This is a genomic window from Metabacillus bambusae, assembly GCF_017497975.1.
Lineage (GTDB): Bacteria > Bacillota > Bacilli > Bacillales > Bacillaceae > Metabacillus > Metabacillus bambusae.
In genome coordinates, this window is sequence record NZ_JAGDEL010000008.1 from 115,343 (window position 1) to 173,013 (window position 57,671).

Annotated in this window: 49 protein-coding genes, 1 other RNA gene, 2 pseudogenes and 1 riboswitch (2 of these 53 running past the window's edge); of the genes and pseudogenes, 42 read left to right on the forward strand and 10 right to left on the reverse strand. The window is 36.0% G+C overall.

Annotated features, from left to right (window positions below):
• The 17 genes from I7822_RS12745 to ssrS all read left to right on the forward strand — a co-directional run.
• On the forward strand, positions 1–122 hold the end of the coding sequence (locus I7822_RS12745) for a GntR family transcriptional regulator (protein WP_207978639.1). It extends 1,018 nt beyond the left edge of the window; only the last 122 of its 1,140 coding nucleotides appear in the window; its start codon lies beyond the left edge, outside the window; its stop codon occupies positions 120–122.
• 140 nt (positions 123–262) lie between these two features.
• On the forward strand, positions 263–1,486 hold the full coding sequence (locus I7822_RS12750) for a sn-glycerol-1-phosphate dehydrogenase (RefSeq protein ID WP_207978641.1): 1,224 nt from the start codon (positions 263–265) through the stop codon (positions 1,484–1,486).
• On the forward strand, positions 1,479–2,186 hold the full coding sequence (locus I7822_RS12755) for an HAD family hydrolase (protein WP_207978642.1): 708 nt from the start codon (positions 1,479–1,481) through the stop codon (positions 2,184–2,186). Before I7822_RS12750 ends, I7822_RS12755 begins: the two co-directional genes overlap by 8 nt.
• 442 nt (positions 2,187–2,628) lie before the next feature.
• Positions 2,629–3,960 carry an ABC transporter substrate-binding protein gene (locus tag I7822_RS12760; protein ID WP_207978823.1) on the forward strand — a complete coding sequence of 444 codons (1,332 nt, stop codon included), beginning with the start codon at positions 2,629–2,631 and terminating at the stop codon, positions 3,958–3,960.
• A 128-nt stretch (positions 3,961–4,088) separates the two neighbouring features.
• Positions 4,089–4,979, forward strand: a complete 891-nt coding sequence (locus tag I7822_RS12765) for a carbohydrate ABC transporter permease (RefSeq protein ID WP_207978644.1) — start codon at positions 4,089–4,091, stop codon at positions 4,977–4,979.
• Positions 4,980–5,015: 36 nt separating this feature from the next.
• Complete coding sequence (locus I7822_RS12770) at positions 5,016–5,903, forward strand: carbohydrate ABC transporter permease (RefSeq protein WP_066331323.1); 888 nt, start codon at positions 5,016–5,018, stop codon at positions 5,901–5,903.
• 629 nt (positions 5,904–6,532) lie between these two features.
• Positions 6,533–7,510, forward strand: coding sequence for a glycoside hydrolase family 43 protein (locus I7822_RS12775; protein ID WP_207978646.1), 978 nt, complete (start codon positions 6,533–6,535; stop codon positions 7,508–7,510).
• Between the two features lie 70 nt (positions 7,511–7,580).
• Entirely contained in the window at positions 7,581–9,062 is a 1,482-nt protein-coding gene (locus I7822_RS12780; RefSeq protein WP_207978648.1) for an arabinan endo-1,5-alpha-L-arabinosidase, read from the forward strand.
• Positions 9,063–9,112: 50 nt separating this feature from the next.
• Positions 9,113–10,894, forward strand: a complete 1,782-nt coding sequence (locus I7822_RS12785; protein WP_207978649.1) for a methyl-accepting chemotaxis protein — start codon at positions 9,113–9,115, stop codon at positions 10,892–10,894.
• Between the two features lie 422 nt (positions 10,895–11,316).
• Positions 11,317–12,606, forward strand: coding sequence for a glycoside hydrolase family 27 protein (locus tag I7822_RS12790; protein ID WP_207978651.1), 1,290 nt, complete (start codon positions 11,317–11,319; stop codon positions 12,604–12,606).
• Between the two features lie 351 nt (positions 12,607–12,957).
• Positions 12,958–14,277 (forward strand): arabinan endo-1,5-alpha-L-arabinosidase, encoded by a 1,320-nt coding sequence (locus I7822_RS12795; RefSeq protein ID WP_243459441.1) that lies wholly within the window; start codon positions 12,958–12,960, stop codon positions 14,275–14,277.
• Between the two features lie 319 nt (positions 14,278–14,596).
• A complete protein-coding gene (araB, locus tag I7822_RS12800) occupies positions 14,597–16,291 on the forward strand; it encodes a ribulokinase (protein ID WP_207978655.1) in 1,695 nt (564 codons plus the stop codon).
• Positions 16,292–16,372: 81 nt separating this feature from the next.
• Positions 16,373–17,086, forward strand: a complete 714-nt coding sequence (gene araD, locus I7822_RS12805) for an L-ribulose-5-phosphate 4-epimerase (RefSeq protein WP_207978665.1) — start codon at positions 16,373–16,375, stop codon at positions 17,084–17,086.
• A gap of 19 nt (positions 17,087–17,105) precedes the next feature.
• Positions 17,106–18,593: an L-arabinose isomerase gene (gene araA, locus I7822_RS12810; RefSeq protein ID WP_207978667.1), complete on the forward strand. Its 1,488-nt coding sequence runs from the start codon at positions 17,106–17,108 to the stop codon at positions 18,591–18,593.
• Positions 18,594–18,700: 107 nt separating this feature from the next.
• Positions 18,701–20,188, forward strand: a complete 1,488-nt coding sequence (locus tag I7822_RS12815) for an alpha-N-arabinofuranosidase (RefSeq protein ID WP_279381963.1) — start codon at positions 18,701–18,703, stop codon at positions 20,186–20,188.
• A gap of 23 nt (positions 20,189–20,211) precedes the next feature.
• Complete coding sequence (locus I7822_RS30665) at positions 20,212–20,469, forward strand: DUF6171 family protein (protein WP_372442150.1); 258 nt, start codon at positions 20,212–20,214, stop codon at positions 20,467–20,469.
• 329 nt (positions 20,470–20,798) lie between these two features.
• Positions 20,799–20,986, forward strand: a non-coding RNA gene (gene ssrS, locus I7822_RS12820) — 6S RNA.
• A 443-nt stretch (positions 20,987–21,429) separates the two neighbouring features.
• Here ssrS and I7822_RS12825 read toward each other — a convergent pair.
• A pseudogene (locus I7822_RS12825) lies at positions 21,430–22,271 on the reverse strand (YitT family protein).
• Positions 22,272–22,520: 249 nt separating this feature from the next.
• Entirely contained in the window at positions 22,521–23,684 is a 1,164-nt protein-coding gene (locus I7822_RS12830; protein WP_207978671.1) for an ROK family transcriptional regulator, read from the reverse strand.
• Between the two features lie 254 nt (positions 23,685–23,938).
• Here I7822_RS12830 and xylB point away from each other — a divergent pair, with 254 nt between their 5' ends.
• The gene (gene xylB, locus I7822_RS12835) at positions 23,939–25,438 is read left to right on the forward strand and encodes a xylulokinase (RefSeq protein WP_207978673.1); all 1,500 of its coding nucleotides are present in this window, start codon (positions 23,939–23,941) and stop codon (positions 25,436–25,438) included.
• Between the two features lie 22 nt (positions 25,439–25,460).
• Positions 25,461–26,453: a Gfo/Idh/MocA family protein gene (locus tag I7822_RS12840; RefSeq protein WP_207978675.1), complete on the forward strand. Its 993-nt coding sequence runs from the start codon at positions 25,461–25,463 to the stop codon at positions 26,451–26,453.
• A 55-nt stretch (positions 26,454–26,508) separates the two neighbouring features.
• Here I7822_RS12840 and I7822_RS12845 read toward each other — a convergent pair whose 3' ends face one another.
• The gene (locus I7822_RS12845; protein WP_207978677.1) at positions 26,509–27,423 is read right to left on the reverse strand and encodes a VanW family protein; all 915 of its coding nucleotides are present in this window, start codon (positions 27,421–27,423) and stop codon (positions 26,509–26,511) included.
• 34 nt (positions 27,424–27,457) lie between these two features.
• A complete protein-coding gene (locus I7822_RS12850; RefSeq protein ID WP_207978679.1) occupies positions 27,458–28,306 on the reverse strand; it encodes a hypothetical protein in 849 nt (282 codons plus the stop codon).
• 214 nt (positions 28,307–28,520) lie between these two features.
• On the opposite strand from I7822_RS12850, the gene I7822_RS12855 reads away from it, so the two are divergent.
• From I7822_RS12855 to I7822_RS12895, 9 genes are all read left to right on the forward strand, one after another.
• Positions 28,521–29,150: an NUDIX hydrolase gene (locus I7822_RS12855; protein WP_207978681.1), complete on the forward strand. Its 630-nt coding sequence runs from the start codon at positions 28,521–28,523 to the stop codon at positions 29,148–29,150.
• Positions 29,151–29,305: 155 nt separating this feature from the next.
• On the forward strand, positions 29,306–30,286 hold the full coding sequence (locus I7822_RS12860) for a bile acid:sodium symporter family protein (RefSeq protein ID WP_243459442.1): 981 nt from the start codon (positions 29,306–29,308) through the stop codon (positions 30,284–30,286).
• Between the two features lie 123 nt (positions 30,287–30,409).
• Positions 30,410–30,512, forward strand: a riboswitch (TPP riboswitch).
• A 163-nt stretch (positions 30,513–30,675) separates the two neighbouring features.
• Positions 30,676–31,953, forward strand: coding sequence for an acetylornithine deacetylase (locus I7822_RS12865; RefSeq protein WP_207978682.1), 1,278 nt, complete (start codon positions 30,676–30,678; stop codon positions 31,951–31,953).
• A gap of 82 nt (positions 31,954–32,035) precedes the next feature.
• Positions 32,036–32,710, forward strand: a complete 675-nt coding sequence (gene tenA, locus I7822_RS12870; RefSeq protein WP_207978685.1) for a thiaminase II — start codon at positions 32,036–32,038, stop codon at positions 32,708–32,710.
• Complete coding sequence (locus I7822_RS12875; RefSeq protein ID WP_207978686.1) at positions 32,703–33,467, forward strand: ABC transporter ATP-binding protein; 765 nt, start codon at positions 32,703–32,705, stop codon at positions 33,465–33,467. The genes tenA and I7822_RS12875 overlap by 8 nt, the downstream gene beginning before the upstream one ends.
• A complete protein-coding gene (locus I7822_RS12880) occupies positions 33,464–34,216 on the forward strand; it encodes an ABC transporter permease (protein WP_372442151.1) in 753 nt (250 codons plus the stop codon). The genes I7822_RS12875 and I7822_RS12880 overlap by 4 nt, the downstream gene beginning before the upstream one ends.
• A complete protein-coding gene (locus I7822_RS12885) occupies positions 34,213–35,235 on the forward strand; it encodes an ABC transporter substrate-binding protein (RefSeq protein WP_207978688.1) in 1,023 nt (340 codons plus the stop codon). Before I7822_RS12880 ends, I7822_RS12885 begins: the two co-directional genes overlap by 4 nt.
• 115 nt (positions 35,236–35,350) lie before the next feature.
• Positions 35,351–35,854: a VOC family protein gene (locus I7822_RS12890; RefSeq protein ID WP_207978689.1), complete on the forward strand. Its 504-nt coding sequence runs from the start codon at positions 35,351–35,353 to the stop codon at positions 35,852–35,854.
• A gap of 244 nt (positions 35,855–36,098) precedes the next feature.
• The gene (locus tag I7822_RS12895; protein ID WP_207978691.1) at positions 36,099–36,800 is read left to right on the forward strand and encodes a class I SAM-dependent methyltransferase; all 702 of its coding nucleotides are present in this window, start codon (positions 36,099–36,101) and stop codon (positions 36,798–36,800) included.
• A gap of 46 nt (positions 36,801–36,846) precedes the next feature.
• Here I7822_RS12895 and I7822_RS12900 read toward each other — a convergent pair whose 3' ends face one another.
• On the reverse strand, positions 36,847–37,623 hold the full coding sequence (locus I7822_RS12900; RefSeq protein ID WP_207978692.1) for a SurA N-terminal domain-containing protein: 777 nt from the start codon (positions 37,621–37,623) through the stop codon (positions 36,847–36,849).
• Positions 37,624–38,007: 384 nt separating this feature from the next.
• Positions 38,008–38,820, reverse strand: coding sequence for a GNAT family N-acetyltransferase (locus I7822_RS12905; protein WP_207978694.1), 813 nt, complete (start codon positions 38,818–38,820; stop codon positions 38,008–38,010).
• Positions 38,821–39,157: 337 nt separating this feature from the next.
• Here I7822_RS12905 and proC point away from each other — a divergent pair, with 337 nt between their 5' ends.
• The 5 genes from proC to I7822_RS12930 all read left to right on the forward strand — a co-directional run bounded on the left by proC (position 39,158) and on the right by I7822_RS12930 (position 44,887).
• Positions 39,158–40,009: a pyrroline-5-carboxylate reductase gene (gene proC, locus I7822_RS12910; RefSeq protein ID WP_207978695.1), complete on the forward strand. Its 852-nt coding sequence runs from the start codon at positions 39,158–39,160 to the stop codon at positions 40,007–40,009.
• A 419-nt stretch (positions 40,010–40,428) separates the two neighbouring features.
• Positions 40,429–41,559, forward strand: a complete 1,131-nt coding sequence (gene proB, locus I7822_RS12915; protein WP_207978697.1) for a glutamate 5-kinase — start codon at positions 40,429–40,431, stop codon at positions 41,557–41,559.
• Positions 41,560–41,572: 13 nt separating this feature from the next.
• Positions 41,573–42,835, forward strand: coding sequence for a glutamate-5-semialdehyde dehydrogenase (locus I7822_RS12920; RefSeq protein WP_207978698.1), 1,263 nt, complete (start codon positions 41,573–41,575; stop codon positions 42,833–42,835).
• A 368-nt stretch (positions 42,836–43,203) separates the two neighbouring features.
• Positions 43,204–43,566, forward strand: coding sequence for a P-II family nitrogen regulator (locus tag I7822_RS12925; RefSeq protein WP_207978700.1), 363 nt, complete (start codon positions 43,204–43,206; stop codon positions 43,564–43,566).
• A 1-nt stretch (position 43,567) separates the two neighbouring features.
• On the forward strand, positions 43,568–44,887 hold the full coding sequence (locus I7822_RS12930) for an ammonium transporter (RefSeq protein ID WP_207978701.1): 1,320 nt from the start codon (positions 43,568–43,570) through the stop codon (positions 44,885–44,887).
• A gap of 84 nt (positions 44,888–44,971) precedes the next feature.
• Here the strand turns inward: I7822_RS12930 and bcaP are convergent, their stop codons facing one another.
• From bcaP to I7822_RS12945, 3 genes are all read right to left on the reverse strand, one after another.
• Positions 44,972–46,357, reverse strand: a complete 1,386-nt coding sequence (gene bcaP, locus I7822_RS12935) for a branched-chain amino acid transporter BcaP (RefSeq protein ID WP_207978703.1) — start codon at positions 46,355–46,357, stop codon at positions 44,972–44,974.
• Between the two features lie 191 nt (positions 46,358–46,548).
• Positions 46,549–47,631 carry a CopD family protein gene (locus I7822_RS12940; protein ID WP_207978705.1) on the reverse strand — a complete coding sequence of 361 codons (1,083 nt, stop codon included), beginning with the start codon at positions 47,629–47,631 and terminating at the stop codon, positions 46,549–46,551.
• 3 nt (positions 47,632–47,634) lie between these two features.
• Positions 47,635–48,198, reverse strand: coding sequence for a copper resistance CopC family protein (locus tag I7822_RS12945; RefSeq protein ID WP_207978707.1), 564 nt, complete (start codon positions 48,196–48,198; stop codon positions 47,635–47,637).
• Between the two features lie 520 nt (positions 48,199–48,718).
• On the opposite strand from I7822_RS12945, the pseudogene I7822_RS12950 reads away from it, so the two are divergent.
• From I7822_RS12950 to I7822_RS12990, 9 genes and pseudogenes are all read left to right on the forward strand, one after another.
• A pseudogene (locus I7822_RS12950) lies at positions 48,719–48,830 on the forward strand (YjcZ family sporulation protein).
• A 48-nt stretch (positions 48,831–48,878) separates the two neighbouring features.
• The gene (gene yjcZ, locus I7822_RS12955) at positions 48,879–49,022 is read left to right on the forward strand and encodes a sporulation protein YjcZ (RefSeq protein WP_207978709.1); all 144 of its coding nucleotides are present in this window, start codon (positions 48,879–48,881) and stop codon (positions 49,020–49,022) included.
• A gap of 457 nt (positions 49,023–49,479) precedes the next feature.
• Positions 49,480–50,556, forward strand: coding sequence for a putative 2-aminoethylphosphonate ABC transporter substrate-binding protein (locus tag I7822_RS12960; protein WP_207978711.1), 1,077 nt, complete (start codon positions 49,480–49,482; stop codon positions 50,554–50,556).
• Between the two features lie 65 nt (positions 50,557–50,621).
• Positions 50,622–51,644: a putative 2-aminoethylphosphonate ABC transporter ATP-binding protein gene (locus tag I7822_RS12965; RefSeq protein WP_207978713.1), complete on the forward strand. Its 1,023-nt coding sequence runs from the start codon at positions 50,622–50,624 to the stop codon at positions 51,642–51,644.
• A gap of 2 nt (positions 51,645–51,646) precedes the next feature.
• Positions 51,647–53,407, forward strand: coding sequence for a putative 2-aminoethylphosphonate ABC transporter permease subunit (locus tag I7822_RS12970; RefSeq protein WP_207978715.1), 1,761 nt, complete (start codon positions 51,647–51,649; stop codon positions 53,405–53,407).
• A gap of 13 nt (positions 53,408–53,420) precedes the next feature.
• Complete coding sequence (gene phnX, locus I7822_RS12975) at positions 53,421–54,230, forward strand: phosphonoacetaldehyde hydrolase (protein WP_207978717.1); 810 nt, start codon at positions 53,421–53,423, stop codon at positions 54,228–54,230.
• 18 nt (positions 54,231–54,248) lie between these two features.
• A complete protein-coding gene (gene phnW / locus I7822_RS12980; protein WP_207978719.1) occupies positions 54,249–55,331 on the forward strand; it encodes a 2-aminoethylphosphonate--pyruvate transaminase in 1,083 nt (360 codons plus the stop codon).
• A gap of 25 nt (positions 55,332–55,356) precedes the next feature.
• The gene (locus I7822_RS12985) at positions 55,357–56,538 is read left to right on the forward strand and encodes a saccharopine dehydrogenase family protein (protein WP_207978721.1); all 1,182 of its coding nucleotides are present in this window, start codon (positions 55,357–55,359) and stop codon (positions 56,536–56,538) included.
• Between the two features lie 23 nt (positions 56,539–56,561).
• Entirely contained in the window at positions 56,562–57,344 is a 783-nt protein-coding gene (locus I7822_RS12990; RefSeq protein WP_207978723.1) for a DeoR/GlpR family DNA-binding transcription regulator, read from the forward strand.
• A gap of 134 nt (positions 57,345–57,478) precedes the next feature.
• Here the strand turns inward: I7822_RS12990 and I7822_RS12995 are convergent, their stop codons facing one another.
• Positions 57,479–57,671: the 3' portion of a hypothetical protein gene (locus I7822_RS12995; RefSeq protein WP_207978725.1), read on the reverse strand. 29 nt of this gene lie beyond the right edge of the window; the window shows 193 of its 222 coding nt (coding positions 30–222); its start codon lies beyond the right edge, outside the window; the stop codon is at positions 57,479–57,481.

The following is a 57,671-nucleotide window of genomic DNA, read 5'->3' on the forward strand; positions in this document are numbered from 1 at the left end:
TAGAAAAAAGAGAAAAAGAATCTATTGAAAAATGGCAGAAGATCTATGATCCTGAATTAGTTATTAGAAACTCAACAAGTGCAGTTAAAAGGAATCAATCTGAAAACAAACATGTTATTTAAGGACTACCCCCCTCAACAATTAATTCAAAATACTTAGTCTGAGGGGTTTGCTGTATCCTATTGTTAAAGCAATCTAAGCGAAAAAAATAATTTTTTATACACGTCTTTTAGTAGTTCTCAGTCGAATAGGGGGAAATAAAATGATCGCTTTAAACGAACTTTCGAACCTGTCCAAAGCATGTACGTGTGGAAATCAGCATTATGAGATTACGATAGATAAAATTGTTATTAGCCATGAAGCGTTAAAGCAAGCTGTCTCTTATACGAAAGACCAATCGTTTCAAAACATTGCTATTATTGCTGATCAGACAACCTTTAAAGTAGCAGGAGAGAAATTGTCAAACCTGTACAAAGAATCAAATGTAAACCATGAAGTAGTAATCATTGAAGCTAATGAAATGAATGATGTGATCGCGGATGAAGTTTCATTAATAGAGGCAATGCTAGGAATCTCTCAGGATACAGATGTTGTTATTGCAGTAGGATCCGGAACAATTCATGATATTGCTAGATTCGCAAGTTTTAAAATGGGGAAGCCTTTTATATCAGTTCCAACTGCTCCATCTGTAGATGGTTTTAATTCAATGGGGGCACCTGTTGTGATTAAAGGGGTAAAAACTACATATCAAATGCAGTCTCCAATTGCGTTATTTGCAGATATCTCTATTTTACAAGAAGCGCCGAAAGAAATGATTGCTGCGGGATTTGGTGATATGATCGGCAAATATACATCACTAGCAGATTGGAAGTTTTCGCATCTTATTGCAGGTGAGTCCTATTGTCCTCTTTCTGCACAGCTAACAGAGGAAGCACTAGAGGATTGTGTGAAACATGTTGATAAAATTTCAGAAGCCAATGAAGAAGGAATTAAGATCTTGATAGAAGCACTTATTCAATCAGGGTTGGCGATGCTTTTAGTAGGTCATTCCTCACCAGCATCTGGTGGAGAACATCATTTATCCCATTATTGGGAAATGGATTTCCTTAAGCAAGGTAAAGCACAAGTACTTCATGGAGCTAAGGTTGGCGTCTCAGCACAACTTATTTTAGATTTATATAAAAAAGAAGTCCTTCAGCTAGTATCTTCTACAAAGCGTTTAGTAGATTTAGATGTAAATTCTAAGGATAAACTTAATAAAGTCATTGAAAAACAGAAAGAAGTTGTTGAGGTATTAAACTCTTTACCTGACGCAACCATATTAGCACATTTATTACAAAAATTAGAAGGTATTGTACGTCCAACTGAACTTGGAATTAGCTCTGAACTTGTACGAAACAGTTTGCAGGAGGCACACCTACTAAGAAATCGCTATACAATGCTGAAATTTTGGAATGAGCACGTCGGGATTCATCAATATGCATAGCTTAAGAGAAACTGAGGCTGTTTTTTTTGACCTTGACGATACATTATACGATCAATTAGCTCCATTTCAACGGGCATTAGATCATTTTCGGATCGATTTAGCAAACACTAATGTAGAGGAATTATTCAAAAAGGTACGATATTTTAGTGACGTTCTTTGGAAAGTACATACAAGGGGAGAAATTAGTCTTGAGCTCTTACGGATAGAGAGGGTCAGATGCGCTTTTAACGATTTTGGTCTTTCGTTATCGAACCAACAAGCAAGTGAAGTACAGGAACGGTATGAATTTGAGCAACAGCAAATAAACCCTTTTCCCGAAGTGATTTCAATTATAAAGGACTTACAATCAAGGAAATCAACTGTTGGCATCTTAACGAATGGTCCTGTTCAGCACCAAATGAATAAGATCAAAGCGCTTCAAATTGATCAAATTATTCCACCAGAAAGGATTTTTATCTCTGATGGAATCGGAATAGCAAAGCCTGATAAAAGGGTGTTTGAGTACGTCCAAAGACAGGTGAACATAGAGTCGAATAAATGCTGTTATATTGGTGATACGTGGGAAAATGATGTTGTGCCACCAATTGAAGCAGGCTGGACTAGTATATGGTTTAATCATCGAAAAAGGGAACCTCAATCCAACCATATTCCGCTTAAGACGATTATGAATTATGATAACTTTATGCTTAAACTACCTTGATCAATTCTTTTAATGAGCTTTTCAGAACAGGTATTATTAGGATTAATATATGAGGTATAAACGTAAAGGTCAGATTTTCCATTAGGAAAACTGGCCTATTTATTATGCTAAGTTTTATTTAACTAAGATATTACTAGGGTTAATCCATAATATAACTTTACCGCTAACTGTTAGAAAATAAGGGAAAATAATACAAAACAACAATAAATGTACGTACATATAAAATAAATTTTAATTTAACATGTACTAATTTTCTTAAAAAAATATTGACATGTACGAACAGGTATAATACTATTATCTTAGAGAAGCGCTTACATGACAAAACAATAAATTTATTTAGTTTTGTAGGAATAAACAGAATTGTTAAGTAAGTCGCCCTTATCTATCAAACAGTTTTGGGGGGATTAAATTGTTTAAAAAGTCAAAAAAGAAATTAAGCAGAATGATGTTAATGGCTATGTTGGTTGTAGTTATTACTAGTGCGCTAAGTGCATGTAGTAGTGGTAGTTCTGGTGGTAGCGAAGATGGGAAAGTTAATCTTACATTTATGTTCAGTGGACAACCTCAAGAACAAACAGCTTACAAAAATGTTGTGAAAAAGTTTGAAGAGGCACATCCAGATGTAAAAGTAAAAACAGTTGTAACAGCTGGTGATCAATATGATACGAAATTACAGGCAGCAATTGCTGGTAAAAGTGTTCCGGATGTATTCTTCTATAATCCTGGTAACCTAAAAGCATATGTTAATTCAGGTGTTTTAAAGGATATTACTGATTTAGTTGAAAATGCTGAAGGTGCTGACATAACTAAGATTTGGGAATCAGGTGTTAATAAATACCGATATGATGGAGAAGTTGCTGGACAAGGTGCGATTTACGGTTTACCAAAAGATTTAGGGCCTTTCGCATTTGGCTATAACAAGACAATGTTTGAAGAAGCTGGTATTCCATTACCAGATCCAGACAAGCCTTACACTTTAGAAGAATTTTTAGAAGTAAATAAACAGTTAACTAAGGATAAAGATGGCGACGGCAAACTAGATCAATGGGGAACAGGACTTAATGTTAACTGGTCATTACAACCATTTGTATGGAGTAATGGTGCAGATTGGTTAGATGAAACACATACAAAAGTTACGATTGATGATCCAAAATTCATTGAGGCATTACAGTACTTTGCTGATTTGCAAAACGTTCATAAAGTAACCCCTTCCATTGCAGAAGGTCAAACACTTGATACGTACCAAAGATGGATGCAAGGTCAAATTGGTTTCTTCCCAGTTGGTCCTTGGGATATGGGAGCTTACAAAGATTTAAAATTTGAATATGATTTATTACCTTGGCCAGTTGGTTCTACAGGTGAAACACAAGCTTGGATTGGTTCATTAGGTATTGGTGTATCTAGTAAAACGAAACATGCAGAACTCGCAGCAGAACTTGCATTATATTTATCAGCTGATGAAGAGGGACAACAAGCATTAGTTGATCAACAAGTTCAATTACCGAATAATACGGATGTTGCTGAAAAATGGGCTGCTGATACGTCAATCAAACCTGCAAATAAACAAGAATTCTTAGATATCATTGGTGAACATGGTCGCGATTTACCGACTAACTTTACGTATACTGGCGAATGGTATGATGAATTCTTCAAAAATATCCAACCCGTTATCGATGGTAAGAAGACAGCTGAAGAATATGTAAAAGAAGCACAACCTAAAATGCAAGAGTTATTAGATAAAGCAATTAAGCAAGAAGAGCAAGCAAAGAAATAAGACTAAATAAAATCAGTCAATTCCAAGCGGTGCTAGAGAAATAGGCTAGCACCCTATTAACTTATTAAACTCTCTAATGGTAGATTAAGGTTTATCATGTAACCTTTTAAGAGAAATGGGGAGAAAAGATGAAAACTACTTCTAAGCTTTATCAAAGCGAGAGACGAAATGCTTACTTATTTGTCGCTGCACCTGTCATAGGATTTTTAATATTTACGTTAGCTCCAACACTATATTCTCTTTATGGATCGTTTACAAACTGGAATGGTTTAGGACAAATGAATTTTATCGGTATACAAAACTATATAGACTTACTTACAGATGAATCCTTCCATAAAACAATGTATAACACATTGTTTATGATGCTAGGCATTCCGATTGGATTAGTATTGGCACTTTTGCTTGCACTTGGATTAAATAGAGCAATCATTGGAACCCAAGTATTTAGAGTCCTTTACTATGTTCCTGTAATCTCATCTTTAGCTGCGATTTCGATTTTATGGCAGTGGGCTTACAATGGAGATTATGGATTAGTTAACCAGTTTTTGGGAATTTTTGGTATCGAAGGTCCAAGCTGGTTAATGAATAAGGATACCGTAAAACCTGCGTTAATCCTTATGACGGTATGGAAGGGATTAGGATATAGCATGCTTTTATATTTAGCTGCTCTGCAAAGTGTTCCGAAAACATATTACGAAGCAGCAAGGCTAGATGGAGCTAATGCTTTTCAAGTATTCAAAAATATTACATTGCCAATGGTTAAACCAGTTACATTTTTCATCGTTGTAACATCGATAATTGGTGGTGCGCAAATCTTTACAGAAATCAATGTCATGACACCAACAGGTGGTCCTGAATATTCATCAGCAACTGTTGTATTTTATATTTGGCAGAAGGCTTTTGGAAACTTTGAAATGGGTTATGGATCTGCAATGGCAGTCGTATTAGGTCTCTTTATCTTTGCCGTCACTTACATTCAATTTAAAATGAATGAAAAGTCATCATATGATCTTGATTAATTTTTGTTATGCTCAGCTTAGAAAGGAGTGGAAGTAATGGAGGTTGTTTTAGAAAAAAAAGCAGAGACTAAGGTGAAATATAGATCAGAAAAGCAAAACAAGAAAATAACAAATATCATTATTTTCATCTTGTTGTCAATCGGAGCTATTTTCATGGTGGCACCACTTTTGTGGATGGTTTCTACATCCTTTAAAGATATTCAAGAAGTATATGCACTTCCTCCTATATGGATTCCTGAATCATTTGATTTTATTAAATACAAGGAAATTTGGGAAAAGGGTCCACTATTAAATGGAATTTTTAATAGTTTAATCGTCGCAGTCTCCGTAACAGTTATTGGGACATTTACTTCTGCTTTAGCAGCATTTGCTTTTGGGAAAATGAATTTCCCATATAAAAATCAATTGTTCCTATTATTATTAACGGCAATGATGATTCCATATCCAGTTGTGATGATTCCACAATTTATGATTTTCTCACAAATTGGTTGGGTTGATACGTTATTACCTTTAATTGTCCCTGGTTTGTTTGGAAACATTATCATGATTTTCTTCCTAAGACAATATTTATCAAGTGTTCCAAACTCAATTATTGAAGCTGCAAAGATCGATGGTTGCTCTTACTTTAAAATATTCTATAAAATAATTTTTCCGTTAGTTAGACCAGCAGTTGCTGCACAGTTGATATTATGGTTTATGGCAATTTGGAATGATTATCTTGGTCCGATTTTATACTTGAATTCACCTGAGAAACAAACATTACAACTTGTTATCGCAAATTTTAATTCTACTTATGCGATTCAAAGTGATTATCCATTAATCATGGCTGCATCTGTAGTATCGTTGCTACCAATGTTAATTGTATTTATTATCTTCCAAAAACAGATTATCGAATCTGTTGCGATTTCAGGGGTTAAAGGATAAACAGTGTAGTTATACGTACTACTTTCATCTCTGTAAATGTAGAATGAATAGTCGGAATATTAAACAAACTAAATGTCGGTGGCAGTGTTAACGGGTAAACTAGCTAGCCTAATCTACTAATAAAGCTAGACTAGATTAGGCTAGCTAGTTTACCGACTCCTGCCACTTTTTCTTTGTTTGAAAATAAATAACTAGGAGCTGGACATATTTACTTAACCAACTCCATCGCCCGGGTTTATGATTTTGATGAAATATGATTCGTCTTCATTTATGAATCTTGAATTTTTACTAAAATTAAATTTTTTTAAGAGAGTGTTTTAATCTAAATTGATTAGCCGAGCGGAAACGAAAGTAACCAAGTGTTTAAAAATAAGGCTGTTTTAACAAACTTTGTTGCTATTTACCAAGTATGCGGTGAGGTTGATTGCAGCGAGAGTTGCTTGCTTTCCGCGGGGCGGGCGGTGAGCCTCCACGGCGTAAACGCCTGCATGAGTCTCACCTGTCCCGCTGCTCTAAGCAGGAGTCTCGCAATCTGTTCCGATCAACCTGAATTAGTTTTTATTTTTATAAGCAACAATCTCTTAGAAAACAGCCAAAAATAATAAAACTTTTATTTGAGGAGTGTCATTATGACTGAATTTAAAGTAAACAATCCACTTATTGAACAACGTGCAGATCCTTGGATTTATAAGCATACTGATGGATATTACTATTTTACTGCTTCTGTTCCTGAATATGATCGAATCGAGCTTCGTCGTGCAACATCCATCCAAGGCTTAACAGATGCTGATGCAAAAACAATTTGGGTGAAGCATGAAACAGGTTTAATGAGTGCGAATATTTGGGCACCGGAAATTCATTTTATTGATGGAAAATGGTATGTCTATTTTGCAGCTGCAAGAACATCTGAAACAAAAGACGGATTATTTGATCACCGTATGTTTGTGCTTGAAAATTCATCTGCTAACCCTTTAGAAGGGGACTGGGTCGAAAAAGGCCAAGTGAAAACGAAATGGGAATCATTTGCTTTAGATGCAACAACCTTTGAGCATAAAGGGATTAGCTACTACGTTTGGGCACAGAAGGATCCAGAAATAGTAGGGAATTCCAACCTGTATATCTCTGAAATGGAGAATCCTTGGACACTTAAAGGTGAGCAAGTATGTATTACAACACCTGAATATGAGTGGGAAAAGATCGGCTTTTTAGTGAATGAGGGTGCAGCTGTTTTAAAGCGTAATGGTAGAATTTTCATTTCATTTTCAGCAAGTGCAACTGACTTCAATTATTGTATGGGGCTATTAACTGCTGATGAAAACAGTAATTTATTAGATCCGAGATCATGGAATAAATCCATTGAGCCTGTATTTACAACGAATGAGGAAACAGGTCAATATGGACCAGGTCATAATAGCTTCACTGTATCTGAAGATGGATCACAAGATATTCTTGTTTATCATGCACGAAATTACAAAGAAATTGAAGGTGATCCATTGTATGATCCTAACCGACATACACGTGTTCAAGCTATCGTATGGAATGAAGATGGAACACCTAATTTTGGCGTACCTGTTCCAGATACAAAACCTGTCTTAAACAATAAATAATCATTTTAGGCTGATTAGTGATAGTCAGCCTTTTTCTAACATTAAAAATAGTTTAAGGGTGGAGACTTTGTTGAAAAAAAAATTAATGATATGGCTGTTTGCAATCATATTTTTACTTATCTCAGCTTTAGCAATTATGTTTTATCTTAACAACGATCAAAAGCCGAAGACACTTCAGGCATCACAATACCCTTCTCCTCCTGCAGAAACACCAATTGAAAAAATTACTACTAATATCATTCATGATGAATCAAAATGGACAACCAATAATACACATGATGCTGAAATCATAAAGGTTAATGATTGGTATTACACCTTTTCAACCGATTATAAAGTAGCTGGTACACCTCTCCCAGGTATTCAAATCAGAAAATCCAAGGATATGATTAATTGGATGTTTGTCGGACGAGTGTTTGATAACGTTTCATACGAAGCTAAAGCTTGGACAAATGGAGGTTCTACCTACTGGGCCCCAGACGTAGTAGAAATCAATGGTACCTTCTATTTATACTATTCAGTTTCTGAATTAGGGACAAGAAACTCATATATTGGATTGGCAACAAGTGCATCGATTGAAGGCCCATGGGATGATCAAGGGTCCGTTATTAAGACCAAAGAAGGTGATAGCTTTACCGTTAATGCCATCGATCCTGGCATTATCATCGATAAGGACGGTACGCCTTGGATGGCTTATGGTTCTTATTTCGGTGGTATTTTTGTAACAGAAATAAATAAAGCGACAGGTAAGCTGAAAAATACTGATAAAGAAGGAACACTCATCGCACAACGGCAAAATAATGACTTTGCGATTGAAGGTCCAGCAATTATGTATAATCCAGATACAGACATGTATTATTTAACTGTTTCTTACGGTTGGCTTGAAGATACATATAATGTAAGGGTAGCAAGATCTGAAAGTATCCAAGGGCCATATTTAGATTATAACGGTAAAAATATGATTGATATCTCAGATGAATCTTTTGACACTGGAACTAAACTCGTCAGTTCTTATGCTTTTAACAATGACAGTGGCTGGTTGGGAACAGGTCATAACGGATTGCTGCAAGACGGTGATAACTACTATTTAACACATAATGCTAGAGCTGGAGATGATCTATATTGGTCACACCTTCACGTAAGAGAAATTATTTGGACGGAAGATGGTTGGCCTGTTGTCTCACCTGAGCGTTATGCTGGAAAACCGATAAACTCTGTTGAATCGTTAAAAACAGAGAAAATTGTTGGTCAATGGGAGCAAATTGTTTTAAGTAGAATTGATGATAGTATGGCTACTTCTACGACTCTTCATCTATATAAAAATGGAAAAATTGATGATGAAAATGGAGAAGATTATTGGGAATTAAAAGGTGATACTTTAAGTCTCTATTGGTATGCACCAGGTGATGCACCAAACGATTATTGGGTTGACACAGTTACAGTTTTACCACAATGGGATTGGGAAAATTGGCAACCAACTCTTGTTTTTACTGGATTAAGTCAAGATGGAACCGCGGTTTGGGGTAAACGACTACCTACAGAGGAGAAAAAGTAAGTTTGCCATGCATATAAATAAGTAGATTTAGGTTAATCTGGGGAGGTCTTATGTTAAATTACAAAAGAAATAAGAAAAAGGGCTCGAAAAAGTTAAAACAAAAACAAAAAAAGAAAATAGCTGTTTTGTCCTATATTAAGACTATCCGCGGAAAAATTGTTGTATCGTTCGGCCTGTTAGCTATTGTTCTTCTACTATCCGCAACAACTTCTTACACAAACATGACTAAGCTAGAGAATGAGATAGATTATTTAATAAAACATGATCTAGAAATAAACCGTAGAGTACAGGATTTATCGGAAAATTTATTAACAATGGAAACTAGTCAAAGAGGGTTTGTTATTACTGGTCTAACAGATTTTATATACCCCTTTGAAAATGGAAAATATGAGATTTCTTCCGAACTTGAAGAATTAAAGAAACTATTTAAAGACAGTGAGGAACAACTTGATAAACTTACTATGATTGAGAATACGTATGAAAAGTGGCTTACTTTTTCTGATACGCTTGTAAATACCAGAAAAACAGAAGGATTAGAAGGAGCAGCTACCTTTGTAGAAGCTGGAGAAGGTACAGAATATATGGATTCTATCCAGACTAATGTAGAAATGATTATAACTGATCAAAAAGTGATTCAGGTAAATAGAATAGAAGAGTTAAATAATCAAGTCTCAATCTTTAAGGTTGTTACTGTCAGTTTAACCATTTTTGCTATCTTACTATCAATATTTTTTGCGTTAAGTTTAACAAGAGGGATAAGGTTGAATATTAATAAAATTAGCTCCTCTATTTTAGAAATTGCAAATGCTGGTGGTAACTTAACGAAACGGATAGAGGTTAAATCACAGGATGAGCTTGCTGACCTTGCAAATGATACAAATAAGTTAATAGATGGCATTGCAATGATCATCCGTCAAGTATCAGAGATGGCTCAAAATGTGACCGCAACTACACAAGAACTTTTAGCGTCTGCTGAAGAAACTACCACCATGATTAGCTCTATTGCAGATGCTTCTAGTGAGATTGCCTCTGGAAGCGAAAATACAGAATTGAAAATGAAGGTATCATTTGAAAAAATGCAAAGCCTTGAAGACGCGGCAAAGCTATTAAATGATCAGGCTGAAACTGTTAAAACTAATTCTATAAAAATGCAACAGTTTGCCCAAAACGGTGGTGAGTCTGTGCGAGCATCATCACAAAAAATGAATTCGATTGAAGAAACTATGTTGAATACAAGTTTGACTGTTGAAGCTCTCGGAAAGAAATCTAATGACATCACATCCATTATTAGTTCAATCACAGATATAGCTGAGCAAACAAATCTATTAGCACTTAATGCTGCTATTGAAGCTGCACGCGCAGGTGAACACGGTAAAGGTTTTGCTGTTGTAGCAGATGAGGTAAGAAGATTAGCCGTGCAATCCCAGGAAGCTGCTCGAGGAGTAAAGGATATAATAAATTCGATCCAAGAAGAGGTAAAAGTTATTATTACTCAAAACCATGAGGGTGTTAAAGAGGTTATTTCTGGAGTAGAACTAACAAATCAAACAAACGCCTCATTTGATGATATCGTCAAACAAACACAGCGGACTACAAAGGTTGTAAATGCGATGGTCGATCACATCCAACAAACATTGCTCCTAAGTAAAGAAGTTGCAGATTCATTTGGACAAGTTATCGAAATTACTTCTAAAACAACTTTATATACTGAAAAGACAGCAACAGCTTCTGAACAAGGATCTGCAGCAATGCAAGAAATAACAGCTTCTACATCTATTCTTTCAAAGCAGGCAGAAAAATTAATGAAAGTAATAGAAAACTTTAAATTATAAACATCCATTCATCTTTCATATGTTAAGGACTGGTAAGTCATTATTTTATGCTGATTCATCAGTCCTCATTATCTTTTGTACTAATGGTAGATTTACTGAGGGTAATAAATCAGTATTACCCTTATCAGGACTTAATTTTTGTTAGGGAAAAACATAGGTAACCATGATGTTGAGCTTATAAAAATTTCCCTTAATCTATTTGTACGTACATATAGTAGTAAAAAACACATCTGTTCAACTGATTGGTTAGCTAGGTCACATCATTTATTAATATGTAATTTAGTAAGCGTTTTTATTCTTTTAAAAAGCTAATAGATTTGAAGATTTAATCTTTAAGTATAGTCTCTCATGAAAAGGAACCACCAATCAAACTAAATGAATGCACTTTACAAATTATTACTAACTGAAGGGAAGGGAAATATATGAAACATCATCAATATGCATTAACTCCTCCAATGGGGTGGAATAGTTGGGATTGCTATGGTGCAACAGTAAGAGAAGATGAAGTAAAAGGAAACGCAGACTATATGGCAACAAATTTGAAAAAATATGGTTGGGAATATGTTGTTGTTGATATTCAGTGGTCAGAACCAGGGGCAATTTCTTCGGCATATCGTCCATTTGTTCCATTGGAAATGGATGAATACTCAAGGTTAATTCCAGCTGTAAATCGGTTTCCTTCAGCAAAGGATGGAAAAGGTTTTAAACCATTAGCAGATTATATACATGGCCTTGGCTTAAAATTTGGAATTCACATTATGAGAGGGGTTCCTCGTCAAGCAGTCCATCAAAATACAAAAATACTCGGAACAGAAGTAACAGCAAGGGACATCGCTAAACCTAATTCAATTTGTCCATGGAATACAGATATGTACGGTGTGGATGCTTCAAAAAAAGGCGCTCAAGAATACTATGATTCACTATTTAAACTTTATTCAGAGTGGGAAGTGGATTTCGTTAAAGTTGATGATATAGCGGACTCAAAGCTTTATGGTGCACACACAGATGAAATTAAAATGATTCGGAAAGCTATTGATCGTTGTGGTCGTCCAATGGTGTTAAGCCTTTCACCAGGACCTGCACCACTAGAACAAGCAAGTTTATTAGAAGAAAATGCAAATATGTGGCGAATGACCGATGATTTTTGGGATCTTTGGGAATTGCTTTATAACATGTTTGATCGTTGTTATAAATGGAGTAAAAATATTGGACCGGGTTATTGGCCAGATGCAGACATGCTGCCATTAGGGCACATAGGAATTCGATCAGTTGATGGAGGAGCAAGTGATCGTTACACAAGATTTACGAGGGATGAGCAACTTACGATGATGACGCTATGGTCAATCTTTCGTTCACCACTGATGTTTGGTGGCGAACTAACAGATAATGATGATTGGACATTATCGTTATTAACAAATGAAGAAGTGCTAGATGTGCATAAAAATAGCCATAGTGCTCGACAAGTGTATCGACAAGATGACAAGGTTGTATGGACAGCACAAGGAGTTGAAGAAAACCTCTACGTTGCATTATTTAATATTGGAAATGAAAAACAGAAGGTTTCAGTTAATTTGAATCAATTAGACTTGCCTTCATCAAAGGAAGTGCATTTAAGGGATTTATGGAAGCGTGAACATGTAGGTTCGGTAAGTAATGAAATAAGCTATGAGCTATTACCACACTCTACTAAACTTCTAAAAATATCTCTTTAGGTATGTAATGATGAAGTCTGTTTCTTTACTTTTTGCTCTGTAAAAGCTCACTGATGATTTTGCCCTTTGTTGGTTGGAGAGAAAGCCTGTAGCGAAAATTAACAACCAAGTTTAAAAGAATCAACTATTTAGTTAGCACCACTAAGATTTCTCTAATAATTTTTTACCATTTCAAGAGTCGATAAGTGATTAAGCTTGTCGACTTATTGTTTAAGTAATTATAAATAAAAAAAGTAAGCCTTAAGAAAGTATATATTTAATGAAGTAAATAAAAAATTCTGTGATGCTTTTCAAACTCACGACTGAATAGAAAATAAGAGTACGTACGATCGAATGAGAGGGAGTAATGAGATGATTTATCCAAAAGAACCAATAAAATATAATTTGTATGATGAAGAAGTAGCAAATCAAGAAGAACGATGGACGATCCATAATGTGCATGATCCAGCTCTGATTAAAGATGGGGATACGTACTATGTTTTTTCGACAGATGCCAAGGTTGGTGGTGAACCAACAGGTGGTATACAAATTAGAAAATCGAAGGATTTAATTGAATGGCAATGGGTAGGACATGCTTTTGAGCAGATCCCTGAGGAAGCATTTGCCTGGACGGGTGCAAAAGGACTGTGGGCACCAGATGTGACAAAGTACGGTGATACCTACTATTTGTACTATGCAGCCTCACAATTTGGCAGAAATCAATCGTTTATTGGGGTAGCCACAAGCAAGCATATAGAAGGACCTTGGAAAGACCAAGGTGAGGTTTTCAAAACAGTACATGGTAAAGATACACCAAATGCGATCGATCCGAATATTACATTTGACGAAGAAGGGACACCTTGGATGGTGTATGGTTCTTTTTTCGGAGGGATTTACCTATCCGAAATTGATCCAACAACAGGAAAGTTAGTGGAGCAAGACGAGGGGAAATTAATTGCTCGACGGCCACATAGTGTGGAAGCAGCAATAGAAGGTCCATATATCGTCTTTCATCCAATCTTGAAAAAATACTATTTATTTGTTTCTTATGATTCGCTTTTCAGAGATTATAATATTCGCGTCGCACGTGCTGATCGAATTGAGGGGCCATATCTCGATTTTAATGGTCATGAAATGACAAATATTGAAATTCAACCAAATGAAACAGGTATAAAAGTTCTTGGTGGTTATAAGTTTGGTCAGAAAGAAGGCTGGATCGGACCAGGGCATAATTCTGTATTGAAAGATGGTGAAGACTTTTTCATATGCCATCATGCAAGAGGTGAGAGAACGAAAAAACACCACGCCTTGCATATAAGGAAAATTGTTTGGACGGAAGACGGATGGCCGCTCGTATCACCAGAGCGTTATGCAGGAGAACAAGAGCAGGATATTGATCAGGATGCTGTTGCAGGAAAGTGGGAAGTTATTTTATTAGAAAAGCATGATAATAATCAAATCTCGTCCAATTCCTTTGAATTACTTGCAAATGGAAAAATTGCTAATGATGAAAAAGGGTATTGGAGGCATCTAAACAATAATCTGTACGAGCTATTTATTAGTCATTATGCACTCAAAAGAGACGTGATTATTTTACCTGCATGGGATTGGAGCAACTGGAATCCAACTCTTGTTTTTACAGGTAAGGATGAAAGCGGACAAGTGATGATCGGTAAAAGGATTGATAAGTAAATAAAAACATTAATAGTAAAGCTTTTTGTTAACTTGTAAGTATAAGTTTGTGGTGAAAGCATAATAAAAAGTACAAATTTGAAGAAGATATAAAAGAATTGTTAAATTTGTATTGAAATTATTTAGATAAGTGCTAAAATTAGTTTAAGGTTATACGTATAAGTTGAGTTTTCGAGAAACAATTAGTATATGTAAGCGTAATTTTAATGAAAAATATACGTTTTTTGTCAAAACTTGTACGTATGATGTAAAAATGAACTTGTTAATCTTATTAATTAAAAAATTAATTGTTTAATAGAAAGAGGCTAGGGGGATACAAATGGCTAAATATTCAATTGGTGTTGATTATGGTACACAATCTGGAAGAGCAGTACTGGTTGAAATAGGTACTGGTAAAGAAGTTGCAACAGCAGTGAAACCGTATACACATGGAGTTATGGATGAATTTTTACCGAATGGCAAAACAAAGCTTGAAAACGACTGGGCTTTACAGCATCCAACAGATTATATAGAAGTGTTGGAGACAACAATTCCAGATGTTCTAAATCAAGCAAAAATCTCTGCTGATGATGTGATTGGAATTGGAATTGATTTTACAGCATGTACAGTTTTACCAATTAATACGTATGGAACACCTTTATGTTTGACAGAAGAATTTAAGGATCATCCACATAGTTTTGTAAAGCTGTGGAAGCATCATGCAGCACAAGATGAAGCAAATCGTTTAAATGAAATCGCTGAAGCAAGAGGAGAAAAATTCCTGCAAAGATATGGTGGGAAAATTTCCTCAGAGTGGTTAGTACCTAAGCTTTGGCAGATTTTAAATGAAGCACCTGAAATATATGCAGCAACAGATCAATTCGTTGAGGCTACTGACTGGGTTATTTATCAATTAACAGGTGATTTGAAAAGAAATAGCTGTACAGCTGGATATAAAGCAATCTGGCATAAGCAAGACGGATATCCATCTCAAGAGTTCTTTAAAGCACTTGATGAACGTTTAGAAAATGTAGTTGAAGAAAAATTAGCAAGTGAGATTGTTCCGATTGGATCTAAAGCAGGAGAGCTTACAGAGCAAGCTGCAAAATTAATCGGTCTAAATCCTGGAACAGCAGTTGCCATCGCTAACGTTGATGCACATGTTGCAGTACCAGCTGTTGGGATCACTGAGCCTGGTAAATTATTAATGATTATGGGAACGAGTACATGTCATATTTTACTAGGTGATGAGGAGAAGGTTGTCCCTGGTATGTGTGGAGTTGTTGAAGATGGTGTAATTCCTGGGTTAATGGGCTATGAAGCAGGTCAGTCCTGTGTAGGGGATCACTTTGAATGGTTTACTGAAAATTGTGTTCCTGCAAGCTATTATGAGGAAGCCGAAGCAAAGGGCGTTAACATCCACGTGTTATTAACGGAAAAAGCAGCTCAGCTTCAGGTGGGTGAAAGCGGTTTAATTGCATTAGACTGGTGGAATGGTAACCGTTCAACACTTGTTGATGCCGATTTAACAGGTGTTTTATTAGGTGCAACCTTGCTTACAAAGCCTGAAGAAATCTATCGCGCTCTTATCGAAGCTACTGCATATGGAACACGTACAATTGTTGAAGCTTTTAGAAATAGCGGTGTTCCAATCAATGAAGTATATGCATGTGGTGGAATTGCTGAGAAAAATGCACTAATGATGCAAATTTACTCTGATGTATTAAAAATGGATATTAAAATATCTGCATCATCTCAAACACCAGCATTAGGATCAGCAATGTTTGGAGCTGTTGCTGCTGGAAAAGAGCGCGGTGGATATGATGACATAAAAGACGCTTCAAAAGAGATGGCTAGATTAAAAGACGATATTTATCAACCAAAACAGCAAAATGCGCAAATTTATGATCAGTTGTTTGCTGAATACGCACGTCTATATGATTACTTTGGCCGTGGTGAAAACAACGTGATGAAGAACTTGAAAAAAATTAAGAAAGCTAGTGTTTCTCAAGTAAAATCTGAAATTACACAATAATTAACTGTTCGATCAAATCAATATGTGGTGGACTAGTTTACCTAACTGCTCCACCCTTCTATAAAGAGGGGAGAGATTAAGATGCTTGAAGCTTTAAAACAACAAGTACTTGAAGCAAATTTACTTTTACCTAAGTATCAAATGGTAACGTTTACGTGGGGGAATGTAAGTGGCATTGATCGTGAAAAAGGTCTTGTCGTCATAAAACCGAGTGGTATTCCTTACGATGAGCTTAAAGTAGAAGATTTGGTAGTTGTGAATCTAGAAGGAGAAATTGTCGAAGGTGACATGCGTCCTTCTTCAGATACTGCTACACATCTTGAGCTATATAAAGCATTTCCGACAATTGGAGGAGTTGTTCATACACATTCACCATGGGCAACAAGTTGGGCACAGGCTGGCCGTTCCATTCCAGCGTTAGGTACAACACATGCTGATTACTATTATGGAGAAATTCCGTGTACAAGAACTTTAACAAAGGATGAAATTACACGTGCATATGAGCTTGAAACAGGAAATGTCATTATTGAAACATTTGAAACTGGAGGAATTGACCCAGTAGCTATGCCAGGTGTATTAGTTTCAGGACATGCACCATTTTGTTGGGGAAAAGATGCTATGCAAGCCGTACACAATGCTGTTGTGTTAGAGGAAGTAGCAAAAATGGCGTTACACACATACCAATTGAATCCTGGAATTAATCCAATTGATCAATTCCTTTTAGATAAGCACTATCTCCGTAAACATGGAGCTAATGCGTACTATGGGCAAAAAAATACAAAAGTAAATCAATAATTAACTAGGGGGAAACAACATGTTAACAGTTAAACCATATGAATTTTGGTTTGTAACAGGAAGTCAAGACTTATACGGAGAGGAAACTATCAGAGAAGTAGAGGCAAATTCAAGAGTTATTACAGAGGCGCTTGATCGTGACCCTTCGGTTACATATAAACTTGTATTTAAATCAGTGTTAAAAGAAGCAGATTCGATCCGTAGATTATGTTTAGAAGCAAATACAGATGAGAATTGTGCCGGTATTATCACATGGATGCATACATTTTCTCCTGCAAAAATGTGGATCGCTGGACTTACAGCTCTACAAAAACCAATGTTACACCTTCATACTCAATTTAACCGTGATATTCCTTGGGATAGCATTGATATGGATTTCATGAACACAAACCAATCAGCACATGGTGACCGTGAATTTGGCTTTATGGGCAGCAGATTGAATGTAAAAAGAAAAGTTGTGGTTGGTCATTGGGAAAACAGTGATGTAAGAAGCAAAATTGGTAGCTGGATGCGTACTTCTGTTGCATTTTCAGAAGGTCAACACCTAAAAGTTGCACGCTTCGGGGATAACATGCGTAATGTGGCTGTTACTGAAGGCGATAAAGTTGAAGCACAAATTAAACTTGGCTGGACAGTTGATGGCTTTGGGATCGGTGATTTAGTTCAACGAATGAATGATGTAACAGAACAAGAAGTAGATCAGCTAATGGAAGATTATGAAAGAGACTACGACATTGTACCTGAAGGATTGGTTGAAGGATCTGCTGTTCGTGAATCCATTCGTTACCAAGCAAGAATCGAGTTAGGAATGAAAGCATTTTTAGAGGAAGGAAATTATACTGCTTTCACAACAACCTTTGAAGACTTGCACGGAATGAAGCAATTACCAGGACTTGCTGTTCAACGCTTAATGGCACAAGGATATGGATTTGCCGGAGAAGGCGACTGGAAAACAGCAGCATTACTTCGTACATTGAAAATCGTTGCAGATAATGAAGACACGTCATTCATGGAAGATTACACATATCACTTTGAGCCAGGCAATGAGCTTGTATTAGGCTCACATATGCTTGAAGTTTGTCCAACCATTTCAGCTACAAAACCGAAAATTGCAGTATATCCATTAGGAATTGGTGGAAAAGAAGACCCAGCCCGAATGATTTTTGATGGGAAAACTGGTGCTGCATTAAATGCATCAATTATTGATTTAGGACACCGTTTCCGTCTAGTTGTCAATGAAGTTGATGCTGTACAACCTGAAATTGAATTACCAAACCTACCAGTTGCCAGAGTTCTATGGTCTCCACAACCATCACTAAGTGAAGGTACTGAGAATTGGATTATCGCTGGTGGTGCTCACCATACTGTATTCTCTTATAAAGTAACAACGGAACAATTAAGAGATTGGGCTGAACTTGTAGGAATTGAATGTGTACTAATAAATAATGATACAAATAAACATGCATTCAAAAATGAATTACGCTGGAACGATGTTATTTTTAAATAATTAGAACAGAAAGAGCAACGAGATTAACTTATTATTACTTTAATTAATATTCTCGTTGCTTTCTTTATTTTCCTAACAATATATTAAAGAAAGATGAGGACTAATTGATGAAAAATTCAATCGTTATTAATGCAGACGTAGAAAAAGGAACGATAAACCGTAATATATATGGTCACTTTGCAGAACATTTGGGTCGTTGTATTTATGAAGGAATTTGGGTTGGAGAAGATTCACCGATCCCAAATACAAAAGGAATACGAAATGATGTTTTAGAAGCACTAAAACAAATTAACATTCCAGTGCTTCGTTGGCCTGGTGGCTGTTTTGCAGATGAATATCACTGGAAGGATGGAATCGGACCTAGAAGTGAACGTAAACGTATGGTTAACACACACTGGGGTGGAGTGGTTGAAAATAACCATTTTGGAACACATGAATTCATGTTGTTATGTGAATTACTAGATTGTGAACCTTATATTTGTGGAAACGTTGGTAGTGGTACTGTTCAAGAAATGTCTGAATGGGTAGAATATATGACCTTCGATGGTGAGTCTCCAATGGCAAATTGGCGTGGGGAAAATGGTAGACAAGAACCTTGGAATGTAAAATATTTTGGTGTAGGTAATGAGAACTGGGGTTGCGGTGGAAATATGCGTCCCGAGTATTACGCTGACCTTTACCGCCGTTACCAAACATATGTAAGAAACTATGGTGATAATAAAATCTATAAAATTGCCGGTGGCGCAAATGTAGATGACTATAATTGGACTGAGGTATTAATGCGTGAAGCTGGTCGTCTAATGGATGGCTTAAGCCTACACTATTATACAATTCCAGGTGACTTCTGGTTAGGAAAGGGCTCTGCAACTAACTTCCCTGAAGATGAATGGTTTATTACGATGCAAAAAGCTCTTCATATGGACGAGTTAATTACGAAACACGGAACAATTATGGATAAATATGATCCAGAAAAACGTGTTGGGATGATTATCGATGAATGGGGAACATGGTTTGATGTTGAACAAGGAACAAATCCAGGATTTCTTTATCAACAAAATACAATTCGTGATGCATTAGTAGCTGCTGTTCACTTCCATATTTTCCAAAAGCATAGTGATCGCGTTCAAATGACAAATATTGCGCAAACTGTAAACGTTTTACAAGCAATGGTGTTAACTGAAGGGGATAAAATGATTCTGACACCGACCTATCATGTGTTCGATATGTACAAGGTTCATCAGGATGCAACGCTTCTATCTGTTGACGCTACTGTTGGTAGCTACAAATACAATGACCAAGAAGTGCCACAAGTGACGGTTTCAGCTTCTAAAGACAAAGATGGAAAAGTAAATATTAGCTTATGTAATATCGATCACAAGGAATCTGCTTCACTATCAATTCAGCTTCGTGGAATAGCTGAGCAAATTTCAAGCCTATCAGGTACAATCCTTACATCTGATACGATTGATGCACACAATACATTCGAGCAACCAGAAGTGGTTAAACCAACTGAGTTTAATCAAGCTTCAATTGAAAATGATCAATTAGATGTTACTTTACCGCCAATGTCAGTTGTTTTGTTAACAATTGCATAATCAATAAAGGAAGAGTTGATCTGATGGCATCCAATGTTTGTAAAAGTTGTACAAGAAACGTCATCATAAAAAAACAAGAAATTGATCAAATCCTTTCAAAAAGTAAGCTACATGCAAGCCAACTGGTATCTAATGAATTGTTTGAACAAAGAATGAGTACGTGTAAGTCTTGTCCATCTTTAATGTATGGAACAACATGCTCTCATAGTGGATGTCTTGTAGAATATCGCGCTAAATTTTCTATAAAAAGTTGTCCAAATCCAAGTGGAGCAAGATGGTAAAAAGGACAAACGTACGATAATCTTATTGGATTGCAATCTAATAGCATAGCTTTTCTTATGTGAAGTATTAAAGAAGTGTAATTATTTCCATTTGTTTTGAAATAATTATCTCTTGAAGTAGTATAAAGGGTTAAGAAGCGGTAAATTTTTAGGAAAGAGCCTTTTTAATAGAGGATCATTTATTTAGTAGAAGAATGTACTAATAAGGAATTATAATCTAGCTACGGTTCCTATTTGATAGGGATAAAAAAATTTACCGTCCAAAAGTGTAGTTGTATAAATAATAAATCTTCTATTGCATTCTTCTAGTAATTCTAGTATTATAACAATACAAGCTGCGCTGTTCGCATTTTTTATAAAGTTTTAACCTTTAAGCTGATATAGGGAGTTTTATATTGAAGTCGGAATATCAAGCCTTCATTGCGTAGAGGAAGATATGAAACCTTCTGCAAACACCCACTTTTAGGAGTGGTGGTTTAAAACTCTATAATGTTGATGCGGCAATCGCGGCACCTTATTTTACCAATCAATCCGGTTTCCTTTTGGGAGCCGGATTTTTGTTTTTTATCTCTGGCTGTAGACAATAATTTGATATGTTGTGTTAGAAAACTTGAAGTTTGACTTTGGTATTAAATATTGGGGATTTGTAAAATAAAGTGCAGAGTTTGCAAAAAAATTGCTGACATTTGCAAAAAAAAAATTCAGAGTTGCAAAAATAGCACTGATTATTGCAAAAAAAGTCTAAAGTTTTACAAAAAAGCATCCAAATTAGATAGTAAACTACATTTTGTAATTAGAGTTCTTAACCCTTAATTAGATTAATACGCAATACATAGATACACTTTCATATAGAAAAAAGCTAAAAACTCCAGAGAATGCAGAGTTTTTAGCTTTTTTTGAAGTACCCATAGATAAGCAATGTAAAGCTTATGGTCTTACAAGAGACGTATTTGTTATCTTTTAATGGATGGCAGTCTTAAATCTGCCACCATGAGATTCTTGTGTGTCCATAATTGTTGCTTTAGAATCTATTTCAGAAACAATCGATTTTAATTTTGCAACTTCTAATCGAGTTACAACGACATAGATGACCTCTTTATCTTGATCCTTTCCCATAAAGCTTCGTTACTCCACGCCCAAGACGATATGTAATCGCATCTGAAAGCTCTTCATACTCATCAGAAACGATAATCGCTGCTTTTGTTTCATCAAGCCCCTGTATCACAGCGTCAATTTTTTTCGATGCAATTATAGTAGGTTAGGATCGAATACATCGCCTGTTCCCAGCCTAGGACAAACCCTGCCCATCCAAATACAAAAATATTAAAAAACATAACAAATTCTCCGACAGATAATGGAATTTTTTTTGTTAGTAAAATACCTAAAATCTCTGTACCATCTAAAGCACCGCCATGGCGAATGACTATACCAACACCTGCACCTAATAGTAATCCACCAAAAACAGTTGCTAGTAAGGGCTCTGTTGTAAATGCATCTATATGATGCAAATTTGATTCTATAATTGCTAACATGATGATACTGAATAAGGATGAAACGAAAAAGTTCCGCCCAATATGCTTATAGCCCGCAAAGAGAAATGGGATATTGATAATTAAGGCTAGGATCCCAAAATTAATATCTGTTAAATAATTGATTAATAACGAAATCCCAATGATCCCACTATCAATAATAGAATTCGGTACTAAAAATAACTCAATGGCTGCTAATGATGCACCTACCATCATCATAATATACCGGAATATCATATGCCTTTTTGTTTCTTTTTTATGCTGTTTTCCCATGTTAATAAACACCTTCTTATTAAGGTTAAACTAATGTTGTTTCTAATTGTATTGGAATAAATATGAGGATTTTTTGTGGAAAGTATCGCTAAGGATTAGATTATTAAGTAGGAATCTCCCATTGGAGTGTTAATTGAAGTTAAGTGATGAATTTTAAACCCTGTTTAGTTGGGGAAACTTACAATTAATTGAACAATATCCAATCATAAATAAAAAGCTGGCTTGCATCATACAAGCCAGCAAAACAAATTAATATTCTTTTAATTCTCGATTAATAAAGCTCTCAGCAGTAAATGCGGCTACTCCTAAAGCAGCTGAGTGGGTTGAGTGTTCTGAAAAGTTTATTTGTAAGTCCTTTTGTTGAAAGGAAAGGGCATGGGAATAGACGATATCTAGTAGCGGTTGCTCGATCCATTCTTTTGCCATTGCTAAGCGATTTCCGATGATGATTTGTTCAGGATTAAAGGTATTAATGATATTATTAATGCCATAACCCAAATATTGTCCGATTTCTTTGAATAACTCAATTGCGTTTATATCATTTTTTAAGGCTAATTCTATCAATGATTCAAGTGTAGAATCCTTTTCTACTCCGGCTTTGTTAAGAAGCGCATGCTCAGATGCGTATGCTTCCCAACAACCTTTACTTCCACAGCTGCAAGGTGCACCATTCATTTGAATGACCATATGGCCCATCTCACCAGAAAAGCCGCTTAAACCTTGGTACAAATTATTATTTAAAATTAATCCTACACCAATTCCGATACCTGCGCTAACATAAATGATATCGTTAAACTTTTTGCCAACACCGAATTGTTTTTCACCGTATGCACCAGCGTTTGCTTCATTTTCGATGATAACTGGAAGATCAAATTCTTTTTCAATAAGCTGTTTAATTTCACAGTTTTTCCAGCCTAAATTTGGGGCAAGTAACACTTTTCCTTGCTTATTAACAATACCCGGTATTCCAATGCCAATTCCAACAACTCCGTAAGGACTATTTGGGAGATCTTTCATTAATGTTTGGATTGTGGATTTTACTTGTTGCATAACAAATTCGAAAGAAGTATTTTTGATACTTACATGATGTTGTGCTATGATTTTTCCTTTTAGATCTGTTACAACCCCTAAAATGTAGTTTACACCCACGTCAATCCCGATTGAATAGCCAGCAACATGATTATAATGCAAAAGGACAGGACGGCGACCACCGCTTGATTCTCCTGGACCAGATTCATACACAAGTTGTTTTTCTAGCAATTCATTGACTAGGGAGGAAACGGTTGCTTTATTTAAACCAGATGCTTGTGCAATATCAGCTCTTGAAATCGGTTCTTGTTGGGTAATTGTACGAAAGACAAGAGATGTATTGTTTTTCTTGACTACTTGTTGATTCCAAGTAATTGTTTTCAAATAGCTCACCTAATTTCAGCGTTCTTTTCTAGACTAAGTTTATTCTTATATTATAAACTTAGTTTATCCAATAGACAAACATTTTTCGAGGTGTTATAATTTTGGTAGTGAAATAATGTAATTTAATTATACATATAAGGTTTTTATACAGCCCTTTATGAAAGAAAGAATGCTAGATTATTATTTTGTAAGGGTTTTCTTTAGGGGTGTTAATATATAACATATCCATCATTTTAATATAAGGAGTTTTTACTATGAAGTATGTTATCGGAATTGATTTAGGTACAAGTGCTGTTAAAATTTTATTAATGGACAAAGAGGGAAATGTTGCTCAGGAAGTTTCAAAATCCTATCCATTGATCCATGAGAAGTCTGGGTATAGTGAACAAGAGCCAGAACAATGGGTTGAAAAGACACGTGAAGGTCTTTCTGAGCTTGTGACCGAATTTAAAGGTGATGTGGAAGACATCGAAGGGATAAGTTTCTCAGGCCAAATGCACGGACTTGTTCTTTTAGATGAATCACATAATGTGTTACGAAATGCGATTCTTTGGAATGATGTAAGAACAACACCACAATGTAAACAAATTTATGATGTTGTAGGTCAGGAACGCCTACTTGCTATTACAAAAAATCCTGCATTAGAGGGATTTACGCTTCCTAAGATTTTATGGGTAAAAGAACATGAACCAGAAATCTTCGAAAAATCTGCTGTGTTCATGCTTCCAAAAGATTACTTACGCTTCCGGATGACGGGACAAATCCATAGTGAATACTCTGATGCAGCTGGAACATTATTATTAAATGTTGGGGAAAAGCAATGGAGTAATGAAATATGTAATAAATTCAATATTAAGCAGGAGCTTTGTCCACCACTTGTTGAATCACATGAATGTGTAGGGACAATTACGGAAGAATATGCTAGTAAAACAGGTCTTTCTCCGGCTACCAAGGTTTTTGCCGGTGGAGCTGATAATGCGTGTGGTGCAATCGGTTCAGGAATTTTATCTGAGGGGAATACGCTTTGCAGTGTAGGTACTTCTGGTGTTGTACTATCGTATGAAGAGAGAAACGATCGTGATTTTGAGGGGAAGGTTCATTACTTTAACCATGGTAAACAAGATGCGTTTTACACAATGGGTGTTACGCTCGCAGCAGGGTACAGTTTAAGCTGGTTTAAGGATGTCTTTGCTGAAAATGACTCTTTTGAAGCATTATTAGACGGTATTGAACAAATTCCAGTAGGCGCTAACGGCTTATTATTCACACCATATTTAGTTGGAGAAAGAACGCCACATGCTGACCCAACAATTCGTGCAAGCTTTATAGGTATGGAAGGCTCACATACAAAGAAGGATTTTGTCCGTGCAGTGTTAGAAGGTATTACGTTCTCTTTGCATGAATCAATTGAGATTTTCCGTGAAAGTGGAAAAATAATCAACACGATTACTTCAATTGGAGGCGGCGCTAAAAATGATACTTGGCTGCAAATTCAAGCAGATATCTTCGATGCAAAAATCATTAAATTAAAAAGTGAACAAGGTCCTGGAATTGGTGCTGCCATTCTTGCAGCATTTGGTGCTGGATGGTCAAATTCACTTCAAGAAATTGCGGATCTCTTTATTCAACCAGCTAAAACCTATGAGCCAATTGCTGAAAATGTTGAAAAATATCAAGAGCTGTTTACTTTATATAAAGGTGTTTACCAGCAAACGAAAGAATTAAATGAAGGATTAGCAGCGTTTAGAAAATAAAAACTTTTGGGGATGAGATAACATGTCAGTTGTACGTTGGGGAATTCTTAGCACGGCGAATATTGGCCAAGAGCAATTAATTCCTGCTATTCACCGTTCGAAAAATGCAGAGATAGTTGCAATTGCTAGCAGTAGAGATACGATTAGCGAAATAGCTGAAAGGCTTAATATTCCACATACACATTCAAGCTATGAGGCGCTTTTACAAGACCCGACTATTGATGCAGTCTATATTCCACTTCCAAATCATCTGCATAAAAAATGGGTGATTGAAGCAGCTAAGTATGGTAAACATGTTCTATGTGAAAAGCCAGCAACTCTTAATTCATCTGATACGGAAGAAATGATTGCTGTTTGCCATGACCAAAATGTAAAGTTCATGGAAGCTTTTATGTATCAATTTGACCCTATGAATCAACGGGTAAGGGATATAATTGCAAGTGGAGAAATTGGTGATGTAAAGCTAATGCGTTCAAGCTTTTCATATTATTTAGGTGATCGTGAAACTAATATTCGAATGAAAAAGAATGTGGGTGGCGGTGCTTTATATGATGTTGGTTGCTATTGTATTCATGCGATTCGCAATATCATTGGTTCAGAACCTATTGATATTAAAGCAACAGCAAAAATTGATACTGCAACTGGAGTGGATATAACAACCACTGTTCAAATGGAGTTAGAAAATGGGATTCAGGCGACATTTGATTGCAGCTTTGATATGTATGAAAGTCAGTATTATGAAGTGATCGGTACAAAGGGGAAAATAAGTGTTCCATTTGCCTTCCGACCAGATCAACATGGCGGCGGAATTATTAAAGTTGAAAAACAAAATGATGAACGAATTGAAAAGTACCAGGCTGACAATTATGTGCTGGAGGTCGAGCATTTTTCTCAAGTCATATTAGATAATAAGCAGCCTATCTATACAGCAGAAAATGCGATACAAAATATGCGCGTGATTGAAGCTTGTCTGGAAGCGATTGAAACAGGTCGTGTAATATCGTTATCAAAATAAATAGTTAGCTCTGGCGATTTTCGTCAGAGCTATTTTGTTACTCTGCACTTTTGTTTTAGTTATCACCACTAGTATGTACCTCTTTTGGTAACTCATTTGGTGCACTTGGAACTTCTCTCTTATAATGTTCAAATGTATCAGAGGAAAGAATTACAATAAGTAATTGGCCTCCTATTACTTTGGAACGAATGAGGAGAGGCTGGGTATGTCGATTTTGAAAAGTGAAATCCGGACCGTACCAGCTTACAGTAGCATCACGATTTGGAGGAACATAAGGAACTCTCCTACTATGTGAATAGCGTTCAATAATTTTTACCCCTGCTCGGTCTACAGCATTAAAAAGGGTAGAGGAAACTTGGCAAATACCGCCACCGACTCCTTCTGCTAGTTCGCCTTTTACAATAATTGGTGCAGATAAATATCCTTTCTCAATTGTTCGTTTACCGACAACATTATTGAACGAAAATGTTTCTCCTGGAAACACAACAAAGTTATTTATTGCTTCTGATGCTAAAAAAATATTGTGTGAGCGTTCTTTATTTCTACTATTAAAATAAGTAATATATTGACTTATTCGTTTCGTGCTTATACTTGATAGCAACTCACTGTCAACCTTTGGATAAACAGTATTAACAGGAATCTCTAAGGAAGCAGAACCATTAGAATAAAAATTTGTATAAAAAGCTTCTCGAAATTTTTCTCGATTAAGCTTATGGCCCATCTGTTCACTAACTAAGTTTCCGTATTTATCAAATGATGCATTAATCGGTTCTTCATAAATTTCAGTTTCAAGTGTTTTTAGCAATTGATTATATTTTTCCTGATCAATCATTGACTTTTCAAAAGGAGGAATGCCATATTCAGAGCGATGAATAACGTTAATTTTTTCACCTTCAAAGGTTAATGATATGTCATCAGTAAGATTGCTTGGATGCATGGTTAGTAATAGTAACGTTAAAATCATTTTCATGAATTAGCTCCACCTTTAATAGTTTCTATATTCATTAGTTAATGGATGATAGGAGAGGATCAATATCTACCTTCCAGGGTGAAACAGGTGAGGTTCTCACCAATGTAAAGGAAAGTTCAGTTTTAATAGGTCCTATATTTTTAATAAACAATTTGAGCTCAACTGGGATCTTTGTTACTAATGAGTAAGGGTCAGGATCCTTTGTTTGAAGGATGGTCCATTGCATTGCTTCAATTTTGTCTATTTTTTTAAGCTCCCTTTTTATATTCTTGTGATTGCTTAAAGCGATTTTTTTAGCTAAGCTTTGATCTCCGTTTTTAATTGTAACTAGAAAAACATTTAGCAGTTGGGAGGATGGCAGATTGTTCATATATTCATCAATTTTTCCAGCAGCTTTTAGAATCATAACATGATGTGATATGTCTGATTTACCTGTCCGATGTGTTGTGCTCCCAGCAAAATGAATGCAAAAATGACCAGGAAAACCGTTCTGAAGAGCACCTGCACCATGTGGCATACCATGCATAGAAGCAGGGATTAAGCTGCTGTCCTGTGCTAAAATTAAAACCGCTCTACGGTGCCAGCTCCAGTTTCCATCATAAATGGCCTTCATTATTTTTGTGTCTTTTTTAGTTAAGGGCTGAACATCAGCATGTCCACTTCCAGCTCTTCTTTGAACATCAAAACTCTTACCGCTTTCAACATCGATTACAGTAAATATCGATTTTCTTGGAAGTAACTCGTCTATAGAATCCCAATTTTGCAAGTCAATTTGAAAGCTTATTGGAGATGGAGGATTTTCGACTGTTGTTGCATATGTATGGTGATGGTCAAGTGAAAACAGTAGCAAGTATAAAATGAAAGTTAATAAAGTATATTTCACAGCTAAATGTCAACTCCGATATTTTTTAGATAAATTTATTTTGTGTGTTTTTTGTAATAAAATAGCTTTTAAAAAATGGAAAATTTAGTATCAACTCATTTGATCCATAAAATAGGAGTAGGAGCAAAGTATCTAATGGAGGATCACAATAGTGTACTCGAAGTTTTTATAATGGTAATATTTAGTTAGAGAAATATTAATAAGGGGAAGAATTATGCAAAATGAACAACTAAAGATTTTTGATAAAGATGGAAAGCAACAAGGGGTAGCGACTCGTAAGGAAGTACATAAAAAAGGCTATTGGCATGAGACATTTCATTGCTGGTTTATCAGTAGTGAAGAAGGAAATAATCATCTCTATTTTCAACTTCGAAGTGCAGCAAAAAAGGATTACCCGGGGCTATTGGACGTTACGGCTGCAGGGCATCTCTTGGTCAATGAATCGATACATGATGGGATAAGAGAAGTTAGAGAAGAGCTTGGACTGAATTTATCAATCAATGATCTCTTTTCACTTGACGTAATAAAGGATTGTTTAGTAGGTGAAGAATTTTTCGATAACGAATTTTGTCATGTTTTCTTATATGAGTATCAACATCGTTTTAATGATTTTAACCTTCAGAAAGAAGAAGTTTCAGGGATCGTAAAGGTTAAAGTTATTGACTTTCAAGAACTATGGTTTGGGAATAAAAAAGACATTTTAGTGGAAGGTTTTGAAGTGAAAGAATCAGGTGAACATGTAAAAATACAAAAACTAGTTACGAAACAAGGATTTGTACCACATGAGGATTCCTATATTGAAAGGGTTCTTGATCTCATTAAAAAATACATTTATTTGAAATAATAAGTAAGTGTAGAATGTTAATTACTAATAAAGCTCTATATTTCTTTATCCGGAAAAATGTGCATCTTTTTTAAACATATTAACCACTTGTTCCTTCTAAAATTTGTTACAATGGCATATACATAGGTTCCATCATTAGAATAGGAGAATGCATCATGCTTCAAACCGTAAATCGGCAGCTTGAAAGGTTTATGCCATTCATTACACCAGTTAGTGTTATTCTCGGTGTTATCTTTGCCGACCATTTACTAATTTTCTCATTTTTAATTCCGTGGATTTTTGCATTCATTACGTTTTCAGGAAGTCTCAATTCTAATTTTGCCTCACTAAAAGGAGTTATAAAAAGTCCACTTCCTTTACTCATTATTCTATTACTCTTGCACATCGTGATGCCAGTGATCGCATGGTTTGCAGGGCATTTTCTCTTTGTGAATGATCACTTTACTGTTACTGGATTGGTGTTAGCTGCTGTTATTCCAACAGGGATTACTAGTTTTATTTGGGTCACAATATATAAGGGGAATGCTGTATTAGCCTTATCAATAATCTTATTTGATACAATTCTTTCTCCATTTTTAGTGCCACATACACTCTCATTTCTTGTTGGGCAGAAAGTAGAGATCGATACTTTTTCGATCATGAAAGGGTTGATATATATGGTGGTTCTTCCTTCCATAATAGGTATGCTCATAAACCATTTATCAAAAGGGAAAAGCGTAAATATCAGCAAAACATTAGCACCGTTTGCTAAATTAGGGCTAGCTTCTGTAGTCATGATTAATGGTGCAGTTGTTGCCCCTTATTTAAAAGTGATTACAAGTAAATTAGTTGTTATTGCGATAACTGTTTTTATTCTCGCTTTTATAGGGTATCTTCTAGCTTGGTTAGTTGGGAATTGGTTAAACAGAGATCGAGAAACAAAAGTAGCAATGATCTTTACTGGGGGGATGCGCAATATTAGCGCCGGTGCTGTTATAGCAGTTCAATATTTCCCACCAGCAGTAGCGGTTCCTGTCATTGTCGGAATGTTGTTTCAACAAATTTTAGCGTCTATTTTTGGTTTTTTATTTAAGAAGTTTGAAGATCGTAAAGTCCATTCTAGAAAACAACTTGCTAACAACGTTAGTGCTTCATAGTCTTGATTTAAGTTCACATGAAATGGATGAAAATCAAGCAGATAAATGAAATCTGTTGCTAAATATAACATATTGTGTTAAAAATAATGTAATTAACCTAATCGTTATTTGATAATTTAATAGATTCACCACTAGGGGAGCTTTATGGAGCTGAGAGAGACGGATGTCTTGACCCTTATTACCTGATCTAGATAATACTAGCGTAGGGAAGAGGTGTTTGAATATAAGCGTGAAAACGAAAGACTTATTACTTAACAAGCGTTTATACATATAATGTTCATTCAAACCACTTCTTACCATGAGAAGTGGTTTTTTTATGTCCAAATTATGGTTTCCACCTACATGATAAGGCAATTTGCCTGATTTTTCACTACTAAAGGAGGCATAACATGACAAAGCAAATCGAGCTGTTAGTAGAGCAAATTGATGTAAGAAAAGATGAGCTTATTGATTTACTTAAAAGGCTGATTGAATATAAAACCCCAGCACCCCCTGCAAGAAATACAATGGAAGCACAGCAGTTTGTTGCTAACTTTTTAAGAGAAAAAGGCTTCTCCATTGATATGTGGGATGTTTACCCGAATGATCCAAATGTTGTAGGTTTTCTAGAAGGTAAGCAAGCTGATACCTATAACAGCTTAATCATTAACGGTCATATTGATGTTGCAGAGGTTAGTGAGGATGAGGAGTGGGAAGTTAATCCGTTTATTCCTATTGTAAAAGACGGTGCAGTCATCGGTCGTGGTGCAGCAGATATGAAGGGAGGTTTAGCTGGTGCACTGTTTGCTATTCAGATTTTACATGAAGCAGGAATTGAACTGCCAGGGAGCCTAACGTTTCAGTCTGTTATTGGTGAAGAGGTTGGGGAAGCAGGAACACTTGAATGCTGTAACAGAGGGTATACGGCAGATTTCGCTGTTGTCGTGGATACAAGTGATTTACATATACAAGGCCAAGGCGGTGTGATTACTGGCTGGATTACTGTCAGGAGCTCAGAAACCTTCCATGATGCAACAAGAAGACAAATGATTCATGCTGGTGGAAAGCTATTTGGCTCAAGTGCTATTGAAAAAATGATGAAAATAATCCATGGTCTGCAAGAGTTAGAACGCCATTGGTCAGTGATGAAAAGCTATCCAGGATTTATTCCGGGAACAAATACAATTAATCCAGCAGTTATCGAAGGTGGTAGACATGCTGCATTTATTGCGGATGAATGTCGACTTTGGATTACTGTGCATTATTATCCAAATGAATCTCATGAACAAATCATAAAGGAAATCGAGGAACATCTACTTCATGTAGCTAAAGCTGATCCGTGGTTACGGGAAAATCCGCCGACATTTGAATGGGGTGGGAAGTCAATGATCGTTGATCGTGGTGAAATCTTCCCTTCTCTAGAGGTCGATCCTACCCACCCTGGTGTGAAACAGCTAGCGTCTGCTCACCAAGCAATTCAAGATAGCGAGGTAGTTGTTGATGTTTCTCCAACAGTAACAGATGGTGGTTGGCTTGGTGCTGCTGGAATTCCAACAGCAATTTATGGACCAGGAAACTTACAAAATGCACATTCAGTAAATGAGCAGGTTTCAATTGAACAGCTTATTGAGTATACGAAAGTTATTTTAAAGTTTATATATGAATGGTGCCATACGAAACGCACTTGAAAATAGGGGCATGAAGTGACACTACCATGAAAGAAGAGTGAAAAGGCATCTTTTATGAGCTCATCTAAAAGGAGGTAATTTAATGAAATTCAGTCAAAGACTTTATGACAAGGTTCTACCGATATGGAATCGAAATCATACCCATCCATTTGTACTTCAAATGGGGGATGGAACATTAGAAAAGGAAAAGTTTCGTTTTTACATGATTCAGGATTATTTATATTTAATTGAGTATGCAAAGGTTTTTGCCTTAGGTGCAGTGAAGGCAACAGATCTTGAAACAATGGGGAAATTTGCTGCATTACTTCATTCAACACTGAATGAAGAAATGGAGCTTCATCGTCAATATGCAAAACGATTTGATATTTCTGTTGTAGAGCTTGAAACAGCAAATCCGTCACCAACAACACTGGCTTATACACATTACATGCTCCATGTTAGTCAAAATGGAACACTTGCTGAGCTTGTTTCCGCGCTACTTCCATGTATGTGGAGCTATTGGGAGATTGGGAAAGAGTTAAATCAAAGAAAAGGTGCAAGTGAACATGAGTTTTATGGTGAGTGGATAAGTATGTACGCTTCAGATGAGTTTGGTCAGCTTGCTACATGGTGTATCGACTTAATTGATCAATTAGCTGAAGGTAAGTCAGAATCAGAGCTTGAGAAACTAGAGGACATTTTTCTCAATACAACTCGTTTTGAATATATGTTTTGGGATATGGCCTACCACGAAGAGATGTGGCCGACAGATGAATAAGTCAGCCTTAAAGTTTCAAAATGTTAGCTTTCACTATGAAGAAGGAAAAAACCCGATCCTCAAAGATTTTGATATACATATTAGCGAAGGTGAGTTCGTGAGTATAATTGGACCAAGCGGTTCTGGGAAAAGTACATTATTTAAGTTAGTTACAGGATTGGAACAGCCAACAGAGGGCGAGATTTTTCTAAGGGATCAATTGGCTACTAATCGTCTTGGGCAGGTTGGCTACATGCCACAGCAAGATCTGCTTTTACCATGGCGGACAATTGTCGAAAACGCCGCCCTTCCATTAGAAATAAAAGGAATTAAAAAACGTGAAGCACATCAGCAGGTTCTTGAATTACTTGATGCATTTGGCTTAAAGGGTGTTGAAGACTGTTATCCGAGTGATTTATCTGGAGGGATGAGGCAAAGGGTTTCGTTTTTACGGACTATTTTAACTGGTGCTCAAGTCTTACTGTTAGATGAACCTTTTAGCGCCCTTGATGCAATCACACGAATTTCTTTGCAAGAATGGTTATTAGCTCAATGGCAAAAGCGGAAGGAAACAATTCTTTTTATTACACATGATGTGAATGAGGCGCTGTTTTTATCAGATCGAATCTTCGTTTTTACGGAAACGCCAACTAGTAAAATAGAAGAAGTTAAGGTTCCGCTCGGACGTCCGCGAAACTTAAAGGATTTGAATAAGCCTGCATTACTGGAGATGAAGGATTATTTGATTGACCAGCTTCGAACGAGGATGAAGCTATGAGTGTTTTGAAAAAATATGCCGCAGCATGCCTTCTGGTTAGTTGCTTTTTATTAATCTGGGAGGTAGGGGCTAGACTGATAGATTTGGGGTTCATTCTACCAGCGCCAACTGATATAGTTCGTAAACTTTGGGAATTAAAAGGTCCTTTATTTGTTGATCATTTACCTGCAACTTTGTTAATTATTTTTATCGGTTTATTCTTATCAATTGTTTTTGGAGTCGGCTTAGCGGTGTGGATGAGTGTAAGTAAAATGGTTGAAAGAACGTTTTATCCAATAATCATCGCGTCACAAACGATACCAATTATAGCTCTTGCACCAATATTTGTCCTTTGGTTCGGTTATTCGATCTGGAGTAAGGTTGTCGTGACAGTTCTTATTACGTTTTTTCCAATAACAGTAAACACATATGATGGGCTTCGCTCAACGAGTAAGGAATACAGAGATCTATTATTAACAATGGGAGCAAGTAAAAAGGATCTTTTCTTTAAGTTACAAGTACCCTCATGTGCCCAGCATTTCTTCTCTGGCTTGAAGGTTGCAGTTACACTCAGCGTGATTGGTGCAGCGATTGGTGAATGGATTGGTGCTCAAGCTGGTTTAGGCTATTTTAGTAGACGAATGATGACACAGTTTGATGGGGCAGGTGTTTTTGCTCCGATTGTTTTGCTATCTGCAGTAGGAATTATCTTATTTATTTTCGTCGTTTACTTAGAAAAAAGAACATTAAAATGGAGGAAAACAAAATGAAAAAGTTATTATTACTTATTTTATGCTTTATGCTTGGTTTACTGACAGCATGCTCAAGTGGTGAAAGTACTTCAAAAGAAAATGCAGGAGAAGAAAAAGAAGTAACAAAGGAACTAAAGGATGTTAGTATTATGTTGGATTGGTATCCAAATGCGGTTCATAGCTATTTGTATGTTGCCCAAGAAAAAGGATATTTTGAAGAGGAAGGACTAAATGTAGACATTCAATTCCCGGCAAATCCTACAGATCCGATAAATCTAGCAGCTGCAGGTCAAATAACACTAGGAATCTCTTATCAACCTGATGTGATTATTGCTCGTGCTAATCAAGATGTAAAGATTAAGTCTGTTGGTGCAATTGTTCGCTCACCATTAAATCGAGTAGTTTATCTTGAGGAAAGTGAGATTCAGTCTCCAAAGGATTTAGAAGGAAAAACTGTTGGTTATCCAGGGATACCGCTAAATGAATCTCTTATTAATTCTATGGTAAAAGCAGATGGTGGGAATCCTGATAACGTTGAAATGGTTGATGTTGGCTTTGAATTAGGGTCTTCCATCGTTAGTGAAAAAGTAGATGCAGTGATTGGAGCATATATCAATCATGAAGTACCTGTATTAAAGCATGAAGGCTATGAAACTCGTAATCTTAACCCAACTGAATATGGTATTCCAAGCTACAATGAGTTAATAGCAGTTACAAGTGACAAAACATGGGAAGAAGAACAAAATAGCATTAAAGCATTTTGGCGTGCTGCAACAAAGGGCTATGAATTTACAGCTGAAAACCCTGAAGAAGCATTAAACATACTATTAAGTAATCAGGATGAAGCCAACTTTCCACTAGTCGAAGAGGTAGAAGTACAAAGCTTAGACATACTATTACCACTTATGGAATCAGATGAAGGCTTTGGAAGCCAAAGTAAGGAACAATGGGAAGATACAATTAACTGGATGAAAGAGTCTGGGTTAATTGAAAAAGAGCCAGCTGTGGATGATATATTTGTTAATATTACTGAGTGATTGAACGTACGTGCTTCATTTAATGGAGCACGTTTTATTATTTTTAAACTGTCCCATAATGAATAAGTAGTATATGCTAGAAAAAAATCGTATATAAGAAAGGAAGGAGAGTAGTATGAAAAACAAAATCCAAAAAATAACATCTAACTTATGGTTCGATACACAAGCAGAAGAGGCGGCACAGTTTTATACTTCAATCTTTAAAAATTCCAAAATCGGAAGAATCACTCATTATAAAAAAGCGAGGCATGAAATCAACGGGATATCTGAGAGAACAGTAATGACCGTGGAATTCCAACTAGAAGGACAGAAATTCGTAGCGTTAAACGGTGGCCCTCAATTTAAATTCACAGAAGCAATTTCATTTATTGTTAACTGTGAGTCACAAGAAGAATTAGACTATTATTGGGGAAAACTCTCTGAAGGTGGAGACGAAAAAGCCCAAGTGTGCGGTTGGCTAAAGGATAAGTATGGGGTTTCGTGGCAAATTATTCCTGACTCCCTATTCGAAATGGTAAGTGACCCTGATTCAGAAAAATCAGAAAGAGTAATGAAAGCAATGCTCCAAATGGAGAAAAAAATAGATATCAAAACTTTAAACGAAGCCTTTGATGGATAGGGTAATAATAGGAGGAAGTGATTAAAGCATCTTTTAAAAACTTGCTGTGCAATAAAGTAACACTGCAATTGATGTAAACAAATATGTCACAATTTTGTTGTAGGAAAGCCCAAGTTTACAGTTATCCATCTCTGATGTGTAATTATTAACTGTTGGTAATCTTTTGAAAAAATGGTTGTTAATTAAGTGAATTTTGTAATACTATATATATGTAAGAGAATTTCATAATTAGAGGTGAGAAGAGATGAGTAGAGTTGAGGCGAGTAATAAGCTAGATTTAGACCGTATTGTGTTTATTGGTAGGACGTATGAAGAATATGTTCAAATGTTTTCATTAAAAGAAAATGAGCTAAAGGGAAAAAGGATTTTAGAATGTCCTTCAGGAGCATGCTCCTTTACTGCAGTTGTAAAGGAAAAAGGTTTTGATGTAACAGCATGTGATATCGCATACACTGTTCCAATAGAAAGCTTATTAAAAAAGGGTTTAAACGATATTGTCCATGCCATGGAGGGTATGGAGAAGATAAAACATGGATATAAATGGGATTTTTTTAGTAGTATAGAAGAGTTGAAAAATCAACGAATAAGAGCATTAAAAGATTGCACAGCTAGTATGAAGAAATTTCCTAGGCAATACGTAACAGCAACACTCCCCCATTTGCCTTTTCAAAACAATGAATTTGATTTCACTTTATCTGCACATTTTCTATTTATGTATGGGGATAGACTAGATTATTCCTTTCACCTTAAAACATTGAAAGAGCTATTAAGAGTTACAAAAGAAGAACTCCGTATTTTTCCGCTTGTTGATTTAGAGGGGAAAAGATATGAGCGTTTAGAAGAATTGCTAAGTGAACTTGGTAGTGGAATTAGATTTGAAGAGGAAAAGGTTTCATATGAATTTCAGACAAATGCGCATACCATGTTGAAAATATATAAGAACTAAATGAAAAAGGCTGTGTGACATCCACACAGCTTTTTTCGATCTGAAATTATATTTTCAACTCTATTTTAGCGTCTTTTCGAAGTTCTTCTACTTTAGCACCAAGTTTTTCTTGCGTTTTTTGTTGCTCAAGCTGAACTTTTAAAGTTTCTTTAACATCTTCGTATTTCGGTGTTTCTTGACCTTCTGCAACTGAACTAACCATAGAATCATAATACTCTTTCAACTCTTCTTCTTTAACCTCTTCAACTTTTAAGTCTTTTTCTACATATTGGCTATATCTAACTTTATCAGCAATTTGACTTTTTAGTTCTTCAAGTGAAAGGTTAGTATCTTTTAAAGCTTTTTCAAATGCCTCGTCATTCTCATATTGAGCTTTGATCGTATCTAAATCTTTATTAATTGCCTCTTCAGTCGCTTTATATCCTTTTTTATCAATTTCTTGCATGAGCAAAGTCTGTCCTACAAGGCTTTCAAGTGTATAGTCTTTTAATTGTTTTGCTGTTTCATCTGTCGTTGGGTCTTGTCCCATTTGTTGAAATTGTGTTTGCGAAATACTTAATGCTTCATTGTATTCAGAACCCTTAATCTCTTGACTATTAACAATAGCAACTACACTATCATCCTTTACTTTTTGAGCCTCAAGTTTCTTTTGCATTTCTTCAGCATCAGCAGCAGTTTGTTCTTCGGTAGCCTTTTCCTCTGTTGATTCTTCAGTTGTTTTTTCGGATGTTGCTGTTTTCTTCTCTTTTTCTTCATCATCATTACATGCAGCAAGTGAGAATGCTAATAGCCCCATTAATAATGTAAGTAGTATTTTTTTCATCTGTCGTTCTCCTTTCGCTATTAAGGGAAGAAAATCTCCTTATCTAGACGTACATAATTGGAATTGTATAACAATTAGAAGAAAAATGAAAGGTTCTTTACTAGGAAAGTAAGAAATAAATCAATATTCCTAAAGAAAGTATTCGATTTTTATTAATCGTTTTCCTTTTAAGTCTATCATGTTAGTTCAAATAAGTAGTTAGAAGGATTTTAAATAAAGGAAAGCTTTAGAAAAAATATTATAGGGCTAAAACTAGTAACTATTTAGAAGTGAAAAGAGCTAAAGTTGTTTTTTAACTAGAGGATATAAAGGTTTTCAATCTCCGGAAAAAGCGGAGGCGACTGTTTCAGCTAAGAGCCTCCGCTAAATCATGAGAGTTTTAGTTTATATGTCACTTGGGCTTTGTTCTTTAGGATATGCCATTCTCCACATCCCGATATCCTTAAACCCTAGTCTTTTGTAAATTCGACCAGCCTTAGGATTATCATAAAACAAGCAAAGTGATTTACCTTCTGACAGTAGTACCTTGCATAGCTCTGTCATAACGATAGATGCAAGACCTTTCTGTCGTTCAGAAGGATGTGAGCATACACCAACGACCATGCCAGAATACTGATTTTCAGCTGTTGTCGAGGCAATGGAAAGAATGTTTCCTGCTTCATTCTCAATATAGAAGGAACGGCCAGTTTTTGATTCAAGTGTACGTATAAAGCTTTGTTTTGATGCTGAGCTAAAATTAAATTCCTTAATTTGTTCCTGAAGCTCAAAGACCCTCTCTACTTCATCTAGGGTTGCTTTTTTTACTGGATAATCAAGTGTTACTTCTTGAATCGAAAGGCTGTCTTTTAACTCAGCAAAATAAGTTAACTTCACTTTGTTTAATGGGATTAGTTGTTGAATACTGCTTACGATTTCATCTTTTCCAGAGACCATCATTAGTTCAGGGTCCGCTGAAATGACTTCTATCATTTTTGTTAAATCAATCACAGATTTTGCGTAAGGAATGTAGGAATTCTGATACCGTAGCAAGACCCCCTCAATTTCTCCAGTATTGTCAAATTGAGCATAAATATCTTGAAAGTCTGCTTCATAACCAAAATTTTCAATATCACCAATAATAAATAGGTTCATTGCCCGTTCTTCTAACAAAAATTCCATGATCTTTTCATGATCAGCTGATGTACATCGTCTAAACAAAGCACTCCCTCCCATTTCAATTTGTTTATTTAAGAGGTAATTATACAAACGTTTTTAAAAAGTGCAACTGTTTTTTTACATTTTATACCTTAGGTGAATATCATAAAGATTTTGAATTTTTGGTTATCATCATTCTTGAAAATAAGGGATGAGAAGCGATAAAGCTTCCTGAGACGCTTTTAAGAAGATATAACTCCTAATGGTAACGCTTACACTAACTAATTGGAAGAAATGCTTACAACATTTCCTTAAGTCCTTGAATATGAAATTCAGCGTGTTAGTATTAAATCGTTAGCGAAAATACGAACAAAAATACGAACGATATTGGAGAGATGAGATGCTACACAATAAAACAATCGCATTTTTGGGTGCAGGGTCAATGGCGGAAGCAATGATCTCTGGTTTAGTAAAATCAGGGAAAATCGCAGCGGAACAAATCATTGTGACAAATCGTTCCAATCAAGAACGATTATCTGCTTTAGAAAGCAATTATGGAATTAAAGGGGTTAAACGAGAAAATCTCCAGTTTGATCAAATAGATATTTTTATCTTAGCTATGAAGCCAAAAGATGTTGATAAAGCATTAATCGACATAAAAAGTCATATCAAGCCAAATCAGCTCATATTATCTGTTTTAGCGGGAATTACAACATCATACCTTGAACAAAATCTCCATAAAGGCCAGCAAGTAGTTAGAGTTATGCCGAATACGTCAAGTACAATCGGAGAATCAGCTACTGCAATTTCCCCAGGTCATGAAACAGCCGATGAAAATGTGAATTTAACGAAAATCTTGCTTGAATGTATTGGTGCAGTATACAAGATTGAAGAAAAAGATATGGATATCTTTACAGGACTTGCAGGAAGTGGTCCAGCCTATTTCTATTATTTAATGGAGCATATGGAACAACAAGGTGTTCTTGCTGGACTAAATATTGAAACAACAAGACAAATTATTGCGCAAACTATTGTAGGTGCTGCAAAGATGATCCAAAGACAGGACAAAACACCAACTGTTTTACGGGAAAATGTTACGTCGCCAAATGGTACAACAGCTGCTGGACTTGATGCGCTTGATGAAAATGGTGGAGGAATCGCAATCTCTAAGGCTGTTGAGCATGCTGCGAAACGCTCGAAAGAGATTAGCAAGCAGTTACAAGAAAGTCTGTTAGTTGGTTCTTTAAAATAAAAGCTCTTTTCTTAGAGATTGTTGCTTTAGAACGAAAACTATTTAACGTTGATTGGAGCGGATTGCGACACTGCAGGCGTTTACGCCGAAGATGCTCACCGCCTGCCCCGCGGAAAGCGAGCATCTCTCGCTGCAATCAACCACCCCGAACTACTTGGTAAATAGCAACAAAGTTTACCAAAACAGTCAAAATAAAAAATCGAAATAAGTAACCTCGCTTGCTTAAAATGGAAAAGGTTCTCTTATCTTATTAAATTACTATAGGACTAAATACTTTACTAAATTTTTTATGTCTAGCTTAAGCGCCTAGCACTAGTAAGCAATCCATAAATGAATACAAAGAAAGCCTTAAATGATGGATTAACCGATGATTCAAGACGCTAGCGCTTCGGACTAAAAACTGACTCAGGAGTGATAGAATGGCGACCCTAGACAATGAGAAAAAACGGGTTGTAATAAAAGTAGGAAGCAGTTCCTTAACTAGTCGACATGGAGAAATTAGTCGACGTAAATTAGAAAAATTAGCAGATGAAATAGCGTTACTTAAAGATGAGGGACATGAAATTGTATTTGTTTCATCTGGAGCTGTTGCTGCAGGCTATCGAAAGTTAGGCTGTATTGATCGACCAACATCATTACCAGAAAAACAAGCTGCAGCTTCGATTGGCCAAGGCTTATTAATTGAAGCCTATTCAGAAATATTTTTATCCCACGGTTATGTAGCTTCACAGATATTAATCACACGTAGTGATTTTTCTGATGAATCACGTTATAACAATGTTCGAAATACGTTAAATGTCTTATTAGAACGTGGAATTATTCCGATTGTTAATGAAAATGACACGGTAACAGTTGATCGCTTAAAGTTTGGTGATAATGATACATTATCTGCTAAAGTTGCAGGGTTAATAGAAGCAGATCAATTGATTATCCTTTCTGATATAGATGGTTTATATGATTCAGATCCTCGTAAAAATGATGAAGCGAAACTGCTCGAGAAAGTATACGAGATTACACCTGAAATAGAAGAAGGTGCCGGTGAATCTGGAAGTGAAGTTGGCACAGGTGGAATGAAATCAAAAATTGATGCCGTAAAAATCGCGATGGCTTCAGGTATTTCGACTTTTCTAGGTAAAGCAAGCATACCGAATATTTTAGGTGATGCAGTAAATGGAGAGGCAAGAGGAACGTATTTTGAAGTGACAAATGAGACAATTAACTTAAATCAGAAAAAGCAATGGATAGCGTTCCATTCTGGACCTGAGGGAGAACTTGTTATTAATCAAAAGATAAGAATGTCAATTGCTGATCATAAACATAGTATTTATTCATCAGATATCGAGGAAGTAAAAGGACAATTCGAAAAAGGTGCGGTTATTCGAATTATTGATCATCTAGGTGAAAGGATCGGCTTAGGAGTTGTAAATTACTCGAATGAAGATTTGGAAAAATTAAGTGAAATTACAGGTGAAGAGGTAGAAAGACTCGAGGTTGTTCATTTTGATGACCTAGTATGTGAACTTGAATTGTCCTTACCTGTTGGAGTTTAAAAGGAGGAATTGCATGAATGTAACAAAAGAACAAACAAACGTTGAAGCACAAGCGATTGCAGCAAAGAAAGCAGCAAAAAAAGTTAGCTTACTATCAAATGAAGAAAAAAATGAAGCATTGCACATTTTAGCTGATAGATTGGAAAAAAATACTCAAGACATTTTAGATGCAAATGAAAAAGACTTACAAGAAGGTCGTGAAAAAGGCTATGAAGAGGCGTATTTGGATCGCCTCGCCCTTTCGAAGGAACGCATCACTGATTTTGCAGAAGGACTTCGTCAGGTTGCAAAATTAGAAGATCCCACAGGGCGAACACTTTCGAACTGGACACTGGATAATGGATTACTAGTAAAAAAAGTATCCGTTCCCTTAGGTGTCATTGGTATGATTTATGAAGCTCGTCCTAATGTAACAGTCGATGCAACAGGCCTTGCCCTTAAATCAGGAAATGCCATTATACTAAAAGGCGGATCATCTGCTTTATCATCAAACAAAGCAATCGTGCAGGTTATGCATGAGGCATTAAATGAAACAAAAATCCCGCAGGAAGCTGTTCAATTTATTGCAAGTACAGATCGTGTGGCAACACAGCAGCTCTTTACAATGAAGGAACACATTGATGTGTTAATTCCTAGGGGTGGAGGCTCATTAATCAATGCAGTTGTAAATAACGCAACAGTTCCAGTACTTGAAACAGGTGTCGGTAACTGCCATTTATATATTGATGTTGAAGCAGATGTTGAAAAAGCATTAAACATTCTTGTTAATGCAAAAACAGACCGTCCAGCTGTATGTAATGCACTAGAAACAGCCATTATTCACAAGGAATGGCTAGATAAAAACAAAGAAGCACTAGATGCTACCTTCAAAAAACATAATATTACGGTTCATGGTGATGAAACGGCACTTAGATACATCCCTAATGGAGTAATAGCAACTGAAGAAGATTGGGCAAATGAATATTTATCTTTAGATATTGCTGTTAAAACTGTAAACAATATTGAAGAAGCAATTGATCATATTGAAACTTATGGAACGAAGCACTCTGAAGCGATCATTACTGAAAACAATGATACAGCAAAAACGTTTATGAATTTAGTCGATGCTTCAGCGCTCTATCATAATGCTTCCACTCGCTTTACAGACGGTGGGGCACTAGGTTTTGGAGCGGAAATTGGAATCTCAACACAAAAGCTGCATGCTCGTGGACCAATGGGATTACCCGCATTAACAACTGTTAAATTTATAATGTCCGGTAATGGACAGATACGATAATATAGTTAGTCGAAAAGGATGATCGTACATGTTAATGTCGATCATCCTTTTTTTGTTGTATAGGAAATTATAAAATTCTTGTACTGTGGATAAGTGCTAGGCATCCAGCGCCTAGCCCCTCTTGGGTCTACAGCCACTTAAGAATTGAAGGTAAAGAACACCTTCTATTCTTAAGCGTCTTATTTGCCTGAGGCTGTTCAAGGCGCTTGGGCTTTTGTTCTTGAAAAACTTATAAAAAGATGCCAAGTTTTCTACTGTTTTTATTTTCTAAAAATTTTAATAGCTTAAACTGTTGACTATGTTTCTATTAATGTTATAATCTTTAACATAATGATGTCAGATAACCTAACAATGAAGAGGTGAGTAACATGAAAAAGATTGAAGCAATCATCAGACCTCAGAAGATAACCGAGACAATTAAGAGCTTAAAAAATATAGGAATAACAGGTTTTACAGTTTCACAAGTAGTAGGAAGAGGGAAGCAAAAGGATACGAAGGGTGTATACCGTGGAAAGAATTATAATGTAACACTGCACCCGAAGATTAAGCTTGAAATCGTCCTATCCGATCACATGGTTGATCAAACGATCAAAACAATCATTGCTAATGCTCAAACAGGTGAAGATGGGGATGGGAAAATTTATGTATATCCAATCCTTGAAGCATATAACATTCGTACAGGTGAATCTGATGAAACTATCGATGATCTTTCAGTAAAGGAGGGGATGTAAAGTGGAGATTATTCATTTAAATACAGTTTGGATTGTGATTGCAGCTGCGATGGTTTTATTTATGGAAGGCGGCTTTAGTTTATTAGAAGCGGGTTTAGTCCGCACGAAGAATGCTGTTAACGTTACAATGAAAATCTTCGTTGATTTAACAATAGGTGCCTTAGCATTTTGGCTTTTTGGATTTGGGATTATGTTTGGACAAGATGCTTTTGGATTTATTGGGACAAGTTTATTTGGAAGTCCGGAAAAAATATCTCTTAGTATGGAGCTGCCGAGTGAAGCATTTGTGCTTTTTCAAATGGGTTTTGCAATAGCCTGTGTTTCGATTATTTCAGGTGCAGTTGCTGAACGAATGAATTTTAAAGCTTACATTATTACGGCTGCTCTTATTACGCTTATCATTTATCCTTTATCAGGACATTGGATATGGAATAGTGAAGGTTGGTTAGCAAAGCTTGGTATGAAGGACTTTGCTGGTTCAGCGGCCATTCACGCAGTTGGAGGTTTTGCAGCGTTAGCAATGGCTAAATTATTAGGTGCAAGAAAAGGGAGATTTAATTCAGATGGTACGGTGAATGTTTTTGCACCTAGTAATATACCATTAGCATCAAGTGGTGCATTTATTTTATGGTTCGGTTGGTTTGCATTTAATAGTGGAAGTACACTAGATGCCACAAATACTTCCTTAGCATCAATTGCAATTAATACAATGCTAGCAGGTGCTAGTGGTGGTACAGTCACTCTATTATTGACAATGAATAAGTTCGGAAAAGCAGATCCAAGTATGACGATAAATGGTGTTCTTTCAGGTTTAGTCGCGATAACAGCTGGTTGTGCTTTCGTTGATCAGTGGAGTGCGATTATCATAGGTGGAATTAGTGGAATCATCGTTATTTATGCAACACTATTAATCGATAACATAAAAATTGATGATCCTGTTGGAGCAGTAGCAGTTCACGGCTTTAATGGAGTGTTTGGAACAATAGCTGTTGGCTTATTTGATACATCAGCAGGATTATTTACAACAGGTCAGGTTTCCTTATTAGGTGTTCAGCTTCTAGGTGCGGCTGTCGTAGCTGTATGGGGTTTAATTGGTGGGGCTGTTATTGCAAAAGTAGCAGAGGTAACTGTTGGCTTACGCGCTACAGAAGAAGAGGAAGAGGAAGGGCTTGATATGTCCTATCACGGCATTCCTGCTTACAATGAACTTGAGCGGTTTACAGACCTACCAACAAGTCTTTACAATTTTGAAGAATCTACTGGTATTACCATTGCTCGAACGGAGCAAAAACAAGTTGTAGGCAAGGTTTTTGCGGATTAATGATTAGTTAAATCGTAGCTAAATACTAAAAATAAGACCCAGTAACGCAAAATACTGGGTCTTATTTTTATGTCCAACATTCAATCATTTCCCTAATTTACTATGGTGTCTTGCATAAACGAAATAAATAATCAATCCAATGCAAATCCAAATAACAAAAGAAATCCATGTGATCACTGGCAAGCTTGTCATTAAATAAATACATAATAAGGCACTAATAGCAGGAAGAAAAGGAACAAACGGCACTTTAAATGCTCGTTCTAAATCAGGGTGTGTTCTTCTAAGCGCGATAACTGCAATTGAAATTAAAGTGAATGCTGCTAATGTTCCCATATTAACTAAGTGAGCTAATGTAGTTAAATCTACAAAACCTGCAATCAAAGCTGCGATTAATCCCGTCATCCAAGTATTTTGGAAAGGAGTTTTAAACGTTGGATGAACCTTAGAAAGCTTTTTAGGTAATAGTCCGTCACGACTCATTGCGAAAGAAATTCTAACCTGAGCATACATCATGACAAGTAATACCGTCGTAATTCCTGTAATCGCTCCAACAGATATAATTCCAGCAAGCGAGTTTTGTCCAACAAATTGAAGAGCAAAGGTTACAGGATCAGAAACATTTAGTTGTGAATATGGAACCATCCCTGTTAAGATTAACGCTACAATGATATATAACCCCGTACAAACGGTTAGCGATGCAATGATTCCGATTGGAACATCACGTTGTGGACGTTTTACTTCCTCGGATGCAGTAGCTACTGCATCAAATCCAATATATGCAAAGAAAACAGTTGCTGCGCCAGTAATAATTCCTTCAAATCCAAACGGTGCAAACGGAGTCCAGTTTTCTGGCTTTACATAAAAAATCCCTGAAACGATGAAGGCAACAATAACAGCCAATTTGATAAACACCATAATGTTATTAACACGTGTACTTTCTTTAATTCCCTTTGACAACAACGCTGTTATTAAGAAAATGATGATGATAGCTGGTAAGTTAATCATTCCCCCTTCACCAGATCCTGGTGCAGAGGTGAGGATTGCAGGTAATGTAATCCCGAAGCCTTCTAAAAGTGCTTGAAAATACCCAGACCAACCAGTAGCAACAGCTGCTGTTGCTAGTAAATATTCAAGCATCAAGTCCCATCCGATTAAAAAGGCAAAAATTTCCCCAAGTGTCGCATAGGTGTACGTATACACACTACCTGAAATAGGAACTGATGATGCAAATTCAGCATAACAAAAAGCAGCGAGAGCACAAGCAATGCCCGATAAAATAAACGATAGGACAAGAGCAGGACCAGCTGATTCTGCAGCAACCACCCCTGTTAAAACGAAAATTCCTGTACCGATAATGGCCCCAATCCCTAACATTGTTAAATCGAGTGCACTAAGTGTTCGATTAAGTGATTTTTGATTACTTTGTTGGATTAGTTGTGAAATTGATTTTTTTCTAAAAAGTGAACTCATAAATCCTCCAAGTTAAAAATGTTCTAAGAAAAACGCACAAATTGTAGTATATTGTCGAATATTCTAAAAGTCAATACTTATCTGACTATTAACATGTTTAATGCAATTACGAAGAGGACAAATCAAATCTATTTACAAAAAAGAGGATGACTCTTTCGTCATCCTTCTTATTCTTGCATTTATTCTTAAATTTAACCTACTATTAGTGACATAATTAATCCAAGGTAAGTAGCGATGATAAAAATGACACCAAATCCTAGAGCAATCCAAGGAGAAACCCTTTTGTAAAAACTTACAAAAATCATGGCTAAAAACATAAAAGCAATGATCATGATAAGAATACTTTGGAATCCTCCAGAGAACTGGACTGTAAATGGAGCAACTACCTCATGACCTAGCAATAACTCTACCCAGATGGCGGCTCCTTCTTGAATGACAGTGGCATTAACTTGGTGCGGTGGTGGTAATGTTCCTAAGACACCAGTTATGAAAAAAACAATCATTAGTATTACAGTCTCAGCTTGTACCCACTTTTTTGCATTAAACCCTGAATCTATTTTTGCTTTTCTTGAAAGGATTCCATTTATAAATGCAAATGCTAAAACAGGGATAATGCTAAGATGTTTTATTAAAAGCATTTGACCATACGGCAATACCCAAGCATTCGCATAATCTCTCGGTTCAATCACAAAGAACATAAGGAAGACCCCACTCATTGTTGTCATGAAAAATAAAATGATTGAAAGTGGTGTAAACCAACGTAAAAAGGAATGCCAATTTTTAATGCTGTTAGCTAACCAGCCTACATGAATAAGAACTCCAACCCAAATGGTAATTGTTAAGAAATGAATTGAATGTGTGAAAAGGCCTGGCAATAAATCCAGTGTTGAAGCATGGCTCGCATAACCTACAGAAACGATCATCAATAGTAAAAAGAGTGCTTGTAAGTATTTGGAGCCTTCTACATAAATAATCATCCATAAAAATACAGCAAAAAAACTTCCATAAAGCCAGGCAATACCAACTTGAAACTCAGTTAGGATGGCATATGCACTAAAGCTTAATAGTCCTTCAGGTGCAAAAAATGAAATAACTTGAAGGACTGGAAAAAACGTGAAAATGATAATTCCTAAAACAGTTAATAGTAAGCTTTGTTTTGAAGCCTTAATGGATGGCTTTTTTGAAGCTGGTACAAATTGAAGCACAACATAGCCAACCAAATAAGAAAATAGCATGTACGTGACATATTCAGTCATTGGAATAAGCTGATTCATACATTACCTCTTTTTACGTAAAAGAATCCAAATACCGACCGCTAAAAGGACGACTAATACAATTACAGATATAGTAGAAAACAGTGAACTATTGTCCTTAACAGTTTCTGACGCAGCTTCTATTTCAGCTTTTTCTTCTACGGCTGTATCATTCTCTTCAGTATTCTCTTTAGTTTTGTCTACTTGTTCAGTTTCATCTTGAACTTCTTCTTCAATTTCAGTATTAGGAATGTTCACTGTAAAAGGAATATCCCCTGTTAATACATGCCCATCAGTTGAGGCGACTTGCCAAGTTAAAAGATAATTACCATTTTCGAGTGGTGCTGTTAATGAACCGATAATTTGTTTATCGTTGACAGAAGAATCAAGTTTGATTTCTTCTTGTTCCTTTACTAATGTCAATCTACCTTGATTTTCAATAGCTCCAGCAAATTCTACTTTAAGCTCACGTATCTCTTCAGTGATGATTTCTCCTTCACTTGGATATGAATCCGATACAGTCGTATGTGCTGATGCATAAATTGGACATGCCAAAATTAAACATATAATAAATAAAAACTTCTTCATAAACTCACCCTTATTTTTTTAATCTTCTTACCTTCTTTCATTTTAACATTAATTGCTTTCTTCATTATTAATACATTTCTAACAATTTAGCAAACAAGCCGAATAGGATAAGAGGCGTTTTATTTAAAATGGCTGTTTTCACAAACTTTGTTGCTATTAACCAAGTAATGGGGTTTGGTTGATTGCAGAGAGAGATGCTCGCTTTCCGCGGGGCGAGCGGTGAGCCTCCTCGGCGTAAACGCCTGCATGAGTCTAACTTGTCCCGCTACTCTAAGCAGGAGTCTCGCAATCCGTTCCAATCAACCTTAAGCAGTTTTCGTTCTAAAAGCAACAATCTCTTAGAAAAGAGTCTATATAAATAAATAGAATTTTCACCTTCATTATAGTTAATTTATTTTGTTGTCTTTAAGCAATTTAATATGCGGAAATATGAAAAATTCATAGAAAACTGTGCGAATGCCCTACCGTACAAGTCCCTATATTCATATTGTAGTAGTACAACGAAAGGGAGGAGTTGTTAATGAGTGGTGCAACTCCAGGTTACGGTTACGGTTACGGTGGTGGCTTTGCTTTAATCGTTGTTTTGTTCATTCCTATTAATTATTGTAGGTTCGGCTTTCGTTGGCTACTAAGAAGAATTGGAATTTCTTTTAGATAAATCACTTAATGGAGGAGTTAGAATGGGTTATGGTTATGGATTCGGTGGCTACGGCGGAGGCTGTGGTTACGGTGGTGGCGGATATGGCTATGGTGCAGGTAGAGGTTTCGCGCTAATTGTTGTATTGTTCATCCTTTTAATTATTGTTGGCGCAGCTTGGTTTTAATAAAACCTAGTAAAAGGGGTCTGACGAATTCGTCAGACCCCTTTTACTTATCGTGATAAAGCTGGCAAAGGAGATGATTTCTTAATGATAAACCAATTAATGATCAAAGGATGTGATAAACCATTCAATCTTGAATAAGAACAGTCTCCATCGTTAAGCCTTGAACAACTAATGGAACGAACTTCACAATTGTGAAGTTCGTTTTTTCTTCGATTTTCCATAGAGCGAATGTTCTTATTGCTGTAATTCATCTCAGATTAATAACAATTTAAGAAATAATGGAAATCGAATTGATAAATAGTTGATAAGGATCAAGTTGAGAGAAAACCACATAAAAACAACTAAAGTCATTTAAAAACAACATAATACAAAATATTTACATTGGCTTCACACCTAGTTAATATTGTGGATTTATATTGTATATATAAGTTAATTATTAAAAAGGGAAGTGAAAACAATGAAAAACCACACTTTTAAACTATTCATTCTATTGTTGTCAATCTTAGTATTGACTGCATGTGGAAATGCAAATTCAGAGGAGGCTACTACAAGTAACCAGGAAGGCGGACTATCAGGTGAATTAACTGTTTACACAGCGATAGAAGAAGAATTAATTCCTCAATATTTAGAAAAGTTTAAAGTGAAATACCCTGATGTTAAGTTAAATATTGTAAGAGATTCAACTGGGATTATTACTGCTAAGCTTTTATCTGAAGGAAAAAATACACAGGCAGATGTTGTATGGGGACTAGCTGCATCCAGCCTACTTGCACTTGATCAAAAGGATATGCTAGCAAGCTATACACCGAAAGGCAGTGACAAAATTCTTCCTTCCTTTAAGGATTCAAAAGAACCTCTCAAATGGGTTGGAAACACTTCATTTATGACAGGAGTAGTCGTAAATACCACGGAACTCGAGAAAAAGAATCTACCAATCCCTAAATCTTATGAAGATCTTATAAAACCTGAATACAAGGATATGATTGTCATGCCACATCCTGCTTCATCTGGGACAGGCTTTCTAACAGTATCCGCTTGGTTACAAATGATGGGGGAAGATAAAGGTTGGAAATTCATGAACGACTTACACGAAAATGTTGCTACCTATACCCATTCTGGTTCAAAACCAGCTAAATTAGCTGCATCAGGCGAATATGCAATTGGTATTACATTAGCATATAGCGGTGTTCAACAAAAGCAGGAAGGAGCTCCTGTTGAAGTCGTTTTACCAGAAGAAGGTCTTGGCTGGGATGTAGAAGCGAATGGTTTAATTAATAAAAATGAAATGAAAAATAAAGAACTAGCAAAGGCATTTCTTGATTGGGCAATCACTGATGACGTAATGAAAAAGTATTTTGATGCAAATGGATTCTCAACGATGGAAAATAATTTTGAACTACCAGATGGGTTCCCAGAGGGTGTCGAAGAAAAAATGTTTTCTGACAATGACTTAAACTGGGCAGCACAAAACCGTGACAGCATTTTAAAAGAATGGGACTCTCAATTTAGTTCAAAGGCTGAACCAACACAATAATTGTGTTCTTACATTGAGAATTAAAATCGAACTTGTGCATTTCAATTAAAAGGAGGATCTCCCTCATGACACAACCATTTTTAGAAATAGGTCAAATCTCAAAAGAATTCGGTGTTTTTAAAGCACTTGAGGATATTAGTTTTACGATCGATAAAAATGAATTTGTTTGCTTGTTAGGTCCAAGCGGTTGTGGGAAAACAACATTGTTACGTATTATTGCGGGATTAGAAACACCAAGCAAGGGTTTTATCAGGCTAGAGGGCAATGATTTAACAAGTTTACCTCCTTCGAAAAGAGATTTTGGAATTGTTTTTCAATCATATGCTTTATTTCCAAACTTAACTGCCTATCAAAATATTGAGTATGGCTTAAAAAATAGGAATCTAAAGAAAAAGGAAAGACAAGAAAGGGTTTACGAAGTACTTGAGATGGTGGATTTATCACATATTCAGAAAAAGTACCCATCACAATTGTCAGGTGGACAACAACAACGAGTTGCATTGGCAAGGGCAATTGCGTTGTCACCAAAGTTTTTACTATTAGATGAGCCTCTATCTGCACTAGATGCAAAGGTAAGAGACAAGCTGCGTTATGAAATTCGTGCAATACAAGAAAAACTTGGTATTGCGACGATTATGGTTACCCATGATCAAGAGGAAGCATTAACGATGGCTGATAAAGTCGTTGTCATGAATAATGCAAAGATTATGCAAATAGGTAGTCCACAGGAAATATATAATCAGCCCCACCACCCATTTGTAGCAGATTTTATTGGCTCTATTAATATGTGGAAAGCGGAAAAGCGAACGGCTGGAATTAACAAAATTATAGGTATTCGACCAGAACATGTTCAACTGTCACATGATGAAGGTGTAAAAACTCGATTAGAAAATATTGAATTTAGAGGCGCGAGTTACCGTCTTCAATTGTGTGTGGAGGACGTTTCCTCTCCACTGAATAAACAAATTCTTAAGGTAGATGTTTCGGCGGCAACAATTCATGAATACAGTCTAAGGAAGGATGGAACTGTATCGATTCAATTTCCGGAACCACATTTATTAACCTATGAAGAACAGGTGGTTATTTAAATATGGGACTAACACCATCAACTAAATTTTCAGCAAAAAAAATAAGACAAATGAACAGTACTAATGAAAGATTGCAAACGTTATTGATTATCTTTGTCCTTCTCTCCTTTTTTGCTGTATTAGTTTTGCCAATTAGTACCTTGTTTTCGCAAACGGTTTTTGATAACAAAGGTGAATTTGTAGGGCTCCATAATTTTATTGAATATTTTCAAACAGCATCACTTGTGACATCTTTGCAGCACACTTTATTTATTTCAACAATGACGATGGTAATATCTGTAAGCTTAGCATTTGTGTATGCTTATTCATTAACTAGAACAGAAATGGCTGGGAAAACAATGTTTAGGTATATTGCTTTACTACCATTGTTTGCCCCAACAATGATGCATGGAATTGCTTTAATGTATCTTTTTGGGAATCAAGGAATCGTAACAAATGGTTTCTTTGGTTTACTACCAGGCGTTGATATTGAATTATATGGGGCAACAGGCATTATTATGGCGGAAGTGATCTATACGTTTCCACAAGCATTTTTAATTCTGTATATTACCCTGCAACAAACGGATAACCGTTTATATGAAGCTGCAAATACTCTCGGAACGAAAATAGCGAAACAATTTATTACGATCACGTTGCCAAGTGCAAAATATGGAATTATTAGCACTATGTTTGTTGTTTTTACATTAAGTTTTACCGATTATGGAGCACCTAAAGTAGTAGGTGGTCAGTACAATGTGCTAGCAACAGATATCTATAAACAAGTAGTAGGTCAACAAAATTTATCGATTGGCGCCACTGTCGGTGTGATTTTAATGATTCCAGCACTTTTTGCTTTTTTTGTTGACCAAATTACACAACAAAAGCAATCAGCATATGTCACTGCAAAGTCAACTCCTTATAAAGTGGTAAAAAATAAAGGAAGAGATCGAATTGCCTTGCTTTATTGTTTAAGTATTTCAGGCTTTATCTTATTGCTGTTTCTTGCCGTTGCTATCGCAGCTTTTGCGAAAATGTGGCCGTATAACTTAATTTTCACCCTTGACCATTTCACATTTTCTAGTTTATCAGGTGATGGATTAGTAGCTTACAAAAACAGTTTAATTGCTGCTGCATTAACAGCAGTGATTGGTACGATTATTACATTTATATTTGCTTATTCGATTGAAAAACTACGCAAGCATGTTGGTTTAAGAAAGATAGGAAACTTGTTATCAATTATCCCACTAGCTCTCCCAGGACTAGTAATTGGGATAAGCTATATCTTTTTCTTTAGTAAGCCTGAGCTAACCATAATGGGAATGGCCATTACAAATCCATTAAATTTCCTATATGGCTCCATCGCCATTATTGTTATCGCGAATATCTTGCATTTCTATTCTGTTGCTTTTGTTACGGCAACGACATCTTTAAAAAAGTTAGATAAAGAGTTTGAGCTGGTGTCAGAGTCCATGGGTGTTCCTTTTTATAAAACATTTTTTAAAGTGACTGTACCGATGTGTCTCTCTGCGATTTTGGAGATGGCGATGTTTTTCTTTGTTAATTCAATGGTTACGATTTCTGCAGTTGTATTTTTATACACAGCAGACTTTAAGCTTGCTGCTATTTCAATTGTAAACATGGATGACGCAGGAAATTTAGCTTCAGCAGCAGCTATGAGTGTTTTAATTGTTTTAACAAATATAGTAGTTAGAGTACTGTATGAAATTGCTTTAAAAAGCTTAAGAACAAAAACAGAAAAATTGAAAGTATCTAAAGCAGTATAATTAACCTGAAAGGATGATTGTAATGAATAAAATTGAAGGAATTATTTTTGATTGGGCAGGAACGACTGTTGATTATGGTTGTTTTGCACCATTACATGTATTTCTTGAAGTTTTTGAAGACAAAGGTGTCAAGATCACATTGGATGAGGCGAGAAAACCAATGGGATTATTAAAGATTGAACATATTCAAGCGATCATGAAGATGCCTCGAGTGAAGCAAGCTTGGGAGAAGGTTTATGGAAATGTGCCAACAGAGAATGATGTTAATGAAATGTATCCACTATTCGAGGAAAAGCTTTTTAAAAGCTTAGCCCAATTTACAACACCTATACCTGGTGTATTGCAAGTAATTGATCAATTAAGAAGTAATGGACTTAAAATTGGTTCAACAACTGGTTACACAGCAGAAATGATTGAGATTGTTTCTAAAAATGCTGAGAAGGAGGGCTATGCTCCAGACGTGATTGCAACATCAGACCTCGTGAAAGAAGGCAGACCTTACCCATGGATGTGTTATTACAATGCAATGATGCTGGGGATTTATCCAATGTCTAAGCTCGTAAAAGTTGGAGATACAACAACTGATATGTTAGAAGGAAGAAATGCTGGAATGTGGACGGTTGGAGTGATATTAGGCAGTAGTACACTTGGCTTAACTCAAGAAGAAGTTAATGAAATGGAACGTTCACTATTGAAAGAAAAAATAGAGATTGCAAGAAATGAATTATATGCTGCAGGAGCCCACTATGTGATCGACTCAATAAAAGAATTACCACAATTAATAGAAACAATTGAAGAAATAAAAGAGCCTGTGCTTGTTTAAACAATAGGAGGGACTATCATGAATAATCCATATTTATTACTAACTCCAGGTCCATTAAGTACATCAGAAACTGTAAGGCTTGCAATGAGAAAAGATTGGTGTACTTGGGATCACGAATACATGCAATTAGTACAAAAAATCAGACAGCAATTGGTTAATATAGCTACACATCAACGCCACGAATATACGTCTGTATTAATGCAGGGGAGTGGAACGTTTACTGTTGAGTCAGTAATTGGTTCTGTTATACCAAGGGAATATTCGAAACTTCTCATTGCTACCAATGGTGCATATGGTAATCGGATTGCCCAAATAGCAGGTATTCTCGGGATTCAAACGGTGATAAGTCGAACAAATGAGAATGAACCGACAAATATTCTTAAAATTGAACAGTACTTACAAACTGATCAAACGATCACACATGTAGTAGTTGTTCATTGTGAAACAACAACAGGTATACTAAACCCAGTTGAAGAAGTATGTAAACTAGCAAAAACGTATAATAAAAAAACGATTGTTGATGCGATGAGCAGTTTTGGTGGAATTGAGATTGATGTACATGAATGGAAAATTGATTTTTTAATTAGCAGTGCGAACAAATGTATTCAAGGTGTTCCTGGTTTTGGATTCGTTATTGCAAGAATAGAAGAGCTAGAAAAATGTGAAGGAATTTCACACTCCTTATCGTTAGATTTATATGATCAATGGAAAACGATGGAGGAATCACATGGGAAGTGGAGATTTACATCACCGACTCATGTGGTAAGAGCCTTTGATCAAGCTTTACTGGAATTAGAAGAGGAGGGTGGAGTAAGAGCAAGACATAGAAGGTACAGTGAAAATCAATTAACACTTGTTGGAGGGATGAGCAAGATTGGATTTGAGCCTTTTGTTTTAAGAGAATATCAATCACCAATCATTACATCCTTCCAATTTCCGAATAGAGAATTTGAATTCATTCCTTTTTATCAGCACCTCAAAAAGGAAGGGTTTGTCATTTACCCAGGAAAGGTTTCAGAGGTTTTAACCTTCCGTATAGGTACGATTGGGGAAGTGTATAAAAATGATATCGAGCGATTAATACAATCCATTAAAAAATAGGAACACAAAAAGGAGCGGTTTTAAAATGAAGGTATTTTGCTTAGGTGGAGCTGGTAAAATTGCACGGGAAGCGGCTCTTGACTTAGTTATGTTTTCAAGCTTTGAACAAATCACTGTTGCAGACTACAATGAAGAAGAGGGACATAAAGTTGTAGAGTGGCTGAAAGATCCACGAGTTGACTTTGTAAAAGTAAATGTTCATGACCATCAAGATACGTTAGAAAAAATGAAAGGCTATGACATTGTCATGGATGGAACAACAATTACTCTAAATGGAAAAACAACAGCGTGTATAGCAGAAGCTGGCTGCCATGGCATCAATTTAAATGGATTTGGTGAGGAAGATGCTTACCACGAAAAATTTGTGATAAACGGAAAAACATGCTTGCCTGGTTTTGGAATGACTCCCGGTTTAACACAGCTAATGGCCATGCATGCTGCTAATCAGCTAGACTCCGTTGAAAGCGTAAGAGTGAGTCATGGTTCATACCGTCCTATTGCATTCTCTAAATCTATAACGGAAACAACTACATATGAATACGATCCTGCTCTACCTGGAAGAGTCGTTTATGAAAATGGGAAATTCGTTCAAGTGCCACCTTTTGCAAGACCAAGAGAAATTGAATTGCCAGAGCCTTATGGAAAAGGAACACAATATATCATTCCGCATGCAGAGACAAAAACATTGGCAAAAGCTTTAAAGCATAAAGATGTAAAGTTAATTGAAGTTCGTGGAACATGGCCTGAACAAAATATAAAGCTAGTCCGAGCATTATATGAATATGGAATTTTACGAAATGATAAGATCAATATTAATGGCATTGATATTGGTATCATGGATTGTATTTCACAGTATTTATATCAATCAAAAGAAGGTTCAGAAACAGACCTTTATGGCTATGCCCTTCACATTGAAGTGATTGGTGAAAGAGATGGTCAGAAAGCCAAGTATGTTCTAACTCATACACATCCTAAATCAGATGGCTCTGCCCGAGGGTGGGAAGGCTTACGCGCATATACACGAAATGTGGCGATTCCATTTGCAATTGCTACAGAAATGATCGCAAAGAACCATGTAGAGAAAATAGGAATCATCACTCCAGAAGAAGCGTTTAAAGAACCAGAAGGCTTTTTTAAAGAACTGGAAAAGCGTGGTATACTTGTACATGAGAAAATTGACATGTTACATGCACCCACTACAGTCTAACAATTGTCATTAGGGGGATTGTGATGTCTTTACTAGCAGAAGAGAGAAAAAAGATAATCATGGATTTACTTGAAGAAAATGAACAGGTAAAAGTAGCTGATTTAGCTATACAATTTCATGTTTCAACCGAAACAATCCGCCGAGATTTGGAAGAGCTAGAGTCTGAAAATAAGTTAAAAAAAGTTTATGGTGGAGCTGTGAAAATATCTAGAGAAAATGAAGAACCATCTTTATTTGAGCGAGAAATATTACGCGTTGAAGAAAAAAAGAGGATTGCACGTAAGGCTTTAGAATTTATCGAAGACGGTGACGTAATCGTTATCGATGAAGGAACAACCACCTACCAAATGGTTAATGGACTTTGTGATAAAAAAGGCATTACAGTCATAACGAATTCTTTTCCAGTCTCTTCTTTACTGATCTCACATGCAAATAAACAAATGTTTGATGGGGAGCTAATCTTCATTGGTGGAAAAGTACAATTCGACCATTACCGTTCATCAAGCTCTTTATCTGAAAAAATAGCAAAGGAATTTTTCCCGGATAAAGTGTTCATTTCGGCAGATGGACTAATACCAGATAAAGGTGTTATGAGTTATGACATAGAAAAAACACAGCTCTCAAAAATCTATTTAGAAAATGCGACAAAGAGTTTCTTATTGTTAGATCATTCAAAAATAGGGATAAAAGCAAGCTATCGTCTAGCCAGTCTAAAGGATATTGATTATATAATGAGTGATGTTCCAATTCCTAAAGATTGGAAAAATGAAGAAATCGACAGAAACAAATGGATTTCGTGTAAGTGAAGTGAATAGCTTGTAGAATATATTTAAATGACGAAGATGTAGTTGTAATAGAAGTTAACCAACCGTAATGAATAGGATTTTTAGGGCAGTCTACCATTAAATGGGATGCTGCCCTCATTTTGCTTACGAACAGATTAAGACGTTTTTTTTTCGTTCTCACCAATATGGATTAACGAATTTCTTTTAATCCAGTATTGGAAGCTATCTAGTGGAAATATTCCTCTGCGTTTAGAATTGTTCATTTGGATTACTACACTACCTTCTGTTACTTCTAAAATCTTTAATTTGTCCGAATTGCTAATGTTAGGGATAAAACTGCCTTTCAGT

What these genes read in the sequence shown, in the direction of transcription:
- I7822_RS12750 (WP_207978641.1), top strand. Translation starts at nt 263, where the DNA reads ATGATCGCTTTAAACGAACTTTCGAACCTGTCCAAAGCATGTACGTGT.
- I7822_RS12755 (WP_207978642.1), top strand. Translation starts at nt 1,479, where the DNA reads ATGCATAGCTTAAGAGAAACTGAGGCTGTTTTTTTTGACCTTGACGAT.
- I7822_RS12760 (WP_207978823.1), top strand. Translation starts at nt 2,629, where the DNA reads ATGATGTTAATGGCTATGTTGGTTGTAGTTATTACTAGTGCGCTAAGT.
- I7822_RS12765 (WP_207978644.1), top strand. Translation starts at nt 4,089, where the DNA reads ATGAAAACTACTTCTAAGCTTTATCAAAGCGAGAGACGAAATGCTTAC.
- I7822_RS12770 (WP_066331323.1), top strand. Translation starts at nt 5,016, where the DNA reads ATGGAGGTTGTTTTAGAAAAAAAAGCAGAGACTAAGGTGAAATATAGA.
- I7822_RS12775 (WP_207978646.1), top strand. Translation starts at nt 6,533, where the DNA reads ATGACTGAATTTAAAGTAAACAATCCACTTATTGAACAACGTGCAGAT.
- I7822_RS12785 (WP_207978649.1), top strand. Translation starts at nt 9,113, where the DNA reads ATGTTAAATTACAAAAGAAATAAGAAAAAGGGCTCGAAAAAGTTAAAA.
- I7822_RS12790 (WP_207978651.1), top strand. Translation starts at nt 11,317, where the DNA reads ATGAAACATCATCAATATGCATTAACTCCTCCAATGGGGTGGAATAGT.
- I7822_RS12795 (WP_243459441.1), top strand. Translation starts at nt 12,958, where the DNA reads ATGATTTATCCAAAAGAACCAATAAAATATAATTTGTATGATGAAGAA.
- araB (WP_207978655.1), top strand. Translation starts at nt 14,597, where the DNA reads ATGGCTAAATATTCAATTGGTGTTGATTATGGTACACAATCTGGAAGA.
- araD (WP_207978665.1), top strand. Translation starts at nt 16,373, where the DNA reads ATGCTTGAAGCTTTAAAACAACAAGTACTTGAAGCAAATTTACTTTTA.
- araA (WP_207978667.1), top strand. Translation starts at nt 17,106, where the DNA reads ATGTTAACAGTTAAACCATATGAATTTTGGTTTGTAACAGGAAGTCAA.
- I7822_RS12815 (WP_279381963.1), top strand. Translation starts at nt 18,701, where the DNA reads ATGAAAAATTCAATCGTTATTAATGCAGACGTAGAAAAAGGAACGATA.
- I7822_RS30665 (WP_372442150.1), top strand. Translation starts at nt 20,212, where the DNA reads ATGGCATCCAATGTTTGTAAAAGTTGTACAAGAAACGTCATCATAAAA.
- xylB (WP_207978673.1), top strand. Translation starts at nt 23,939, where the DNA reads ATGAAGTATGTTATCGGAATTGATTTAGGTACAAGTGCTGTTAAAATT.
- I7822_RS12840 (WP_207978675.1), top strand. Translation starts at nt 25,461, where the DNA reads ATGTCAGTTGTACGTTGGGGAATTCTTAGCACGGCGAATATTGGCCAA.
- I7822_RS12845 (WP_207978677.1), bottom strand. Translation starts at nt 27,423, where the DNA reads ATGAAAATGATTTTAACGTTACTATTACTAACCATGCATCCAAGCAAT.
- I7822_RS12855 (WP_207978681.1), top strand. Translation starts at nt 28,521, where the DNA reads ATGCAAAATGAACAACTAAAGATTTTTGATAAAGATGGAAAGCAACAA.
- I7822_RS12860 (WP_243459442.1), top strand. Translation starts at nt 29,306, where the DNA reads ATGCTTCAAACCGTAAATCGGCAGCTTGAAAGGTTTATGCCATTCATT.
- I7822_RS12865 (WP_207978682.1), top strand. Translation starts at nt 30,676, where the DNA reads ATGACAAAGCAAATCGAGCTGTTAGTAGAGCAAATTGATGTAAGAAAA.
- tenA (WP_207978685.1), top strand. Translation starts at nt 32,036, where the DNA reads ATGAAATTCAGTCAAAGACTTTATGACAAGGTTCTACCGATATGGAAT.
- I7822_RS12875 (WP_207978686.1), top strand. Translation starts at nt 32,703, where the DNA reads ATGAATAAGTCAGCCTTAAAGTTTCAAAATGTTAGCTTTCACTATGAA.
- I7822_RS12880 (WP_372442151.1), top strand. Translation starts at nt 33,464, where the DNA reads ATGAGTGTTTTGAAAAAATATGCCGCAGCATGCCTTCTGGTTAGTTGC.
- I7822_RS12885 (WP_207978688.1), top strand. Translation starts at nt 34,213, where the DNA reads ATGAAAAAGTTATTATTACTTATTTTATGCTTTATGCTTGGTTTACTG.
- I7822_RS12890 (WP_207978689.1), top strand. Translation starts at nt 35,351, where the DNA reads ATGAAAAACAAAATCCAAAAAATAACATCTAACTTATGGTTCGATACA.
- I7822_RS12895 (WP_207978691.1), top strand. Translation starts at nt 36,099, where the DNA reads ATGAGTAGAGTTGAGGCGAGTAATAAGCTAGATTTAGACCGTATTGTG.
- I7822_RS12900 (WP_207978692.1), bottom strand. Translation starts at nt 37,623, where the DNA reads ATGAAAAAAATACTACTTACATTATTAATGGGGCTATTAGCATTCTCA.
- proC (WP_207978695.1), top strand. Translation starts at nt 39,158, where the DNA reads ATGCTACACAATAAAACAATCGCATTTTTGGGTGCAGGGTCAATGGCG.
- proB (WP_207978697.1), top strand. Translation starts at nt 40,429, where the DNA reads ATGGCGACCCTAGACAATGAGAAAAAACGGGTTGTAATAAAAGTAGGA.
- I7822_RS12920 (WP_207978698.1), top strand. Translation starts at nt 41,573, where the DNA reads ATGAATGTAACAAAAGAACAAACAAACGTTGAAGCACAAGCGATTGCA.
- I7822_RS12925 (WP_207978700.1), top strand. Translation starts at nt 43,204, where the DNA reads ATGAAAAAGATTGAAGCAATCATCAGACCTCAGAAGATAACCGAGACA.
- bcaP (WP_207978703.1), bottom strand. Translation starts at nt 46,357, where the DNA reads ATGAGTTCACTTTTTAGAAAAAAATCAATTTCACAACTAATCCAACAA.
- I7822_RS12940 (WP_207978705.1), bottom strand. Translation starts at nt 47,631, where the DNA reads ATGAATCAGCTTATTCCAATGACTGAATATGTCACGTACATGCTATTT.
- I7822_RS12945 (WP_207978707.1), bottom strand. Translation starts at nt 48,198, where the DNA reads ATGAAGAAGTTTTTATTTATTATATGTTTAATTTTGGCATGTCCAATT.
- yjcZ (WP_207978709.1), top strand. Translation starts at nt 48,879, where the DNA reads ATGGGTTATGGTTATGGATTCGGTGGCTACGGCGGAGGCTGTGGTTAC.
- I7822_RS12960 (WP_207978711.1), top strand. Translation starts at nt 49,480, where the DNA reads ATGAAAAACCACACTTTTAAACTATTCATTCTATTGTTGTCAATCTTA.
- I7822_RS12965 (WP_207978713.1), top strand. Translation starts at nt 50,622, where the DNA reads ATGACACAACCATTTTTAGAAATAGGTCAAATCTCAAAAGAATTCGGT.
- I7822_RS12970 (WP_207978715.1), top strand. Translation starts at nt 51,647, where the DNA reads ATGGGACTAACACCATCAACTAAATTTTCAGCAAAAAAAATAAGACAA.
- phnX (WP_207978717.1), top strand. Translation starts at nt 53,421, where the DNA reads ATGATTGTAATGAATAAAATTGAAGGAATTATTTTTGATTGGGCAGGA.
- phnW (WP_207978719.1), top strand. Translation starts at nt 54,249, where the DNA reads ATGAATAATCCATATTTATTACTAACTCCAGGTCCATTAAGTACATCA.
- I7822_RS12985 (WP_207978721.1), top strand. Translation starts at nt 55,357, where the DNA reads ATGAAGGTATTTTGCTTAGGTGGAGCTGGTAAAATTGCACGGGAAGCG.
- I7822_RS12990 (WP_207978723.1), top strand. Translation starts at nt 56,562, where the DNA reads ATGTCTTTACTAGCAGAAGAGAGAAAAAAGATAATCATGGATTTACTT.